This is a genomic window from Mycobacterium sp. RTGN5 (assembly GCF_033804465.1).
GTDB lineage: Bacteria > Actinomycetota > Actinomycetes > Mycobacteriales > Mycobacteriaceae > Mycobacterium.
In genome coordinates, this window is record NZ_JAPZLA010000001.1 from 2,489,318 (window position 1) to 2,544,690 (window position 55,373).

The window sequence follows — 55,373 nt, forward strand, 5'->3', positions numbered from 1 at the left end:
TTGTTCATCGCAATCCGTGACCGTCGCCGCGGCGATGTCGACGCCGATTCGGAAAGGGACGAAAAGTGAAGGTGTCCAACCTTATTGCGGTCACGGCCATGATGGCGGCCGCGGTGGCGTGTGGCTCGACCAAACCGCCCGTGCCGCAGGCGGCCGGTCCGGTCGTCGAGATCACCGTCGCCCATGGCACGGTAACCCCCACCAACGCGACGGTGACCGCAAAGGTGGGCCAGCCGATCACGTTGCGGGTCAACAGCGATGCCGACGACGAACTGCACGTGCACTCCACGCCCGACCACGAGTTCGAGGTCGCGGCCAAACCCGAGCAGGAATTCTCGTTCACCGTCGACGTTCCGGGCAGCGTCGCGGTCGAACTGCACCACCTCGATCGGACGGTGGCCACCATCCAAGTCCAGCCGTGACACAACCGAGCGTCGCGGTCCTGGCGCATGGCCTCGGCGGCTCGACCGATCTGCCGATCCCGTACGCGTACGCACTCATCGGCGCGGCCTGGGCACTGACGCTCACCTTCGCTGTGGTGGTATTCGCCTGGCGCAAACCCCGTTTCGATCCCGACCGCCCGGGGCGCCCGCTGCCACAGTGGATTACCGCCGCGGCCGATTCACCGATCACCCGGTGGACGGTGCGCGGCCTTGGCCTACTGCTGGCGGTGTGGGTGGTCGTCGTCGGTGTCTTCGGGCCGCAGAATGCGGGCAATGCGCTGCCGGGCGCGTTCTACGTGCTGCTGTGGGTCGGAGTGCCGGCCGCCTCCGTGCTGATCGGCCCGGTGTGGCGGCTGATCTCACCGCTGCGCACCATCCGCCGCCTGCTCCCGGTGAGTGCGCCGCGCCGCTACCCGGACACGTGGGGATACTGGCCGGGCGCGGCGGGTCTGCTGGCGTTCGTGTGGCTGGAACTGGCCAGCCCGGACCCTGGCTCGTTGCGCGCCATCAAGATCTGGCTGGCCTGCTACGTCGTCATCACGCTCGGCGGTGCGCTGCTGTGCGGGCAGCGCTGGCTCGCTCGGGCTGATCCGTTCGAGGTCTACAGCGTCGTGGCATCGCGGCTCGCGGTGTTCGGCCGCAACCATGACAGCGGGCGGCTCACGGTGGTCAACCCGTTCAACCATCTGCTGACACTGCCGGTGCGGCCGGGAACGGTTGCGGTGCTGGCGGTTCTGCTGGGATCCACGGCGTTCGACAGCTTCTCCGCCAGTCCGGACTGGCGGAATTTCGCCGATGGTCTTGCGATCAATCCGGCCGTCACCCGCAGCGTCGGGTTGGTGGTGTTCGTTTCCGTGGTGGCGGCCACCTTCTGGGGTGCCGCACAGGCCGTCGGCGGGGTGGACCGCGCCCGTCGTCGCGAGCTGCCCGGGCTGATGGCCCATTCACTGATCCCGATCGTCGTCGGATACGTGTTCGCGCACTATCTTTCGTATCTGGTCGAGCGCGGGCAGCAGACGGTGGTTGCACTGCTGGGCATTCCCGGCGTCGAGGTGAGCTACGTGTTGTCCGCGCACCCTTCGGTGTTGGCCACCCTCAAGGTGTGTTTCGTGGTGGCCGGGCACATCGCCGGTGTGGTCGCCGCCCACGACAGTGCGATTCGGCTGCTGCCGAAGGGTCATCAGATCACCGGGCAGCTAATGATGATGTTGACGATGGTGACCTACACTTTCACCGGCCTGTACCTGCTTTTCGGTGGTTAGCGGCGCCAATTCTTCGGCTGACGTTTAGGTGACGTCAATCTGGGCAAACCCGTCCTGCCGGGAGCGTTGCCCATACTCAGTGTCTTGGTTCGCGGCACAACAGTAGGAGATCGTGATGACGGCATCGCGCAACTGGTTGAGTCGTCGCGTCCGGCACATGTTGGAAAGCCATGCCGAGAAGGCCACCGAGGGTCTGTGGCGTCCGGCCTGGCAGAGCGATTCGTCCGCGGTGCGTCCGATCAGTTGGTGGCGCGCGCTTTAACCACCCGGGCCTCCACGAGGCCTATCGCCGAGTCGGTGAGCTTTCCCAGCACGGCCAGAAGCAGAATCGCCAGAATCATCACGTCGGTGCGGCCGGTGTTCTGGCTGTCGATCAGCAGAAACCCCAACCCTTTCGACGATGCGATCAATTCGGCCGCGACCAGGAACAGCCACGCATTGGCCAGGCCCAACCGCAGACCGTTGATCAGCTCCGGTGCGGCGGCGGGCAGCGAGACAGTCGACAGAAGTGCTACCCCGCGCCGCCCGTACGCGCGGCCGACCTCGAGCAGGTGGGGATCGACGTGTGCGAGTGCGGACGCGGTGGTGGTATAGACCGGAAAGAATGCTCCGATCGCGACCAGTAGCACCTTGGGTTCCTCGCCGATGCCAAACCACAAGAGCAGCAACGGAACCCAGGCCAATGAAGGCACGGTACGAATCGCCCCGACCGTCGGGCCGAGAAGCCGGCGCGCCGTGACCGACAATCCGACCAGGGAGCCGAGCGCCAATCCGGCTGCCGCTCCGGACACGTAGCCGAGAAAGACGCGCCACAGACTGGCTTGGAAGTGCACCCAGAGTTGGCCGTTACCGATCAGCGCCACTGAGGATTTCGCAACGTCAACGGGAGCAGGCAACTGGCTGCTGGAGAACACCTGCGCGTCCACGACGAGTTGCCATGCTCCGACAAGTGCCAGGGGGACGATGATCCCGAGCAGCACGACCGGCGTGCGCCGCAGCGCGGCGGCGCGCGCCACTAATGGGCCCGTTGCTGGGCGAACTTCGGCTCGATGATGGTGTCGAGCGCCTTCTGACCGTCCTGCTGCGACTTGATGTCGTTGTCGCTGACCGCGAGCGGCAAGATCTTGGTCAAGACGGCAATCTGAGCAGCACCGGGGACAGGGTCGACCTGGAGGTCGGTGCGTGCCAATTCATCCTTGGCCACCTCCGGAGAAACCTTCGCCTCGCGGGCCAGCAGTGCGGCCAGATCGTCGGGGTGGCTCTTGGCCCACACCCGTGCCTGGTCGTAGGCGTCGACGACGGCCTGGACGGTTTCGGGCTTGTTGGCGATGACGTCCTCGCGGGCGTTGAGCACACCGAAGCTGTTGAATTCGGCGTTGCGGTAGAGAATCCGCGATCCCTGCTCCAGCACCGTCTGGGCGAGGAAGGGATCCAAGCCCGACCAGGCGTCGACATCGCCGCGCTCGAGCGCGGTCTTGCCGTCCGCGTGCTGAAGGTTGACGATCTCCACGTCGGTGGGGGACAGGCCTGCAGTGGCCAGTGATTGGAGGAGGAAGAAATAGGGGTCGGTGCCCTTGGTCACGGCGATCTTCTTGCCTTTGAGGTCGGCGACCGACGTGATCGGGGAATTCTTGGCGACGACCAGTGCGGTCCACTCCGGCTTGCTGTAGATGTCGACAATCTTGATCGGCGTGCCGTTGGCTCGTGCCACCAGCGCAGCCGCGCCCGCCGTGGAGCCCAGGTCGAGTGCGTTGGACCGCAGCCCTTCGTTGGCCTTGTTGCTGCCTGCCGACAACACCCAGTTGACCTGGTAGCCCTTCTTCTCCAGCAGCTGCTGGTCACGAACCACCAGACTCAGTGGGTTGTAATAGGCGTAGTCGAGGTGGACCTCCTTCGACGCCGTCGGGCCGCTGTTCGAGTGGCTGCACGCCGACGCGATTGCCATCACGCAACTCAATACGACCGTCGTGAGCCAGCGCCTGTTCATGTCAAAGCCTCCTGCTGATAAAGGGAATGGGTCGAGATGCCACCGCCCGGAACGCCGAGCTCTTCGAGTAGTCGGTGACGCAATGCGGTCAGGGCGGGGTCGGTACGATCCCGCGGTTTGGGCAGGGTGACGTCGACAGACACCGCAATGCCTGCGCCGGCACTGCCGTCGGATCGCAGCACCAGCACCCGGTCTGCCAGCACCAGGGCTTCCTCCACGTCATGGGTGACCAACAGGGCTGTTGCACCGGCCTCGTGCCGCACCCGGCCCAGCAGCTCCTGCATCTGGATGCGGGTCAGGGCATCCAGCGCCGCCAACGGTTCGTCGAGCAGGAGGACGCCGGGCCTGCGAGCCAGTGCCCGCGCCAGTCCGGCGCGTTGCGCCATTCCGCCGGAGACCTGGCGGGGCCGGTGATCTTCAAACCCTTGCAGCCCTACAACTTCCAGCCAATGCTGTACGGAGGCCCGGCCGTCGGCGCGGGGAGTGCCCTGCGGTAGACCGTACGCGACGTTTCCTGCCAAAGTGCGCCAGGGCAGTAGCCGCGGTTCCTGGAAGACAACCGCGCAACGGGAATCAAGTCCGCGCAACGGTTTTCCGCCGATTTCTATCGTTCCCCGGGTCGGCTGGTCCAGGCCGGCCACCAACCGCAACAACGTCGACTTGCCGCTACCGGACGCCCCGAGGAGCGCGATCATCTCACCCGGTGCGACGTCGATGGTGATGTCGTTCAGGACCGTGTGGGTTCCGAATGTTCGACCGACGCCCCGCAGCGCAACGGCTGCCGGCTGTCGCCGGGTTGAACTCACTGTCGCAGACTAGGGAGCCCGCATGCGCTCAACCAGGTTTACCCTAAACGTGATTCGAACTCAGCCAGGGTGGTTGTGCGGCCGCCCGTCCACGATGACCCCGGCGGCCAGTTCGATGGGTTTGATCGCCGAAGTGAAATCCGAGTCCGGGCCTTCGTCGCGCATGACCGTCTCCCAGATACGCGCCACTGCCGCGGCGACTTCCGTCGACAGGCCTAGCGCCTCGGCTTCGTCGAGATAAAGCCGGACATCCTTGACCATCAGGCCGGTGGCAAACCCGTAGTCGAAACTGCGCGGCAGAATCGACGTGGGAAACTTGTCCCGGCTGGCGTTGGTGGCCCCTGAACCGGCATTGATCACGTCGATCATCACCGATGGGTCCAAGCCGGCCTTGACACCCATCACCACCACCTCGCAGGTGGCGGCCAGTGCCGTGGCGGCCAGCAGGTTGTTCACCAGCTTCATCGTTTGGCCGGCACCGGATTTGGTGTCGACGAAGATCGGAGTGCCGAGCTGGGCCAGCACGGGCTCGACGAGGTCGTACTCGGCCCGTGGGCCTGAAACCATCAGCGCCAGAGTTCCTTTCGCCGCGCCGCCGACACCGCCGCTGACCGGGCTGTCGAGCATCGCGATCCCGCGTTCGGCGAGCGCCGCCTGGATCTGTTGTGCGGCCGTGCTGCCAACCGTGGACAGGTCGACGAAGCGTTTGATGCGTCGGCCCTCGATCACCCCGTCGGGACCGGTGGCGACGTCGCGGGAAGCCTGCACCGACGGCAGGCTCGCCAGCACGGTCTCGGTGCGGTCGGCGACCTCGCGCGGCGACGAGGCGGCCTGCGCACCCAGTTCGACGGCGGCGGCCACAACCTCCGGGCGGGTGTCGAAGACGACCAGCGGCCGACCCGTCTCGATCAGCCGGGCGGCCATGCGGAAGCCGATATTGCCCAAACCGATGAACCCGATGTCGGGGCGGCTCACTGGGCGTCGAGTTCGGCGAAGGCCTCTCGCGCGACCCGGAAGGCGTCCACCGCGGCGGGCGCGCCGGCGTAGATCGCCACCTGCAACAGCACCTCGCGGATCTCCTCGCGGGTGACGCCGTTGGTCAGCGCCCCCCGCACGTGGGTCTTCAGCTCGTGGGGGCGGTTGAGCACCGAGATCATCGCCAGGTTGAGCATGCTGCGGGTCTTGAGCGGCAGTTCGTCGCGGCCCCACACCGCACCCCAGCAGTACTCGGTGAGCAGATCCTGCAACGGCTTGCTGAAGCTGTCGGCCTGCCGTTCGGCGTTGGCCACGTACTCCTCGCCGAGCACCGCAGCGCGGATCTGTCGTCCCTTGTCGTATGTCGCCTGGTCCATGCGTTCATTGTGCGATTTCGGCGCGCAAACCGCCGCTAGGCGAACGAAAACGCGCCGAAATCGCTAGTAATTCTCGAACGCCTCCACCGAGCGCCAACTGGGCCAAGTGGTCTCCCAGATCCGGTGGATGAGTCCGTCGCGGTATGCGGCGATCACCACGATCTCGATGCGCGTCGGATCTTCTCCCGGCCGCTGGGTGGTGATCCAGATCCGGCCCGCCACCCGATCGGCGGTCTCCACCCAGGCCTCGTCGTCGTAGGAGATCGCGTAGCTGATTTCCGTCTCGTAGATACCCCGATGGCCGGCCGCGAACTCGGCGAAGTCCTGGCGCAGGCCATCGGAGTACATCACGAATTCGGGGTGGTAGTAGTGCTCGATCAGAGCAGCGTCCTTCTGAATCACCATGCGCTCGAACATCTCCCGAAACAGCGCGATCGCCATGCTGCAATCTTTCCATATCGGCCGCGCCGTGTTCACTGACTTGAGTCATTGACTTTCGGGTCGCGGACGTACTACAAAGACGAGCGAGGAGGGCCGATGACCACCGAGCAGGACCTCGACACGATTCCCCGATTGGACTTCGCCGACCTGCCGATGGCCGCCGACCGGGGGGTTGGCTGGGCGGCGCTGCGCGACGCCGGTCCGGTGATCGTGGGTGAGGGCTACTACACGCTCACCCGCCGTGACGATGTGCTGGAAGCATTACGCAACACCGAGGTCTACTCGTCGAAGGCGGCCTTCGACGGGCTGGGCAGTCCGCTGCCGATGGTCCCGATCGCCTTCGATCCGCCCGAGCACACCCGATTTCGGCGCATCCTGCATCCGTTCTTCAGCATGCAGACCCTCGGTGGGATGCTGCCGTCGTTGCAGCAGCAGGCGATCGACGTCATCGACGATATCGCCGCCAACGATGGCTGCGAAGTGGTGCAGGAGCTCGCGGTTCCGTATCCCTCGCAGGTTTTCCTCACGCTGTTCGGCCTGCCGCTGGAGGACCGTGACCGGTTGGTGGCGTGGAAGGACGCGATCATCGACATCGGGATGTTGGACTCTCTCGAGGATGCCGACCTCACGCCGGCGCTGGAGTTGGCCACCTACCTGACCGACGCGATCGCCGAACATCGCGGCAATCCCGGCGACGACATTCTGTCGGGGGTACTGACCGGGTCCGATCCGCTCGACGACGGTGAGGCTCTCGGGTTGGGCTACGTTTTCATCCTGGCTGGACTGGACACGGTGACCTCGGCCATCGGTTCGGCGCTGCTGATGCTGGCCCGCAGGCCCGATGTGCGGCGCCAGCTGTGCGCCGATCCCGGCCAGATCCCGGTGTTCGTCGAGGAGTTGCTGCGACTGGAGTCACCGGCACCGATGATCCCGCGCGTGACGACCCGGCCGGTCACGGTGGCCGGCGTGACGCTGCCCGCCGGCGCGAAGATCCGGCTGCCGCTTGCGGCGATCAACCGGGACGGCAGCGACGCCATCTCGGGCGACGACCTGGTGATGGACGGTAAGTTGCACCGGCACTGGGGATTCGGTGGTGGGCCCCATCGGTGCCTGGGCTCCCACCTGGCCCGCCTCGAGCTCAGGCTGGTCCTCACCGAGTGGCTACGCCGCATCCCCGATTTCGAGGTTGCTCCCGGGTTCGATCCAGTGGTCGAGTGGCCGGCGGCTTCACTTGCGCTGGTGAAACTGCCGCTGGTCTTCGGTTGAGGTGTCTACCCGGTGACAGGTCCGTAGGTCACTTCTACCTGTGTCGGCTGGCCCTCGGGTCCCATCGGTGAGTCGAACTCGACGACCGAACACACCGGGTTGGCATGTGAGGCGAAAAGCCTTGCCTCGTCTTCCTTGATCGACGCCAGCCGCTCGGGTGAGCGGATCAACTGCTGGGAGTGCTCGAAATCCGCGCGGGAGTTCCACCAGATCTCCATGATGCAGTCGAAGCCCGGGTCGATCACCTCGCCGGTGACCGGGTTGAGTTCTGGCACCAGGTAGCGCCGCACGTAGCGCACCGCGTTGGGGATGGACGGCGATCGCCCCATGTGTTCGGACAACCGCGAGTGCTGGTTCTCGTAGTAATCCATGAACTCCGCGGCGGTCATGTCGGGACGCTTCCGAAAAAAGCAGATCTGCTTGAACATGCGCCACCTCTCGAAACTCTGGTTCAGCTCAGAACGGGGAGCACCAGCCGCGACGCCGAGCGCACGGTGTTGATGCTGCTGGTGCCCACACTGGCATGCCGGAAGTTCATGATCGCAGGGGCGTCCGGATTTTGGTCGTCGCTGGTAATCGTGAGCCGAATGCGGTCGCCGACGGCGAAGCGGCGGGCGTTGGACACCAACGGGATCCGGTACTCGACATCTTCGCCGATCGGCACGGGCGCCGACATCCGACACCGCAGCACGGGCACCGCTGGTCGGCTCGCGACCTCGTCGACCTCGCGCAGACTCGCCCTGAGCCATCCGGCCGTCACCCCGCTGCTGGTGCCGTCGGCAGCGAGGTGCTCGAGCGTTGCCATCCATGCTGTGTCGGCCGCGGTGGCCGAGGCGACGAGACGCAGCTCGATATCGCCGACAACGTCGATCGGCTCGCTCAGCGGCGAGCTGGTCCAGGAGAGCAGCGCGGGCGGATCGATCGGGCTGGGCTTGGCGCGGTTCAGACCCGCGCCGAGGGTCAGGTATTCGCGCGCGCCCGGCGTGCCCTCGGCGGTGTCGAGCCTGCCGTCGGCGCACAATGCGAACTCCGTGAGAGACGCTGCAGCGGGCGGCCATTGGTCGGCCGTGTGCCAGCCGTCGGTCCCGGGTAGCACGTAGCGGATCGGCGGACCGTCCATGATGCCGGTGTCGTAGCCCTTGAGCCAGTGGTCGTACCACGCCAGTGCTTCGTGATGAAGGCTTTCCCATGGCCAGGTGAGGCCGAAGTCGCCAAGCAGTGCCATCCGTACATTCGGGTTGTCCGCCAACGCTTCCCATGCCGTGAAGGTCGACGGCAGGTGCAACGGTACGTTCTCCCAGTCGCAGCCCAGGTACACGGGGATGTCGATCTCGTTGAGGAGGGGCAACAGGTTTCGTGCCTCCCACCACTCGTCGCGCAGCGGATGCCGCACGACGGTATCCAGCCACAGGTCGTCCCACGGATGCGGGCTGTGTGGAAGCTTGAGGATTTGGCGCATCAGCGTCAGCGCGGATTCGCCGTTCATGGTCGCGAACTTGCGGTGCAGCTTCGGGGTATTCAGGATGCGCCGCGCCACAGCGATCGCCGGGTTGCGTCGCCAGAACGCGTCGCTGCGGTCTGACGTGAGACCCATCATCGACAGGAACGGTGTCAGGAACGACGTGCTCGTCAGGCCGTGATGTGATGCGGCGTCGTAGAGGTCGGCGGTGACCGCGACCGGAAAGATCGCCTTGAGATGCGGTGGTCGCTCGACGGCGGCCTCCAACTGTGTCATCGCGAAGTAACTGATGCCGATCATCCCCACGTTGCCGTCGCACCACGGCTGTGCGGCCGCCCACTCGACGAGGTCGAACATGTCTTGGCGCTCTTGGGGGTCGAAGAACCCGAACGTGCCACCGGAGCCGCCCGTGCCGCGAACGTTCGCGATCACGTGGACGTATCCACGCGGCACCCAGAAGTCGGTGGCACCCGCCTCGATGAAGCCTGCTGGAGCGCCGAGGTCCTGCATCTGACGGGGGTAGGGCGACGCGGCGATCAACGCCGGATACTTGCCGTCCGCATCGGGGCGGTGCACGTCGGTCAGCAGGGTGACGCCGTCGCGCATCGCCACGGGAGAGTTGTCGTCGCGTCGAATCGTGAACTGGGGCCTGCTGAGGTTCCGGTACGCACGACCGGTGGTCTGCGGTCCGTTGAGGGAGCGTTCGGTCGTCATGAATTTCACGCTACGTTGAAACTAGTCTCAACGCAACGGGAGACTTTTGGTAGGCTCGTCCTCGTGCCCAAGAACACGCCTCCGGGACCCCGCGACGAAAAAGGCGTCCTGTCTGCGCGGATTCTCGACGCGGCTCGCGATGAGTTCGCGCGGAACGGGTCGGCGGGCACCACGATCAGGGCGGTCGCTCGCGCGGCCGACGTGGACCCGGCGCTGGTCTATCACTACTTCCGCTCCAAGGACGGTCTGCTCGACGCGGCGACGAACCCGCCGCAGCGATGGCTCGAGAACGTGGCGAAAACCTGGACGACGCCAGTTCCGGAGCTGGGGAGCGCGCTGGTGCGGCTGATGCTGAACGCCTGGGCCGACGACGAGATCGGCCCGATCTTGCGGGCGGTGCTGCAGACCGCCGCTCACGAGGCGACCACCCGCGAAAAGCTGCGCAGAATCGTCGAGGGCCAGCTGATGGGGGCGTCGCAGCTGGGCGCCGACGAGAGCGACCGCATGAAGCGCAGCGGCCTGATCTCATCTCAGATCATGGGGCTGGCGATGATGCGCTACATCTGGAAAATCGAACCCGTTGCGTCGCTGAGCGAGGACGAGATCGTCGCAGCCATCGCACCGAACCTGCAGCGCTACATCGACGGCGACCTCGGCTAGCGCTTCACGCCACGCCGAGCGTGGGGGTTGTCGGTGAGGACGTTGCGACTTTTCGACGATAAGGCCCACGGTCGGCGGAGCGGCGGGTATTCAGGACAGCTCGGTGGCGATCCGCTCGGCGGCCCAGGCCCGCGCCTGCGTGATGGGGTCGGTGGTTCGCGAAATCTTGGACCCCACCAGCGCGCCGTCGTAGAGCAGCTGGATCTGCCGGGCCAGGTTATCGGGGTCCACCACGCCGGCATCGGCAAGCAGGCTCCCGACGATCTCCAGAAGCCAGCGACGGTGGGCGGCCACCGGCTCGAGTTCGACCCCGGGGAACTCGGTGGCGGCGTTGGCGTAGAGACAGCCTCGGAAGTCCCGCGCCGTCGCCGCAAGGGCGGCCAGGTCGAAGAACAGCAGGACCTTGTCGACCGCGTCGGCCTTCTCGGCGGCCGCCTGCAGCCAGCGGTTGCGATCAGCCTGATCCAAATCGTTCAGGTAGGCCAGCACCAGGGCGTCTTTTGAGCCGTAGGTACTGTAGAGACTGGCCTTGGCCACCCCGGCTTCACGCAGAATCTGATCGATGCCGACGGCCCGAATACCCTGTAAGGCAAAGAGTTTCGCGGCAGTACGCAGCAGCCGGTCAGCAGGCCGGGAGGCGGCCTCCGGCTGGGCCGCGGATGGCTGCGCGGTCGACGTCATAGAGGCAGGGTAACGCATCGGGGGCAGTAGACAGACCGGTCTGTTCGTGCAACCGTCGGTGGACCGAGCCGACGACGAAAGAGCCACCGTGTCCCTCTATCTCTATGAGATCGCCCCCGCCAGTGCCGACGCCAACCAGGTGCTCAAGGAGGTCGACGCCCTGATTCAACGCCTCGGTGGCGACCTGATCGAAGCGCAGGTGACTGCCGCCCACCGGATCTTCACCGTCGCGGAGTTCACCGCAGGGGACGCGCCGAGCCTGGATCCGGCCGCGCTGGGCGGCGCCGAAGTCACCGGCCCTCACCAGGTCCGGTTGGTGGGCGCCGCACTCGAGGATCTGAAAGCCGCCCGGCCCGCGGCGGGCTACCTCGTCGAGTGGGACCTTCCGGCCGAGCTCGACATGGATTCCTACCTGGCCCGCAAGAAGGCCAACGCGCCGCGCTACGCCGACGTGCCCGAAGTCAGCTTCTTGCGCACCTACGTCCGCGAGGACATGGACAAATGCCTGTGCTTCTACGACGCACCGGACGAAGCCGCGGTGCGGCGCGCCCGCGACGCCGTGTCCACCCCGATCGACCGGCTGCACCGGCTCGACGAGGACCGGAGATGACGACGACGTTCACTGAAAACCGCTCCGCGACACTGGCTTCAGCTGTCGACGCCGTGGCGGCACGGGCGGCCACGTTGGACGAGCATGGCGCCGATGTGCGCCCCGACCTCGCCGGCCTCGGCGCCGCCGGCCTGTTCGACGCCGCGCTGTCGGGCAGTGGTCTACCCGAGATCGTCGGGCTCATCGACGATATCGCCACCGAGAGCCTCACGGTCGCGTTCAGCACCTGGGCCCATGTCATGGCGCTGACGTACCTGAACCACGGTTCGCCACAACTCCGCGAGGGACACCTCGAGGCGTTGCGCACCGGCTCCCGCATCGGCGTCACCGCCATGGCCACCGGGCTCAAGCAGGTGGCGGGCCTCGGCCAGGTGCCGGTGGTCGCGAGCCGACGCGGGGAGGGCCTGACGCTCACCGGCCCAATCCGCTGGGCGTCCAACCTGTTCGACGATGCGGTGATCGTGCTTCCGGCTCGCGACGACGCCGGCACCAGTTACGTGGTCGCGATCGACGCCGCCGCACCGGGTGTCACCGTCAACCCGCCGCCGGCACTGATGGCGCTGAACGCGACGGTTTCGAGCTCCCTGCGGCTCGAGGACGTGGCGGTGACCCCGGAGCAGATCATCAGCACCGACCTCGCCGGGTTCGTCGCCGGTATCCGGCCCGCATTCCTGTTGGCGCAGACGGCCTTCTGTGTCGGTGTCACCCGGGCGGCAGTGGCGGGTGCGGCGCGTGCCGAGGGTGTGCTGGCCGACCCATTCACCGACGAGGTCACCGCACTCGACGAGCGCACCCGCGCCCTGCGCGGCCGGCTCTACAAATTCGCCCGCGACCCGTCGGGGGCGAGCATCGCGGACCTGATCCGGCTACGCCTCGAGGCGGCCGGTACGGCGTTGGCCGCGACCCGGCTCGAATCCACCCTCGTCGGTGGTGCCGGCTACGCACGAGGCAACAGTGCCAATCGTCGGTTCAGGGAAGCGGCTTTCCTGCCCGTTCAATCACCTTCGGAAGGACAACTGCGGTGGGAACTGAGTCGGTACGAATAAGTGCAGGCGCCAAGCGGTTTGGCTCGGCCACCGCGCTGCGCGATATCGACCTGAGCATCGAAGCCGGCGAATTCCTGGCGGTGCTCGGGCGCAGTGGCAGCGGAAAGTCCACGCTGCTGCGGGTGCTCGCCGGGCTGGACACACTCTCGGCCGGTGAGATCGCCTGGTCGGGCGCCGAGGGCCGCCCGCGAACCGGGGTCGTCTTTTCAACAACCCCTGCTCATGCCGTGGCTCACGGTGGCCGAAAATGTAGCCTTCGCACGGCGATTCGGTGCCCACCGTGCTGCGTTCGACAACGACCACGCCGCCCAGCTGATGCAGCGATTCGGCATCGACTCACTGGCCGCCCGGTATCCCGATCAACTTTCCGGAGGTCAGGCTCAGCGGGTGGCCATCCTGCGTGCCGTCGCCACCAACCCGGTGTTGCTGTTGCTCGATGAACCGTTCAGTGCGCTCGATCCCGCCACCAAGAGCGACCTGCAGCGCTGGCTTGCCGATCTGGCTGCCGCCCTGACGATTACCGTCGTGCTCGTCACCCACGATGTCGATGAGGCGCTCGGGCTGGCCGGCCGGGTGGTGCTGCTCGGCGCCGACGGCGCTCTGCATGGTCAATGGCAACTCGGCGGCACACCGACCGCCGAGGGCACAGCCTCGCTGCGCCGCGAGATCCTGGACCACTACCAACAGACCGCCGGTTCGGTCCGGTGAGCGATCTGACCCGGCGCCGGCTGCTGACCGGAGCGGCTGGATTGGCCGCCGCCGGTGGCTTGCTCGGCATCGCTGATCTGACTCGCAGCGCAACCACCAACGCCGCCAACGTCAGTGGGCAATTACGGATCGGGTACCTGCCGATCACCGACGCCGCACCATTGCTCATCGCCCACAGCGCGACGCTGTATCCGGCCGGGGTGGTCAGCTCCGCCAAGCCGACGCTGTTCCGCAGCTGGGCATCGCTGGCCGAGGCGTTCATCAGCCGTCAGGTCGACGTCGTGCACCTGTTGATGCCGATGGCGGTGCAACTGCGCTACGGGCTGGGCGGGGGAGTGCGGGTGCTGGGCTGGAACCACACCAACGGCTCGGCACTGACCGTCGCGCCGGACATCCACGACCTGTCCGATCTGGCCGGTGCACAGGTCGGCATCCCCGGCTGGTGGTCCATCCACAACATCGTGCTGCAGCAGCTGCTGCGGGCTCATGGACTACGACCGGTGGTGCGCCGCAGCGCATCTCGCGCCGACCGCACCGTCGAGCTCGTCGTGATGAGCCCGTCGGACATGGTGCCGGCACTGGCCAACCGGTCGATCGCCGGATACGTCGTCGCCGATCCGTTCAACGCCATGGCACAGATCAAGAAGATCGGCCGCATCCACACGTTCCTGGGCGACGTGTGGCGCGATCACGCCTGCTGCGTACTGATCACTCGCGACGACGTCATCGCCTCGCGTCCGGCCGCGGTGCAGGCGGTCACCGACGCCGTCGTCGCGGCACAACTGAAGATCAACGGCGACCGCAAGGCGGCCGCGGCTGCACTGGCCGGCCGCTACCTGCCGCAGCCACTGCCTGCGGTGCAGACGGCGCTGACCTACCCCACAGCGCCGTATCCGTTCGCGCATCCGCAGTGGCAGCCGCAGCATATTGGCTTCCAGCCCTTTCCTTTTCCCAGCTTCACGCAGCGGCTACTGGAGGCGATGGGTGACACCGTCGTCGACGGCGACCGGCGCTTCCTGGATCGAATCGATCCCGCGCATGTTCATGCTGAGTTGATCGATGACCAGTTCGTGCGCCAGTCCCTGTTCTCCCACGGCGGACCCGCCGCCTTCGGGCTGCCCACCGATCTCACCCGAATCGAAGAGGTGCAACCGCTATGACGACCACCCAGGCAGAACCGGCCGACGCTCTCATCGGCAGCGACGTCCCCATCACCAACTCCGCCCGCGCGTCCGTGTGGGGTCGGCTATGGCCACCGGTGATCGCCATCGCCATTGCGGTCGGCCTGTGGTGGCTGGCCACCTCGGTGCTGTGCGACCCGACATCGCTGCTACGCCAGACCGCACCGCAGAAGGCGCTCCCCGCGGTCGGTGAGCTCCTCAGTCGCGGGGTGCTGTTGTCCGACACCGGATACAGCCTCTACCGGCTGCTGGTCGGGCTGCTCGTCGCCGCGGTCATCGGCATCCCGGCCGGGCTGCTGATCGGCCTGAACACCACGGTCGAGCGCGCCGCCACCCCGCTGGTGCAATTCCTGCGGATGATCTCGCCACTGTCGTGGACGCCGATCGCCTTGGCGGTCTTCGGAATCGGCAACCAGCCGGTGATCTTCCTGATCGCGGCCGCCGCGGTGTGGCCGATCCTGCTCAATACCGTCGCGGGTGTGCACGCCATCGAACCGGGCTATCTGCACGTCGCCCGCTCCTTCCACGCCACCCGCACCGAAGTGCTCACCGCGGTCGTCCTGCCGGCCGTCCGCGGGCATATCCAGACGGGTCTGCGGCTGGCGCTGGGCATCGCCTGGGTTGTCCTGGTGCCCGCGGAAATGCTCGGAGTTCGTTCCGGCTTGGGCTATCAGATCCTCAACGCCCGCGATCAACTGGCGTATGACCAGGTGGTGGCCGTCGTTCTGGTGATCGGCGTTGTCGGCTACCTGCTCGACCTCGTGGCCCGCCTCGCACTGGGCGGCCGGACAGGGCGCAACCTGGACGGATAGCTCCGTGGCGGGCGTCGACCAGTAGACTCGTCGGGTTACGGCAGGACGGAAAGTACGGAGAAGAACCCGATGAGCGGCCATTCCAAGTGGGCTACGACCAAACACCAGAAGGCCGTCAAGGATGCGCGCCGCGGCAAGGAGTTCGCCCGCCTGATCAAAAACATCGAGGTCGCGGCACGCACCGGTGGTGGTGATCCCGGCGGTAACCCGACCTTGTACGACGCCATTCAGAAGGCCAAGAAAACCTCGGTGCCGAACGACAACATCGAGCGGGCCCGCAAGCGCGGCGCAGGTGAAGAAGCCGGCGGCGCTGACTGGCAGACGATCATGTACGAGGGCTACGGACCCAACGGCGTCGCGGTGCTCATCGAGTGCCTGACCGACAACCGCAATCGCGCGGCAAGCGAGGTCCGGATCGCGATGACCCGCAACGGCGGCAACATGGCCGATCCGGGTTCGGTGTCCTACCTGTTCTCCCGCAAGGGCGTGGTGACGCTGGACAAGAACGGCCTGGCCGAGGACGACGTCCTGCTGGCGGTGCTGGAGGCCGGCGCCGAAGATGTCAACGATCTCGGCGAGAGCTTCGAGGTCATCTCCGAACCGACTGATCTGGTCGCGGTGCGCACCGCGCTGCAGGACGCGGGTATCGACTACGACTCCGCCGACGCAGGTTTCCAGGCGTCGGTGACGGTGCCGCTGGACGCCGACGGCGCCCGCAAGATCATGAAGCTCGTCGACGCGCTGGAGGACAGCGACGACGTTCAGGACGTGTACACCAACGCCGACATCTCCGACGAGGTCCTGGCCGAGATCGACGAATGAGCGCAGGAGCCTGATCACCGCATCCCGTGGCCACCGCCGTTGTGGAAGATCAGGCCGCCGCCCAGCAGGAACGGATACAGCGACGGGTACGGAACGTTCGGCGGTGAGGACGTGAGCTGGGCATTACCCGGTGTCTCGCACTGGGTGTTGCCGTCGCTGACCGCGGTACAAACCAGATGCGGGTCGCTGGCCGCGGCGGCAACGGGCGCAGCAGAGATTGCTGCGGCGATCCCGGTGGCGAGCAGGCCGGCGGCGAAACGAACTTTGATTGCCATGATGGGCTCCTTCGAAACTGAACGTACAGTTTCGAAATAATCAACGCCGGCGCAAGATGCGGCATTCCGTGGCGATGGTGAGTTCCCTCACCGGGACAGACCGCGGATGGCGGCGTCGACGATGGCGTCGGCGGCGGCGTCATCCAGGGCGCCACGGCTGGTCATCAGCCGGTACAGGGCGGGCCCGACGATCAGGTCGACCGCGACGTCGCGGTCGACGTCGGCACGCAGTTCACCACGTGCCACCCCGCGGTCCCAGACGGTCTCCAGCACCGCGCGCCGGGTGCGGATCAACCCGTCGCGCAGCTCATTGGTCACCTCGGGATCGAACTGAGCCTCGCCGACCAACTGAGCGAAGACCCGTCCGCTCGGTCCGGTGTAGAAGTGGAACAGTCCGCGCAGCCAGATCGTGAAATCCTGCTGGGCCGAACCGGTGTCGGGGTCGGGGGAGTCGGCCTGCATCTCGGAGAAGAACGCGTCGACGGCGACGGCGTATTTATTCGGCCACCACTTGTAGATCGTCGCCTTGCTGGATCCGCTGCGAGCGGCGATCTGTTCGGTGGTCATTGCCCGTAACCCGATCTCGTGCAACAACTCTGAAGTCGCGCGGACCACTGCCGAGCGAGACTGCTCGCTACGCGGCCGGCCGGGCCTGGTCTGCCTGGCGGTGTCCTCGACGCTCACAGCGGATACAGCCGGTCCAGATTGACGATGATGGCCTCCTGGGTGCTGCGGGCGATGACGACGACGGCGGGCTCGCCGGGGTCCGGGTTCTCCTCCCGGTGGGGCAGGTGCGGCGGCACGAAGATGTAGTCGCCCGGCTCGGTACTGATGCGCACCTCACCGACACCGTCGTGGAAGACGAACTCGGGGTGGCCGCTGCGCACAAAGATCGCCGTCTCCGACTCGCCGTGGTGATGGTTGGCCGACGCCACACCCGGCCCGACGTGCGTCTCGCCCATCCACAGCTTCTCCGAGCCGACAGACGGGCCGCTGATCGCGGCGAACCGCTGCATGCCGCCGGTCTGCGAGGTGCTGCCGTCGAGGTCGGCGGCCCTGATGTGGCGCACGCGGTTGCCGACCGGCGCGCTGCCGGACAGATCGGGATGGAATGCGTCGGTGCCGCCCATGGTCTGACGATAGCCACTGCTCAGCGATCCGCGTGGCGTGTCATCACCGATCCCGTCAGCCTGGCCCGCTACTGTTATCGAACAGCTGTTCGTAGTCGGAAAGGGCAATCCGTGCGCGTAATGGGAGTCGACCCCGGGTTGACCCGGTGCGGTCTCTCGATGATCGAGAGCCGAGGCGGCCGCCAGGTCACGGCGCTGGACGTCGACGTGGTGCGCACCCCGGCCGACGAACCGCTGCAGCGGCGCCTGATGACGATCAGCGACGCCGTCGACCATTGGATGGACACCCACCTGCCCGACGTGATCGCGATCGAGCGGGTCTTCGCCAACCAGAACGCGAATACCGCGATGGGCACCGCCCAGGCCGCCGGCGTGATCGCGCTGGCCGCCGCCCGCCGCGACATCGACGTGCATTTCCACACCCCCAGCGAGGTCAAGGCCGCCGTCACCGGCAACGGCCGGGCAGACAAGGCACAGGTCACCGCGATGGTCACCCGGATCCTGCAATTGCAGCAGAAGCCGACGCCGGCTGACGCCGCCGACGCACTGGCCCTGGCGATCTGCCACTGCTGGCGCGCCCCGATGATTGCTCGGATGGCGCAGGCCGAGGCGATGGCCGCCGAGCAGAAACGCGCCTACCAGGCTCGGCTGAAGGCCGCGCGCAAGCCAGTCTCGCGGAGCACGACGTGATCGCCTCGGTGCGCGGTGAAGTCCTCGACATCGCCCTCGACCACGTCGTCATCGAGGCCGCCGGCGTCGGCTACAAGGTGATGGTCACCCCGTCGACGCTGGCCACGTTGCGGCGCGGCAGCGAGGCCCGCCTGATCACCGCGATGATCGTGCGTGAGGACTCCCAGACGCTCTACGGCTTCGCCGACTCCGATGCGCGCGACCTGTTCTCGACGCTGCTCGGGGTGTCCGGGGTCGGCCCGAAGATCGCGCTGGCGACGCTGGCCGTTTACGACGCGACCGCGCTGCGCCAGGCACTTGCCGACGGCGACGTGACCGCCTTGACGCGGGTGCCAGGCATCGGCAAGCGTGGTGCCGAACGGATGGTGCTGGAATTGCGCGACAAGATCGGCGCGGTCGCCGGCGGTGCGGCTCTGGCCGCGGCCACCGGTCATGCGGTGCGCACTCCCGTGGTGGAAGCCCTTGTCGGACTTGGCTTTGCGGCCAAGCAGGCCGAGGAAGCCACTGACAAGGTGCTGGCCGACGACCCGGATGCGAACACGCAGAGTGCGCTGCGGGCGGCCCTGTCACTGCTGGGGAAGACCAGGTGAGCCGGTTCGAGGGCGACGAGGGCGACGAGGGGGACGAGGACCTCGAACGCGACGTCTCGCCGGCGCTGACCGTTGGCGAAGGCGATATCGACGCCAGCCTGCGGCCCCGCAGCCTCAAGGAATTCATCGGCCAGTCCAGGGTGCGCGAACAGCTATCGCTCGTGCTGGAGGCCGCCAAAAACCGCGGCGGCACACCGGATCACATCCTGCTGGCGGGTCCGCCCGGCCTGGGTAAGACGTCGCTGGCGATGATCATCGCCGCCGAAATGGGCACGTCGCTGCGGGTGACGTCCGGCCCGGCACTGCTCCGCGCGGGGGACCTGGCCGCGATGCTGTCCAACCTCGTCGAGCACGACGTGTTGTTCATCGACGAGATTCACCGTATCGCCCGGCCGGCCGAGGAGATGTTGTACCTGGCGATGGAGGACTTCCGGGTCGACGTGGTCGTCGGCAAAGGTCCTGGGGCGACATCGATTCCGCTCGACGTGGCGCCGTTCACTCTGGTCGGTGCCACCACCCGGTCCGGTGCGCTGACCGGGCCGTTGCGCGATCGCTTCGGGTTCACCGCACAGATGGACTTCTACGAGCCCGCCGATCTGGAACGGGTGCTGACCCGGTCGGCGGGCATCCTCGGCATCGAATTCGAGTCCGATGCCGGTACCGAGATCGCCCGCCGGTCGCGGGGTACGCCACGCATCGCCAACCGGCTGCTGCGGCGGGTGCGCGACTACGCCGAGGTGCGCGCCGACGGGGTGATCACCCGCGACATCGCCAAGGCGGCGCTTGCGGTCTACGACGTCGACGAACTCGGCCTTGACCGGCTCGACAGGGCGGTGCTCACGGCGCTGACCAAGAGCTTCGGCGGCGGTCCGGTCGGGGTGTCCACCCTCGCGGTTGCGGTGGGGGAGGAACCCACCACCGTCGAGGAGGTCTGCGAGCCGTTCCTGGTCCGCGCGGGCATGATCGCGCGGACTCCCCGCGGCCGTGTGGCGACGCCGCTAGCCTGGACCCACCTCGGCATGGTGCCACCGCCGCGGGCCAGCGGACTCGGTCAGTCCGGCTTTTTCGAATGATGGGAACCCGATGGTCAACGCTGCACTGATTTTCGCCGGCCTCGCAGCGCTGCTGCACGTCTACATCTTCACCATGGAATCGCTGACCTGGACCACGCCGCGGACCCGCGCGACGTTCGGCACCACCGCCGAGGAAGCCGAGACCACCAAACTGATGGCCTTGAACCAGGGTTTCTACAACCTGTTCCTTGCGATCGTCAGCGTCGTCGGTATCGTTGCAATCATCCTGGGGCACAATGGGATCGGCGCAGCGCTGGTGTTCGCGGGCGTCGGGTCGATGCTCGCCGCGGCGGTCGTGCTGCTGGCGTCCGCGCCGGACAAGGCGCGTGCCGCGGTGACTCAGGGGGCCTTCCCGTTGGTGGCCGTCGTGCTGTTGGTGATCGCCGTCATCTGATCTCCAGGATCCGCTTGGGGTGCATGCCGTCGACCATGCCCATGAAGGGCGGATGGATGCTGTAGCCAAGCATGCGGCGGAGGTTCTCCGACACGGCGCGCACCGTGCCGGGAGGTGTCGACAGCGTGAACGCTTCTTGAGGGCGCAACCAGGGCTCGCAATACTGTGCAGTGACGGCGAGCCGACTCTGATTGGTCGTGTTGTTGGCACCCCCGCCGTGCCACAGCGTGCCGATGAAGAACACCACTGACCCGGCCGGCATCACGACACTGACATGTTCGTCATCGTCGGCGGGTTTACGACGGTGGTCCCAGCGGTGGCTGCCCGGGATGACCACGGTGGCGCCGTTGTCCGCGGTGAAGTCGGTGATCGCCCAGATGGTGGCCGCGCTCAATGCCGGGCGTGGGCGCGGCACGGGATACATGCCGTCATCGAAATGCAGGAACTGTGCGCTCTCCTGGGGTCCGATTCGGATGGCCTGCAACTGAGACAGCAGATAGTTGGGCATCAACAGCCGGTCGAGCAGTGCCAGCACTCGCGGATGCTCGACGAGACCGTCGCAGACGCGTGTCTTGGTCATCAGACTGTACGCCCGCTGAGTGCGTAAGCCCTCGAAGGCATTTCGACCGACCGGCCCGAGCAGCGGATCCACCTCGGCGGCAATCTCCTCGCATGCTTGCGCCGAGATCAGGCCTTCGATGACGACGTATCCGTCGCGTTCGAGTAGGGCTAAATCGGATTCGACGGTCTCGTCGTGCGCTCCGGCGCGAGCCGTCGACCGGTACGTACCGGCGAGGTCGCCGTACAGATCCTCGACCCGTTCAATCATTGACCTTCCCTTCGGTGTTGAGGCCCTTCGCTGTTCGACTTCAGGCCAACGGCTCCGGAGACGAATGACCAGAGCTGGTCGATGGCGTCGGCGGCGGGTGGTCGGGGATCGCGGGTCAGGCACACGGCGACGACGGCGTTGGTGCCGCCGATGGTGGCCGCAGCCAGATATTCGGGGTCGCGGTCTGCCGGAATCTCGCCATCACGTTGCCCCTGAGCCATGTTGCGGGCGCCGAACTTGCTCATCTCCTGCAGCCAGCGACCTCGCGCGGTGGCCAGTTCGCCTTCGCCGAGTCCGGACAAGATTGCGGGCGCCGCGGGCTCGCGATAGAGGAAGTGCACCCAGTCGCTGATGCGTTCACGCTCCCGCTCGGCCCAGGTGGGGGCGTCGTAGGTGCGCAGTGCGATCGAGTTGGAGAATCGCTGATAAAACGCGTCGATGACGGCGACGAGCAGGCCGGTGCGGGTGCCGAAATAGCGATAGGGCAGACCATCGCTGACTCCGGCCCGCCGTGCGACCGCGGCGACCTCGAAGCGTCCGGTCTCCGCCAGTTCCGCTGTCGCGGCGTCGATGAGCCGTTCCCGAGCTTGAACACCGCGCGCCGTCGTCGCCACCGTCACGGGATTATCCTAAGTTGAGTTCAACTTAGTTTCAAGGCTATGGCTGAGGCGGGATTTTCCCGACCTATGCCCGGGGGCTCGTCATGGTGCGGTAGCGCACCTGGTTGCCGCCCGCTCGCTTGGCCTCGTACATCGCCGCGTCTGCCGCGTCGACCAGCTTGGTGAGCGCCGTGGTCGTGGTACTGCCGATATCTGTCAGTGCGATCGACGCGACGCCGACGCTGGCGGTCACTTCACTCGGTGTGTTGGCGACGGCTGCGCGTAACCGTTCGGCACGGAGTTCCGGTTCGTCTGGTCCGGTCAGCTCTGCGATCAGAAACTCTTCGCCACCGAGGCGGGCGACCACGGAATTCATTGCGCTCGCACGGTGCAGGTTGTCGGCGACCGCGACCAGTACTGCATCGCCGTAGCCATGCCCGTGGGTGTCGTTGATCCGTTTGAAGCCGTCCAAGTCGATCAGGATCACGGACAGCCACTGTGACTGTGATCGGTCGGCTCCGGCGATCAGCTGCAGCACCGACTGGTCGTAGCCGCGCCGATTGCGCAGCCCGGTCAGCGAATCGGTGTCGGACATCCTCGCGTCGAGGCTCAGCAGATGCAGCAGCAGCTGGCTTCCGAACGGGACGACGAGTATTGCGATCAGCATGCCCAGCACATGCCCAACAGCCATTGCGGTGTCGCCCGCCTCCGCGATCCGTACACCGGCGAAGACCGTGGTGACGATCGCATTGGCCAGCGTCGCCGCCAGCAGCCGGCTGGAGTGGTGCAGACCGACGAAGCCGGCGATCGGAGCAAAGGTGGCGCACGCCAACAAGGCGGTGGCCGGGGTCCCGGCGATCAGGCACGCGATGGTGACACCCGCGTTGGCCCCGACGGCGAAGAGCGCGGACTGTCGACGACTCGGCCAGCCGGCCAGCCAGCTGCATGCCCCACCGAACGCCAGGGCCGACATGACGATCGCGGCAGTCCGGTGGATCTGACCCTGCGGACCCGACGGGCTGAACAGCATCACCACGGGCACCACGCCGAAGATGATGACGACTGACGCGATGAGGACACGGCTGAAGCGCTGGAGGTGCCGCGAGGCAAGGTATTCCGACATCCAGTCGTATTGATCGGGCTGGTGCCACCACCGCCGGATCCACGCCGCCATGCCTACGTCTTTGTGCATTTGCTCCCGAACCGCCAGCAGCCGGCCCCCCGAGAGCTGCAAGTCTGACGGGCAACATTACTGCTCGGGTCTGGCACCTACCCGTTGTACCGTCGCGGTGTGACGCGATCGTTGGCACTGCTGTCGCTGCTCATCGTGCTGGCGGGGTGCGCACGCGGTTCGGCAGACCCGGGCGCCGGGTCGTCGGGCCTTGTCGATATAGGCGACGGCCGGCAGCTGTACCTGGAATGCCAGGGCAGCGGTTCGCCCGCGGTCTTCATCATCCCGGGCAAAGGCAGCTACGCGCAGGCGTGGAATTTCGTGGTGCCGGCCGATGATCCGATCCGGTCCTCGCCCTACGACATCATCGGGCAAGCGCAGCTGGAACCCAGCTCGAACGCGGTGCAGCCGTCCGTCGCGAGGACGACGCAGGTGTGCGCCTATGACCGGCCGAACACCCGGCTGGACGGCAGCGACCAGTCCACCCCCGTATCGCAACCGCATACCGTGCAGCAGGATGTCGACGACATCGTTGCGCTGATCAACGCCGCGCACCTTCCGGGGCCGCTGGTTTTTGCCGCGCACTCCTACGGTGGCCTCATCCTCGACCTGCTGGCGCGCACGCATCCGGATCTGGTGGCGGGCATCGTGATGGTCGATGGTGTCTCGGAATTTCTGCCGGGCGCGGGCACTGACGTGCAGAACGCCGCCTGGGAGCGCGATGGCGCGTTGCCGGCGGAGTCGGGGGGCGAGGGCGTGCTCACTCTCGAAGCGATGGCCGCCGTCAAGGATGCGCCGCCGCTGCCGCGCGTACCCGCAATCGTCCTCAGTGCCGACAAGTTCCCGGCACCAGAAGCTCTGACGCCGGAGAATTACACCTTGGCCCAGATTCATGAAGCCAACGACATGCTGGCGGCGGCACTGGGAACTACGAACATCATCGCGAGCGGCAGCGGCCACAACATGATGCTTTATCAGCCGAAGCTGGTCGCCGACAACATCATTGAGATCGTCGATCAGGTCCGCCGAGCCGGCTAGCGCGGTGGGGCGTGCGTCAGGCGCAGATGAAAGAGACCGGTGGGCACTTTCGGGGTACCAGCGCGTCCGGCGCCGGGGCATCGCCCTCCCAGACGCCCGGGTTGATGTTGCCCGAGCCCCAGCTGACATACCACCAGGTATGGCAGACGTTCATGTCCCAGTCGATCTGCCCGCCCGGCGCTCCGGTGTGGTGCTCCATATCGACTCCCGACGTCATGCTCTGGCCCGGGCACCAGGTGTACGGGCCACCGGCCTGGGCGGTGCCTGCGCCAAACGCAAGAGCGGCCGCGACCAGACCCCCTGTCAGCACTGCTGATGTCGCCAGCCGCGTCATCGGCCGGGCCGTGAAGTCAGTCTTGATCGCCATGCTCGGGAGTGAACCCGGCCGGTGTGACTACCGATCCCAATATTGGATGCCGGCACGTCGCCCACCGAAAACGACACCAGGGTCGGCGATCGTCGTTGATCGCGACCCTGGTGTCGATGTCGGCAGGCCTACAGCAAACCCAGGAGCTGCAAGTCGGTCACGTACTTCACGATGACTTCCGGCGTGACGTGCGGAATATCCTTGTCCGGGCCGATTTTCGCGTCCTGAACCGCGGTGCGGAACCGCTCGGTCGGGGCGATCGATCCACGGACCGGCCGCTCCGGGTGCTGATAGTTGTGCAGCAACGGAAGTAGTGAGTACTGGCGTTGGCGGTCGGGCAGTGCCCGCATCGAGGTTTCGAACCGCTGCAGCCAGGTGCCGTACTCGGCGATCCGCTGGATCGGGTGGCCGGCCTCGACCAGCCAGTCGACGAACTCGTCGAGCCCGAGGCCGTCGTCGTAGGGGTTCATGACGTGATAGGTCTCGAACCCTTCCGTCACGTGCGCGCCGAGTGTGGAGATCGCCTCGGCGATGAACTCCACCGGCAGGCCGTCGTAGTGCGCACGCTGGCGATTGCCGTCGGCGGCGAGCTCATAGAACGACGCAGGCGCGATCCCGGTGGCCACCAGGCTCAGAATCATCCGGGTGAACATGTCGGGCAGGTTGAGCTGGCCGCCGTAGGTGGTGTCGGCCAGGATCATGTCGCAGCGGAACACCGAGACCGGAAGGCCACACAGGTCATTGGCCTCGCGCAGGAGGACCTCGCCGGCCCACTTGCTGTTGCCGTAGCCGTTGGCGTACGAGTCGTCCACCGCCCGGGTGGGGCTGATCGACCGGATATCGCCGTCCTCCACGAACTGTCCCGGCGTGATGCCGGCACCGACGCCGATCGTCGAGACGTACACGAACGGCTTCACCTTGGTGGTCAGCGCGATCCGGATCAGCTCGGCGGTACCAACAGCGTTGGGGCCGAACAACTCCCGATACGGCAAAACGTGGTTGACCAACGCGGCAGGGTCGACGATCAGATCGACGGTGTCAGCCAGCCGCTGCCAGGTCGTGGCATCCAGCCCGAGGTTCTCTTCGCCCTTGTCACCGGCAATGACCTCGAGATGTGCTTCAGCCAATTCACGGTAGTGAGCCAGCAGCGTGGGGTCCCCGCTGTCGAAGGTGGCATCCAGCCGGTGACGCGCATCCTCATCTGTACGGGCGCGCACCAGGCAGATCACCTTGCCGTCGACCAGGCTCATCCGTTCCAGCCATTCCAGGGCCAGGTAACGACCCAGGAATCCGGTTGCGCCAGTGAGCAGTACGGTGCGGATCTCGCTGCTCGGCCCGGGCAGTTGCGGTGCGGCGGCCAAGGTCGCGGCGTCGATGAAGTGATCCAATGTCAGATCACGGGCGTGCGCCTCGGTGGCGCCGGCACCGTGGACGGAGGCGAATGTCGGCCGCTTGCCGCCCGAACTCCGTTCGGTTTCGATGTAGGCCGCGATGGCCTGTAGGTCGCTGGCGGGGCTGACGATGACACCCACCGGCACCTCGATCTCGAAGATCTCGTTGAGCAGGTTGGCGAATGTCAACGCCGACAGGGAATCTCCGCCCAAATCGGTGAAGTGCGCGTCGGGTTGCAGGTCTGCGGCCGTGGCGCCCAGCAACGCGCCGGCGGCGCGAGTGATGGTCGCCAACACCGGGGCATCGGCGCCACTACGCCGAAGTGCCCGCAGCTCATCGGCCTGACCTTCGGCCAGATCGGTGTAGAGCTGTTCCAGGACGGAGCCGTAGCGTTCCTTCAGTCGGGGCCATGCCAGCTTGCGGATTCCGGTCAGCAGGCCGTTCTCCACGGTGAACGGTGTTGTCTCGATGAGGAAATCGCGCGGAATCTCGTAGGACTGCAAACCCGTGGTGCGGGCGACATCCTGCAGCGATTCGCCGATCAGGGCCTTGAGGTCCGCCGCATCGTGGTCGGCCGCCGCCTCCGCGGTCGGCACCACGACCGCCAGCAGGTAGGGCCGGGCGCTGTTGCCGTACAAGTAGATCTGCTGCACCAGCGGGCTGCGCCCGAAAGCGGCCTCCAGCTTCGACACCGTGACGAACTCGCCCTGGGAGAGCTTGAGGACGTTGTTGCGCCGGTCGACGTACTGCAGATGGTCGGGGGCGGTCTCGGCGACGATGTCGCCGGTGCGATAGAAACCGTCGTCGTCGAACATCGTGGCGGTCACGTCGGGACGCTTGTAGTAGCCGGGGAACAGCTGCGTCGTCTTGACCAGCAGCTCACCGCGCGGGTGCGGCAGGTCGGTGCCGAAGTAGCCGAGCTCGGGAACGTCGACCAGCTTGTAGTCGGTGACCGGGGGACGGCGCACGACGCCGTCGACGAACACCGCACCGGCTTCGGTGGAGCCGTAGCCCTCGATGAGGTGCATGTCCAGGAATGTTTCGACCCATGCCTTGAGCTCGGGTGCGATCGGGGCCGATCCGGTCATCACCGAGACGAACCGGCCACCAAGCAGGCTGTTGCGCTTGTCGGCCAACACTCGGGCTTCCTGACCCGTCCGATCGACCTCGCTTTGCACCTCTTGGTGGATCATGTCCCACACTCGCGGCACCAGATTCAGCTGGGTGGGGCGGGTCAGGGCGAGGTCTTCGAGGAACGTCGACAGGTCCGCGCGGGCGGCGAAATAGACTGTGCCACCGGTGCTCAGCGTTCCGCAGAGTGCGCCGCGACCCATCACGTGGCTCATCGGCATGAAGCTCAGCACGATCGCCGGGTATCCGCCGAGTCGGTCGTCCCAGTGCGCGGCCGCGGCCCCCCACATGTCGGCGACCTTGTGTGCCGGGTACATGGCGCCCTTCGGGGCGCCGGTGCTGCCGGAGGTGTAGATCAGCAGGGCCAGCGGGTCGGCCTCGGTGGTGGCGGCGGGCTCGATGGAACGGCCGGTGCCATAAGCAATTTCGTCGGCAAGGGTGGTGACCGTGACTGGGGTGCCGGCCAGCTGGTCCGTGGCGGCGGCCAGCGACTCGCGCTGATCGTCGACCTCAGGCCGGAAGTCGAAGACCACCAAACGTTTCGGTGCGGGTCCGGCGAGCACGAGCGCGACGGCGTCGTCGAGATAGTCGATGCTCGACGCGATTACCGTCGGTTCGGTCTCGGCGACGATCGGTTGCAATTGGGTGGCTCCTGCGCTGGTTTGCAGCGGCACGGCAACCGCGCCCAACTGGGTCAGCGCGATGTCGATGGTGGTGTAGTCGACGCTGGTGAAGCCCAGCATGGCCACCCGGTCACCGGTCTCGACGGCGCGGTCGGACCAGGCGGCGGCGACAGCCTCAACGCGGCCCCAGAGTTCGCGGTAGGTGATGGTCTCGAACTCGGGCACGAACTCGGCGGTGGTGCGATGCGTCTGCGGGTCCTCGACGAAGCGCACGACGCGCTGTCCCAGCGCAGGGCGGTCGGCATAACCGTCGAAGACGGTCTTGATGATCTCGGGCAGGCGCAGGCCGGGCTGGCCGGCGGCCGCGGTGACGGCCGGGTCGGGGGCGGCGGCCGCGAACTGCGGATCGGTGGCATAAAGATCGGTGACGCGCTGCTCGAACCGGGCTTCGCGAGTATCAGTCGGCATGACAAGACTCCATTAACAAGCGAGAGAAAGAAGTTGTGGTGGGCGCTACGCTGCACCCAAATAAAACTACGTTAGCAAAACTAACGATATTCCCCGGTGGCGCCGGATTCCAGGGATCGGGGCTGTGAACTTGCTCTCCATCCCCTCGGAGAGCGTCGTTAGAGGCCCTCGCGACGGGGGTACTCGAGCGTCATCACGGGGATATCCCCCTGAGTCAAGGAGGCGTCATGAGAGACGTAGACACCCGTATCGATACTGGTACGGGCCGGATGGAGATCGCGCGCAGCCGGGGTGCGGCGAGTGGTTTCCTGCTCATCCTGCTCGGTGCATGGGGCGCGCTGATTCCGTTCGTCGGGCCCTACTTCAACTTCGCTTATGACCCCGGTGTTGCGTGGACGTGGACCACGGCCCGTGGCTGGCTGGAGGTTCTTCCCGGTGCAGTGACCGTGCTGGGCGGCGTGCTGCTGCTGATGTCGCGCAATCGGGCCACTGCCATGTTCGGCGGCTGGCTCGCGGTCATCGCGGGCGCATGGTTCGTGGTGGGCCGGCTCTTCGCCAGCCCGCTGCAGTTGGGCGACTTCGGGTCGCCGGTGTCGAACACCATGGCCGGTCAGTTGGCGATCGAGCTGGGCTTCTTCGCCGGCCTGGGCGCCTTGATCATCTTCTTCGGGGCGATGGCCCTGGGCCGGGTGTCGGTGCGCAGCCTGCGTGACGTCCGCTATGCCCAGCGACCGGTCGTCGCCGAACCCGTTGCCGCTGAGCCGGTTGCCACGATGGCCACCGAGCCGTTTGGCGTCGAGCCGCGCCGTCATCGTGCCGCGGAGCCGGTCGAGGTCGACGACGAGCATCGTCGGCGCGGTTGGCGGCACATGTTCGGCGGGTCGCGCCGAACTCCCGTCGCGCACTGACCGCGCGAGCCGGGGAGGGCTCGCGCTTCCAAGAGCCACCCGCCGTCGATGCGCGGCGGGTGGCTTCTTGGTTAGGGGAGGTCAGTAAGGGACGTCACTGTGCGATATCGGCCACAAACCTGATGGCGTGATTCGGGTTTCGGGACACAGTGGAAGACATGACCGCAATATTCAGCACCGACAAGGACTTCGCGCGTATCGCCGAGCTATGCATGGCTCTGGGCGTGCCGCAGGATGACTGGGTGCTGTTCTGGCGGTGGGCCGACGAGCTGCCGACCGGCAAGGCGGTCGACGAATTGAGTTCCTATGTGGATGTGCTCATTGCGCAGCGCTGTCTGAACCCGGGCGACGACGTGATGAGCCAACTCATCGCCTTGGACATGACCGACGAGGAGATTCGCACCCGGGTTGGCGCGCTCGTGGTGAAGCCCGAAACGAAGCTCAGCCCGTATAAGCCATCACGTGCTTGATGCGGGTGTAGTCCTCGAAGCCGTACATCGACAGGTCCTTGCCATGCCCTGAGGATTTGTAGCCGCCGTGCGGCATTTCGGCGACCAGCGGGATGTGGGTGTTGATCCACACACAGCCGAAGTCCAGCGCGTTGGACACCCGGATCGCACGGGACACGTCTTTGGTCCACACCGACGACGCCAGGCCGTATTCGGTGCCGTTGGCCCAGCGAATGGCCTCGTCCTCATCGGCGAACGATTGCACGGTGATCACCGGGCCGAAGATCTCTTCCTGCACCTGCCGGTCGTCCTGCAACAGCCCGCCGATCACCGTCGGCTCAATGTAGAAACCCTTGTCGCCCTGCCGGTTTCCGCCGGCAGCGACCATCGCGTGCGACGGCACATCGGACAGGAAGCCGAGCACCCGCTCCAGCTGGTTGGCGTTGTTGACCGGCGGCACCCAGGCCTCCTCGTCGCCGGCCGGCCGGCCGAAGGTGGTGGTCGCGCCCCTGGCCTGCTCGGCCAGTGCGGCGGTCAACTCCTCGGCGACGCCGGCGCGGGCCAGCACCCGGGTGGCTGCGGTGCAGTCCTGCCCGGCGTTGAAGTAACCGGCCGTCGCGATTCCCGCTGCGGCGGTGGCGATGTCGGCGTCGTCGAACACGATCACCGGCGCCTTGCCACCCAACTCGAGGTGGGTGCGCTTGAGATGGCCGCCCGCACTGACCGCAACCGCACGGCCGGCGGCGACCGATCCGGTGATCGACACCATCTGCGGGGTGGGATGCGCGACGACGGCCGCACCGGTCACCCGATCGCCGCAGACGACATTGAGTACACCGGGCCCGAAGTGCCTGGCGGCGATCTCGGCCAGCATCACGGTCGTCACCGGGGTGGTGTCGCTGGGCTTGAGCACCACGGTGTTGCCGGCGGCGATGGCCGGGCAGAACTTCCAGATCGCCATCATCATCGGGTAGTTCCAGGGGGCGACCTGACCGATCACCCCGACCGGCTCGCGGCGGATCCAGGACGTGTGATCGGCCAGGTACTCTCCGGCCGATTTGCCCTCCAAAATCCTTGCCGCACCGGCGAAGAACCGGATCTGGTCGACCATCGGAGGTATCTCCTCGGCCGCCGTCACGTGATTGGGCTTGCCGGTATTGCGGCCCTCGGCGGCGACGAGGCTTTCCGCATGCCTTTCAATGTCGTCAGCGAAACTTAGCAGCGCTTTCTGTCGATGCGACGGCGTGGTGCGCTTCCAGTCGGCGAACGCCGCAGCCGCGGCTGTATACGCGTTGTCGATGTCCTGCTCGTTGGAAATCGGTGCGGTGCCGTACTTTTCGCCGGTGGAGGGGTCGACGATCGGCATGGTGCCGCCGCTGACCGAGTCGACGAGTTCGCCGTTGATGAAGTTCTTGACGGTGGTCATCCGGGTCCGCCTCAGAGGTCGGCGAGGATCGCGGTCAGCACTTCGAGCCCTTCGAGCAGGAGCTCGTCGCTGATCGTCAGCGGCGGCAGGAACCGCAGCACGTTGCCGAAGGTGCCACAGGTCAGCACCAGCACACCCTGGGCGTGGGCCTTGGCCGCCAGGGTCTTGGTGAGGTCCGGATCCGGTTCGCCGGTACCGGATTTCACCAGTTCTACGGCGATCATCGCGCCGCGGCCACGGACGTCGCCAATGCGGTCGTCGTCGGCCTGCAACCGGCCGAGCTTGTCCTTCATCAACGCTTCGATCTGCTTGGCGCGCGCCACCAACCCGTCGAGCTCGATGGTCTCGATGGTGGCTAGCGCGGCCGCGCACGCCACCGGGTTACCGCCGTAGGTGCCGCCCAGGCCGCTGACGTGGGGGGCGTCCATCATCTCGGCGCGCCCGGTCACCGCCGCCAGCGGCAGGCCGTCGGCGATGCCCTTGGCTGTCACGATCAAATCCGGCTCGATGCCCTCGTCTTCGCAGGCGAACATCGCGCCGGTGCGGGCGAACCCGGTCTGCACCTCGTCGGCGATGAAGACGACGTTGTTGTCGGTGCACCAGGCCCGCAGCGTGGGCAGGAACCCGGGCGCGGGGACGATGAAGCCGCCCTCGCCCTGGATCGGCTCGATGATCACCGCGGCCAGGTTGGCCGCCCCGATCTGCTTGTCGATCACCGTCAGCGCCCGCTCGGCGGCCAGCTCGCCGTCGGTGGCCCACTCCTTGTCGATGAGGCCGTCGCGGTAGGGGTAGGACATCGGGGCGCGGTAGACCTCCGGCGCGAACGGGCCGAAGCCGCTCTTGTACGGCATCGACTTGGCGGTCAGCGCCATCGTCAGGTTGGTGCGCCCGTGGTAGGCGTGGTCGAAGGCCACCACCGCGGTCTTGCGGGTGTAGGCGCGGGCGACCTTGATCGCGTTCTCCACCGCTTCGGCGCCGGAATTGAACAGTGCCGACCGCTTCTCATAGGAGCCGGGGGTGAGGCGGTTGAGGTGCTCGGCGACCGCGATGTACTCCTCGTACGGCGTCACCATGAAGCAGGTGTGGGTGAAGTCGGCGACTTGGGCGCGCACCGCCTCGACCACCCGCGGGGAGGAGTTGCCGATCGTCGTCACGGCGATCCCGGAACCCAGATCGATCAGCCGGTTGCCGTCGACGTCCTCGATGATCCCGCCGCCGGCGCGCGCGGCGTAGATCGGCATCGTGACGCCAACACCGCTCGAGACCGCGGCGACCCGGCGTTTGGACAGCTCGAGTGACGCGGGCCCAGGGATGTCGGTGACGAGTTTGCGGCTCTGCTCGAGGGTGGTCACTTCTGTTCTCCTAGACGAAGGTGGCACTGCACGCAGCGGGCCATTCGAGCCTAGTCGGGCGGCGACGCGACGCAACTGAAAACCCGGTTTGAGCGTGTGATGAATGCCGGATTACGTCGTCAAGAGACAGGAAATCGACGTAATCGGTTGGTATCTAGCCGGCGGCGGGGGAGAACGGCACGCCGTCGATCCGGTCGACAGTGGTGAACGATGCGACGGGCTGGCGGGTGAGCCGGCGGGGCTGTCGAACCGGATGCCCCAGCGCGATCACCGCCGCAAGCACCAGCGGATCTTCGGCGCCCAGCAGCCCCTTCACCTCGTCTTCGGCCCGGATGAGCATGGTCGTCAGCACGCCGCCCAGGCCTTCGGCGCGCGCGGCCAGCAGGATGTTCCACGCGAACGGGTAGACCGACGCGCCGCCGGCCAGCGAGTAGCGGTCGAGATCTCGATCCACGGCCGCCAGTTGGGACAGATCGGCGAACAACGCCAGCAGCACCGGGACCTCGTCGAGGTGCGCGGCCATTCCGCCGACCGTGACATCGGTTCCCGCGGCCAGCGCGGCCGCCTCCGCGGCACGGTCGTTGACCGGCGACCACGGCCGCAACCCGGCCGCCGTCAACGTCAGATAGTCGGCCCAGGGCGGACCGTAGAGGTCGCGCAGGCGGGCCCGGATCGCGCGGTCTTTGACCACCACCACCCGCCAGGCCTGCGCATTGGCACCGCTGGGGGCGAAACGCGCGGTGTCGAGAATGCGGGCCAGGGCGGCGTCGTCAACCGGCTCATCGGTGAACTCGCGCACCGAGCCGGTGCTGCGCAACGTGTCGATCAGGTCCATCCGACCATCTTGCATCGACGGTGCCGGTCGGAGCCGAACCCGGACAATGGCAGACTGGGCAGCTATGAAGCGCGTGACCGGATGGTCGCGGAGCGCTGACCCAGCACCCGATACGAAAGAATCGTGCCGCCATGGACCTGCTCGTCTTCCTGCCCCTGATCGTCATCATGGGCGCATTCATGTATTTCGCCTCGCGACGCCAGCGCAAGGCCATGCAGGCCACCATCGACCTGCACGAGTCCCTGGCTGTTGGCGATGAGGTGACCACCACCTCCGGTTTGCACGCCACCATCATCGCGATCACTGACGACACCGTTGACCTGGAAATCGCCCCCGGCGTGGTGACCACCTGGCTGAAGCTCGCCGTCCGCGAGCGCGTCGAGGCCGATGCACCCGAGGCCGACGACGCCGACGAGGCCGACGACGTGGCGTCGGGAGCCACCGAGATCACCGGCAGCGACGCGGACCGCCTCACCAAAGACTGATCGCCAGGCACACCACGTACCCTCTAGCGGGAACTCAGAGGACCGCTAAGCGAAAGACCTAGGAGAGACAACAACGTGGCATCGTCTTCGGCGCCGGTGCATCCCTACCGCTGGCTGGCGCTGTTCCTGGTCCTGCTGATCGGGGTGTACCTGCTTGTCTTCCTCACCGGGGACAAACAATCGAGTCCCAAGCTGGGCATCGACCTGCAGGGTGGCACCCGTGTCACGCTGACCGCCCGCACCCCGGACGGATCAAAGCCCACCCGCGACGCGCTGAATCAGGCGCAAGAGATCATCGGCGCCCGCGTCAACGGCCTCGGCGTATCCGGATCCGAGGTCGTGATCGACGGCGACAACCTCGTCATCACCGTTCCCGGTAACGACGGCAACGAGGCCCGCAACCTCGGCCAGACCGCCCGGCTGTTCGTTCGCCCGGTGATCGGCCAGCCGATCCCGATCGACGCCATCAAGCAGCAGATGCAGGCCGCAGGCGTGCCGGGCGCTGGCGGCCCGACACCGGCCGCAGCACCCGCACCCGGCGCGCCACCACCCGGGACGCCCGCGCCCGGGGGAGCACCCGCGCCCGCGGCTCCGCCTGCCGCGCCCGAGCCCGCCAACCCGGCGGCTCCGGCACCGCAACCGCGTCCGTACCCGGCCGAGCCGGCACCCTCGCCGGCGCCGCCCGCACCCGAGCCGGCACCTGCGCCCGGGCAGCCGGCACCGCCGGCAGCCGGTGCACCCGCGCCCGGAGCACCCGCGCCCGGCGCGCCCGCACCGCCGGACCCGCGTAAGGACCTCGCCGCGCGCATCAAGTTCGAGAAGGAACTGCGCCAGAGCACCAACCAGAACCTGCTGCTGATCGCCGTGCAGTACATGGCGAGCAAGTGCGACCAGCCCGACATCCTTGCCGGCAACGACGATCCGAACTTGCCGCTGGTCGCCTGCTCACAGGACAAGAAGTACATCTACGTCCTGGACAAGTCGATCATCAGCGGCGACCAGATCAAGGACGCGTCCTCCGGTCTGGACAACCAGAGCGGCGCCTACGTCGTCGACCTGACCTTCAAGGACGACGCCGCCACCACGTGGGCCGACTTCACCGCCGCCAACATCGGCACCCAGACGGCCTTCACGCTCGACTCCGAGGTCGTCAGCGCCCCGCAGATCCGGGAAGCCATCCCCGGCGGGCGCACCCAGATCAGCGGCGGCAATCCGCCGTTCACCGCCGACACCGCCAAGCAGCTGGCCAACGTCCTCAAATACGGTTCGCTGCCGCTGTCGTTCGAATCGTCGGAGGCCGAAACCGTCTCGGCGACATTGGGATTGGCATCGCTTAAGGCGGGTCTGATCGCGGGTGCCATCGGGTTGGCGCTGGTGTTGCTGTACTCGCTGCTGTATTACCGCGTGCTGGGACTGCTGACGGCGCTGTCGCTGGTGGCGTCCGGCGCCATGGTGTTCGGCATCCTGGTGCTGCTGGGCAGATACATCAACTACACGCTTGACCTGGCCGGTATCGCCGGTTTGATCATCGGTATCGGCACCACCGCGGACTCGTTCGTGGTGTTTTTCGAGCGCATCAAAGACGAGATCCGCGAAGGTCGTTCGTTCCGCTCGGCGGTGCCACGGGGTTGGGCACGCGCCCGCAAGACGATCCTGTCCGGCAACGCGGTGACGTTCCTGGCCGCCGCGGTGCTGTACTTCCTCGCCGTCGGGCAGGTGAAGGGCTTCGCGTTCACGTTGGGCCTGACCACGATCCTCGACGTCGTGGTGGTGTTCCTGGTGACCTGGCCGCTGGTGTACCTGGCGTCGAAGTCGCCGACGATGGCCAAACCGGCGTTCAACGGTCTCGGCGCGGTGCAACAGATCGCCCGGGAACGCCGAGCGGCCGAAACAGCGACAGGACGGGGGTAACGCCATGGCCAAGGACACCGCAGACGACACCGCATCCACCGCCGTCGAGGCACCCGATCTGGAAGCCGCCGACGCCGCAGCGCCGAAGCACGGTTTCTTCGTCCGCCTCTACACCGGCACCGGCGCATTCGAGGTCATCGGCCGGCGCAAGATGTGGTACGCGATCAGCGGCGTGATCGTCGCCGCCTGCATCATCAGCATCGCCGTGAAGGGCTTCACCTTCGGTATCGACTTCGAGGGCGGCACCAAGATCGGGATACCCACCGCCGGTCAGAACGGCACGATCACCACCCAGCAGGTGGAGGACGTCTACAGCAAGACGATGGGCAAGAATCCGGAGTCGGTGGTCGTTGTCGGCAACGGCCCCTCGGCGACCTTGCAGATCCGCTCGGAGAAGCTGACCAACGAAGAGTCCGCGAAACTGGGCACGGCGTTGTTCGATGCGTTGCAGCCCAAGGGCTCCGACGGCAAGCCCAGTGAGCAGTCGATCAGCCAGTCGGACGTCTCGGAGACCTGGGGTGACCAGATCACCAAGAAGGCCCTGATTGCGCTCGGGGTGTTCTTGGTGCTGGCGGCCATCTACATCACCTTCCGCTACGAGCGCTATATGGCGCTCTCGGCGCTGGTGACCCTGGTGTTCGACCTCGTCGTCACCGCGGGCGTGTATTCGATCGTCGGGTTTGAGGTAAGCCCGGCTACGGTCATCGGCCTGCTCACGATTCTGGGCTTCTCGCTGTACGACACGGTCATCGTGTTCGACAAGGTCGAGGAGAACACCCACGGTTTCGAGCACACCACCCGAAGAACGTTCGCCGAACACGCCAACCTTGCGGTCAACCAGACCTTCATGCGTTCGATCAACACGAGCCTGATCTCGGTGCTGCCGATCGTGGCGTTGATGGTGGTCGCGGTCTGGCTGCTCGGCGTCGGCACGCTGATGGACCTGGCGCTGGTGCAGCTGGTCGGCGTGATCGTCGGCACCTACTCGTCGATCTTCTTCGCCACTCCGCTGCTGGTGACGTTGCGGGAGCGAACCGATCTGGTCCGCACCCACACCCGCCGGGTCATCAACCGGCGCAAGCCTGCGGCCTCGAAGACATCAGCCAGCGATGTCGTCACCGGCGGCGCCGTCGACCTGGACGACGCCGCCGCCGCGGTGCCGGCCGAAGCTGCCATCGGGGGGACCCCGGCCGTGGGCAGCAAGCCCGCACCGGGCGCCCGCCCGGCCCGTCCGTCGAGCGCGGGCCGGCCAACGGGCAAGCGCAGCACTCGAGGGCGATAGCGAGCCATGGCTGTCAGGCGCCGACGCGCCGCCGTTGTCGCACTGGCGGCCGTCGCGGGAGTGATCGCGTCGAGCGTTCTGACGTCGTGTTCGGGCAGCCCCGCTGACCAGATCAACTATGCCGTCGACGGCATGTTGATCACCTACAACACCAACACCGTGACGGGTGCGGCCTCGGCCGGGCCGCAGGCCTTCGCCCGCGTGCTCGCCGGGTTCAACTTTCACGGCCCTGACGGGCAGGTGCTGGCCGACCACGACTTCGGCTCGGTGTCGGTGGTCGGCCGTGATCCGTTGGTGCTGGACTACCAGATCTCCGACAAGGCCGTGTATTCCGACGGCAAGCCGGTGACCTGTGACGACATCGTGCTGGCCTGGGCCGCGCAGTCCGGGCGGTTCCCGGCGTTCGACGCCGCCAGCCGCGCCGGTTACCTCGACATCGACGGCGTGGACTGCCAGCCGGGCCAGAAGAAGGCCCGGGTGACCTATCTGCCGGGCCGCGGCGTCGTCGACTACCTGCAGCTGTTCACGGCGACGTCGATGATGCCGTCGCATGTCATCGGCGACGTGCTGGGCCTGGATGTCACCCGCGCCATCCAGAGTGGTGATCCTGCCGCCATCGACCGGATCGCCCAGACGTGGAACACCGGGTGGGATCTCAAGCCCGGTGTCGACCTCAAGCGGTTCCCGTCGTCGGGCCCCTACAAGATCGATTCGGTGTTGCCCGAAGGGGCGGTGGTGCTGACCGCCAACGACCGCTGGTGGGGCGCCAAGCCCATCACCAAGCGGATCACGGTGTGGCCGCGCGGGGTCGACGTGCAGGACCGGATCAACAACGGCACGTTCCAGGTCGTCGACGTGGCGACCGGATCGTCGGGCACCCTGTCCACGCCCGACGGCTACGACCGCCACCTGCTGCCCTCGGGCGGTATCGAGCAGCTCATCTTCGCTCCCGATGGCCCCCTGGCGGCGCCGCCGGCGCGGCGCGCAGTGGCGTTGTGCACGCCGCGCGATCTGATCGCGCTGAACGCCGAAATGCCGATCTCCAATGTCCGGCTCAACCCGGCCAGCGACGACGCGTTCAGCAGTATCGAAGGCGCCGCGATCGCAGGGCAATTCGGCCCGGCCAACCCCGACGCCGCCCGCGACGCACTGGAGGGCCAGCCGCTGACCGTGCGCATCGGCTACCAGGCGCCCAACCCGCGGCTGGCGGCCACCGTCGGCGCGATCACCAAGTCCTGCGCCGCTGCGGGCATCACCGTCGTCGACACGACGACGGACACGACGGGGCCGCAGACATTGCGCGACGGCAAGCTTGACGTCCTGCTGGCCAGCACCGGTGGCGCGACGGGCAGCGGCTCGACGGGGTCGTCGGCGCTGGACTCCTACACGCTGTTCTCCGGCAACGGCAACAACCTGCCCCGCTACGTGAACCCGCAGATCGACGGCATCATCTCCGCGCTGGCGATCACTGCCGACGCGAAGGAACAAGCCAAGCTGCTGGGCGATAGTTCGCCGATCTTGTGGGGCGACATGCCTACCCTGCCGCTGTACCGTCAGCAGCGCACGGTGCTGGCTTCCAAGAAGATGTATGCCGTGGAAGGCAATCCGACCAAGTGGGGCGCGGGCTGGAACATGGACCGATGGGTGTTCGAGAAGTGAGTGACCCGGAGCCGGAGGGTCGGCGACATCGGGCGTCTGTGGTCGACGTCATCAAGGCGCTGACCCGTGAGGTGCCCGACTTCCCCGAACCGGGCATCCAGTTCAAAGACCTGACCCCGGTGCTGGCCGACAGCCACGGGCTGGCCGTCGTCACCGGCGCGCTGGCCGAGATTGCGGCCGGCGCCGATCTGGTGGCCGGCATCGACGCCCGCGGTTTCCTGCTCGGCGGTGCGGTGGCCCAACGGCTGGGCATCGGCGTCCTGGCCATCCGCAAGGGCGGCAAGCTGCCCCCGCCGGTGCACAGCCAGACCTACACGCTCGAATACGGGACGGCGACACTCGAGATTCCCGCCGACGGCATCGATCTGGCGGGACGCCGCATCGTGATCATCGACGACGTACTCGCCACCGGCGGGACCCTCGCCGCGGCCGGTGCTTTGCTGGCGGCCAGCGGCGCGGAGGTTCCGATCGCTGCGGTGGTGCTGGAACTGTCCGGGCTCGGCGGCCGCGACAAGGTCTCCCCGCTGCAGGTTGCGAGCCTCCAGATCATCTGAGTCTGGTTAACGCCCCGGGTGCCAGATGGCGCCTCGGCGAACGGCTCGTGGCGGTCTGACGTTTGCTCGTTTCGCACCGACAACTTCCGCAATGCTTGCTGCGACAACGTGTTTGGGGCCTGCCGGGGGCCTGTCGGAGGAGGCGTCAATGCAATCGACCATTCTGGTGCCGCGGCTCGCCGCAGCAGCTTTCGCCATCGGCTTCGGTGTAGCGATCGGCAGCGCGTGCGCAACCGCGGCCGCCGATTCCTCTTCCGCGGATTCGTCGTCCGCTTCCAGTAGCGCGTCGGCGCACAAGCCCTCGGCCAACGCCGGCCGCGCAGCGGTGACGCCGCAGGCGCGTGCCGCGGCGACGGCGCCAACAGCCAAGGCGGCCAACAAGACTGGCGTCGCCCGCGTAGCGCGGGTGACATCTGCACCCCGCGCCGCCGCGGCGGACGTTCTCACGGCCAGCGCAAATTCCTCCGCATCTCCAAGGCTTCACGCACCGTCCCGGCTCGGGGTGAACGTGGATGAGATGGCGGCAAAGGTGGCGGGGCTGTTGGGCTACTTCCCGAAAGCGGACGACGGCGGGCAAAATACCCCGGTCTTGCCGCTGCGATCGATGATCGAGGGTGCGCTGAACGCGGTGCGGCGAGCCACCAACGGCGACCTGCCCAATCTGACACCGACCGTGCACCCCATCGAACTGCACCAGTTCGTCACCGGCGAGGTGATCGGCGACCTTCGCGCCTCCGACCGCAACGGCGACTCGCTGTCCTTCGCGTTGGTCGGCGACGCACCGGCGAACGCAGAGATCGTCGTCAACGACAACGGCACGTACTACGTCAAGCCAAACGCGGAGCTTCGGGCGACCGGCGGCACCGTTACGTTCAACGTCGGCGTCGACGACGGCCATCAGGGCGTGACCTTCGTTCCGGTGAATGTCAGCGTGGCGCCAACTGCGGGGCTGGACAACAGCTTCTACATCAGGAACTACACCGGCACGCAGATGAAGCTGTCTTATCTCGGCACCCTCGGCGATCTCAAGAGTGGGCCGGCCAACGGTTCGATTCTGGGCGTCGGTCAAGAGACCCACTTCGATGTCAGCATCTACTTCGCCGACTCGGGGTCGGTGCTGTTCAAGTACGACCAGATCGGGTTTTTGAGCGCCACCAACGACCTCAGTGACCCCAATGGCCCGCTGGGTGCTATGAACAAAACATTCACCGTCTACTTCAAGACGAAGCCACCGGTGGGCGCGCGCGAGATCGGCTGCGGGGTCAGCGGAGCGGTCTGCGACGTGAACACCGACACCAACAGGTTGGTGCTCCTGAAGGACAACCCGGGCACCTCCGTCCGTCTCGGACCGGAAAGCAAGGATCTGGTTTCGGCCATTTTGGGGCAGGCCTGCCTGGACGGGTCCGACGCGAAATGCACATTCACGGCCAAGAGTCAGGTCGATACGTTCACGCCACTTCATCCGGTGGGCGCCAGCGTGTCCAACTTCGGCGATACACCCGCGTCGTACTCAGTGTCGGTCACAGACCAGCAATCGCAGACCGACTCCCTCTCGATCAGCGCCAAGCTCGGCCTGTCCACGATCGCGAAGACCATCAACTTCGAGATCCAGGCCACCTACGGGCACAGCTGGACCAACACGCACACGTTCACCACGACAATCAACGTCCCGCTGGCTCCCCATGAGCGCGGCCAGATTGACGCCATTCAACCGATATGGCGGGTCACCGGTGACTTCAAGGTAGAGATCGGGAACACGACCTTCAACCTGGTCGGCGCCACGCTGGACACGCCCAATCCGAATGGCCGCGGCGACTACGGCATCACCCGGACCCCCATCAAGACCGGGGAGCAGCCCACCGAGCAGGAGGCCGCCGTCTGAGTGGTAAACCGCGGGGTGGCTAGATGGCCCCTCGGCCAACGACTCGTGGCTGTCTGACGTTTGCGCTGTCCCGCGCCGGAAACGTCCGCAATGCTTGCTACAGAAGATATTTGGGCCTGCCGGGGGCCTGTCATAGGAGGCGTTATGCAATCGACCATTCTGGTTCCACGACTCGCCGCGGCGGCATTTGCCATCGGCGCAGGGCTCGTCATCGGCAGCAACTGCGCAACAGCGTCGGCCGATTCGTCGACATCGGATTCGTCATCCTCGTCTAGTCACGCAGCCGCAAAATCGCCGGCCCGCGCCACCGCTTCTGGTCCAAAGGTCAAGGCCGCCAGCAAGACCCGCTCTGCTCACACGGACCGGGTCACGCCAGTGTCCCGCGCCGCGGCCGCCAGGAAACTTCACGCCCCGTCGCCGATCACGATCGGTGTCGACGTGCTTGCGGCCAACCTCGCCAGCATCCTCGGCTACGCGCCGAACCCCGCCACCACCGGCGGCGTCGGTGCGGTCCTGCCGCTACGCACGATGCTGCAGAACGCGGTCGACGCCCTCCGGCGACAAATGGACACCAATCCGGCCAACGGCGTTCCGGCCCTTCACCCCAAGGAGCTCTACCAGTTCGTCACCGGCGAGGTGCTCGGCGATCTGCTGCCGACGGACCCCGACGGAAACAAGCTGACATATCAGGTCATCCAGGGCCCGACCAACGGCACGCTGACGATCAACCCCAACGGCACCTACTACTACAAGCCCAATGACGCTTTTGCTGAGGCGGGCGGCATCGACACCGCGGTTGTCGTGGCCGACGACGGGCAGCACGGCCAGACAGTGGTGCCGGTGAACATCACCGTCAAACCCACCCTCGGGGTCACCGAGCGCTTCTGGTTCCGCAACTACACGCTGGCGCCGCTGAAGTTCAACGGCTACGTGGGCGGCACCGGTGATTTGGATGGCGGCCCGGCGGTCGGCACCGTGATCCTTCCCGGCAACGAGGCCAGTTGGGATGTGAACTGGTACATGTTCCGGGTCGGTGACGTCACCACGAATTTCGGCACGGTGGGTTTCGGGTACACCCCGTCCGACTTCGGCTACGTCCCGGCAGGCTATGCCGGCACCACGTTCCAGGTCAGGTACGAGACCAAGCCACGGGACACCAGCTGCGCAGCCGGCGGCAACGGCCAGTGTGACGTCCCCAACGACCGGATGGCGATCGCGAAGGACAACGGCAGCCCCGTCATCACGCTCAATGCCGAGGACGCGGCCAAGATCGCCAAGGTGCTGCCCAACATCTGCTACGACGGCTCGCAGGCGGGCTGCAACTTCACCGCGAAGAGTCAGACAGCCGGGTTCAGCCCGGTGCGGACCGTCGGCACCCCGGTGTCGAACACGACCTCGACGCCCACGACCTACAGCATCGCGATCGCCGACCAGGTGTCCCAGTCCGACACCGTGGGCATCAGCGTCAAGCTGTCCGGCGGTGGGCTGGCCAAGCTCGCGTCGATCATCAACATCGAGATCACGGGCACCTACTCGCATACCTGGGTCAAGACGAATACCTTCACCCAGACGATGAACGTCCCGGTGGCGCCCGGAAAAACCGCGTGGATCGAAGGCTCGGTGCCGGTGTGGAACGTGACCGGCGACTTCACCATCAAGATCGGCAACTCCACCTACCAGCTCAACGGCGCGACCTTCACGACACCTAATCCGAATGAGGCGGGGAGCTACGTCATCAGGGACAAGCCGATCACCTCAGCCGCCGACTAGCGCGGGCCTGCCACTCGCCCGCTCCAGGCGGGATATCCTCGAAGTTCCGGTGGCGAGGAGGTGACGGCGTGGTGGATGACAACGGCGCGGTCACCGCCGCGCCAGCGGCTCCGGTCGCCGACATCCCGCCCGCTGAGCCGCGGGTCGAGACGCCGAAGACCACCAGCAGCGCGTCGCGCCGGGTTCGTGCCCGGCTGGCGCGCCGGATGACCTCGCAGCGCAGCACCGTCAACCCGGTGCTGGAGCCGCTGGTCGCCGTGCACCGGGAGATGTACCCCAAGGCCAATCTGGCGATCCTGCAGCGCGCCTACGAGGTGGCCGAGGCCAAGCACGCCGATCAGCTGCGGCGGTCCGGCGATCCGTACATCACCCATCCGCTGGCGGTCGCCAACATCCTCGCCGAGCTCGGTATGGACACCACCGCGTTGGTGGCAGCACTGTTGCACGACACCGTCGAGGACACCGGCTACGCCATGGAGGCGTTGACCGCCGACTTCGGCGAAGAGGTCGCCCACCTGGTGGACGGGGTCACCAAGCTGGACAAGGTGGCCCTGGGCACCGCGGCCGAGGGCGAGACCATCCGCAAGATGATCATCGCGATGGCCCGGGATCCGCGGGTGCTGGTCATCAAGGTCGCCGACCGGCTGCACAACATGCGCACCATGCGGTTCCTGCCGCCGGAGAAGCAGGCCCGCAAGGCCCGCGAGACACTGGAAGTCATTGCCCCGCTTGCGCATCGGCTGGGCATGGCCACCGTCAAGTGGGAGCTGGAGGACCTGTCCTTCGCGATCCTGCATCCCAAGCGCTACGAAGAGATCGTGCGACTGGTCGCCGACCGGGCGCCGTCGCGGGACACCTATCTGGCCAAGGTTCGTGCCGAGATCAATTCGGCGCTGTCCGGGATGAAGATCACCGCCACCGTCGAGGGCAGGCCCAAGCACTACTGGTCGATCTACCAGAAGATGATCGTCAAGGGTCGCGACTTCGACGACATCCACGATCTGGTGGGTGTGCGGATCCTGTGCGACGAGATCCGCGACTGCTATGCCGCTGTCGGCGTTGTGCATTCGCTGTGGCAGCCGATGCCCGGCCGCTTCAAGGACTACATCGCCCAGCCGCGGTTCGGGGTGTACCAGTCGCTGCACACCACCGTCGTCGGCCCGGAGGGCAAACCGCTGGAGGTGCAGATCCGCACCGATGCCATGCACAACACGGCCGAGTTCGGCATCGCGGCGCACTGGCGATACAAGGAAACCAAGGGCCGCAACGGAGTTCCGGCCCTGAACGCCGCGGCCGAGATCGACGACATGGCGTGGATGCGCCAATTGCTCGACTGGCAACGAGAGGCCGCCGACCCCGGCGAGTTCCTCGAGTCGCTGCGCTACGACCTCGCGGTGCAGGAGATCTTCGTGTTCACCCCGAAGGGCGACCTGATCACGCTCCCGACCGGCTCCACCCCGGTGGACTTCGCGTACGCGGTGCACACCGAAGTCGGCCACCGCTGCATCGGTGCACGGGTTGACGGACGATTGGTCGCGCTGGAACGCAAGCTCGAAAACGGCAACCAGGTCGAGGTTTTCACCTCGAAGGCGCCGAACGCGGGCCCGTCACGAGACTGGCAGCAATTCGTGGTGTCGCCGCGGGCCAAGGCCAAGATCCGGCAGTGGTTCGCCAAGGAGCGTCGTGAGGAGGCGCTGGAAGCCGGTAAGGACTCCATCGCCCGCGAGGTCCGCCGGGGCGGCCTGCCGTTGCAGAAGCTGGTCAACGCCGAAGCGATGGGCGCACTCGCCCAGGAGTTGCGATACACGGACATCTCGGCGCTCTATACAGCGGTCGGGGAGGGTCACGTCTCACCCCGGCACGTGGTACAGCGGCTGGTGGACCAGCTCGGTGGTGCCGAGAGCGCCGAAGATGAACTCGCCGAACGCTCCACACCGGCCACCATGCCGGTGCGTCAGCGCAGCACCGACGACACCGGCATCGCCGTGCCCGGCGCGCCCGGGGTGCTGACCAAACTGGCCAAGTGCTGCACGCCGGTGCCCGGCGACAACATCATGGGATTCGTCACTCGCGGCGGCGGAGTCAGCGTGCACCGCACTGACTGCACCAATGCCGGTTCGCTGCAGCAACAGTCGGAACGGATCATCGAGGTGACCTGGGCGCCGTCGCCGACCTCGGTGTTCCTGGTGGCCATCCAGGTCGAGGCGCTCGACCGGCATCGGCTGCTCTCCGACGTCACCCGGGTGCTGGCCGACGAGCGGGTCAACATCCTGTCGGCCTCGGTGACCACCTCCAACGATCGAGTAGCCATCAGCCGCTTCACCTTTGAGATGGGTGACCCCAAGCACCTCGGCCATGTGCTCAACGCGGTCCGCAATATCGAGGGCGTTTACGACGTGTACCGGGTGACGAGCGCGGCCTGACGGCCAGCGTCAGGGCCCACCGCCGTTGATGTACCAGGCCAGGCAGCCGGGATGGTGTCGGCACGCGATGATCGCGCCGGCGTCCGGAGCCGCGCCACGCACCCGCGGCTGCTTGGACGGCAGACTGCAGCTCTGCAGGTAGGGGTCCCACGGGATCACGCCGTTGTAGCAGCCCTGCGCGACGGAGCTGGGCTGGGCGGCGTCCACTAGGGCACTCGGCGCGGCGAGTAAGGCGGCAGTCGCCAGTGCGCCCAAGGTGAGACGAGCCATTCCTTGCAGATGGATAGGCATAACACTTTGGTCAACGCCTCAGCGCCGCAGATTATTTCATTTGAAATCAGCGGAATACCAACCGCTGCAACGTCCTTGTTCCTGGAGGCCAAGACCCCTCTTGGAAAGAGATTCGCTATGAACAGATTTCACGTGTTATCAGCCACTATCGGAGCCGGTGCCCTGGTCTCGCTGGGTGCATTCGCCGCGGTAGCGGCCAATCCGCAGACCGATACCGGCTCGTTCCTCAGCTCAGACATGTCCACCGGAGTCACGGTCACACAATCGCCGGGCCCGACCAGGGCTGGCTTGCCTGTTGCGGTACCCGCCATCAAGGGACCGGCACCGCTGCCGACCGAAGAGCAAGGCCTGCCCGGATAACCGAGCAGGGCTTTAGTTCAGCCGGATCGACTTGATCGTCACCGGCTTCTTCGGTTTACCGTCGTCGGCGCCCCCGGCGATGCCGGCCACCGAAATGTCTTCGACGACGGCCAAACCGGTTTCGTCGACCTGACCGAACGCCGTATACGTCGGGGGCAGCAGCGAGTCGCGGTAGACGATGAAGAACTGACTGCCGTTGGTGTCGGGCCCGGTGTTGGCCATCGCCAGCGTGCCGCGCGGATACCTGATGGATTGCTTGAGCGCCGGGTCGAACGGGCGGAACTGGTTGGTCGGGTACTCGTTGGTGAACCGATATCCGGGGCCGCCCGCTCCGCGGCCGGTCGGGTCACCGCACTGCAGCACGGATAGCGACTTCGAGTCCGTGAGCCGATGGCATGGAGTGTCGTCGAAGTAGCCCTGCTTGACCAGGCTCACGAAGCTGTTCACCGTGCAGGGCGCCTTCGCGTTGTCCAACTGCAGGCCGATCACACCGGAGTTGGTGATCAGCGTGGCGGTCACGGTGGCCGGGGTGGTGGGCACCTTGCCGGCGGCCGGCGGTTTGACGGGCTTGTCGGCGGGGGTTGCCGTGGCCGGGTACTGGCAGTTGGCGCCCAGGGTCGCCGGCGGGTTGAACGGCGGCAGTTGGTCTCTGCCGGGTGCGGCCGTGGTGGTGCGCCCCGGAATACCGCCGGCACCGCCGGTGCGCTCCAACTCCCGCGCTATCCAGGAGAAGAAGACGATGCCGGCGAGCACGACCAGGATGCTCAGGACGGTCACCAGGTAGCTGATCACCAGTCCGGCGATCGCCAGCCCGCGGCCCTCCTCGCCGGACTTCTTGATCTGCGACAACGAGACGTGACCGAAGACGATGCCCAGCGGCGCGAACACGAACGCACAGATCAGCGACGCGACGGCCATCCCATTGGTCGGCTGCGGTGTCGGGTACGCATACGGCCCAGGTCCGTACGGCGGACCCCCGTGCGGCGGACCGTAGTTCGGTGGCGGCGGCGGCGGGTAGTACGGCGGTTGGCTCATGCGGTACCCACGCCGGCGCGGGTCCCGCATGTCCGCTGTTGATTCGCTCCGCAAGCGTCGCTCATGGCCGGCTAGTCCAGCAAGATCGACTTGACCTGCACACCGGTTGTCGGCTTGCCGTCCTGGCCGCCGCCGGCCACCCCCGCGGCAGCGATCTTGTCGAGCGTGGCCAGGCCGGTCGCGTCGATCGTGCCGAACGCGGTGTAGTTCGGTGGCAGCTGAGAATCCTTGTAGACCAGGAAGAACTGGCTGCCGTTGGTGCCCGGCCCGGCGTTGGCCATCGCCAGCGTTCCGCGTGGGTAGACGACCGGCTGCTGTAGCGCGGGATCACCCTGGGGGTACTGGTCGGTGGGGTATTCGTTGCCGAACTGGTAGCCCGGCCCGCCGGTGCCCTGGCCGGTCGGGTCGCCGCACTGCAGCACCGACAGCGACGGCGACGTGGTCAGCCGGTGGCAGGGCGTGTTGTCAAAGAAGCCCTTCTGCGCCAGGCTCGCGAAGCTGTTGACCGTGCACGGGGTCTTGGCGTTGTCCAGGACCAGCCCGAGGTTGCCCTGATTGGTGCTCATGCTCGCGCTGACCGTCGGCGGAGTGGTCGGCACCTTGCCGCTGTGCGGCGGGTCGACCTTCTTGCTGGCCGGCTCCCCGGGTGTCGCAGGGTACTGGCAGTTGGCACCCAGGTTCGCGGCGGGCTTGAACGCCGGCAGGCCGCCGGTGGCCGGGGGAGCCTCGGTGGGTCCGCCCGCGTCGGCCGGTGCGCTGGTCGGCGCTGACGATGCCGCGGTGGTGGTCTTCTTGTCGTCGTCCTTGTTGGTCAGGACGAACGTGGCGACCAGGGCGGCGGCGACGACGATCGCCACGACCCCGCCGATCACGACGAACAGCTGGCGACGCTTCTCCTGTTGGGCGCGACGCTCCAGCTGCCGCTCGAGTTTGCGCTTGGCCGTTTCGCGTCGCTGTTCATTGGTGGGCACCGTGGTGGTCCTCCGTTGGTGTTCGGGTGAGTCGGCACCGAGTGTGCCAGCTAAGGCTGAGGCCAGGGGGCGCGACCCTCGCGAACAGGGGATGGGAAACTGGACGGCGTGCTGCTCACCGGGTTTCCGGCTGGCATGTTGGCATGCAACTGCTACGTGCTGGCCCCACGCGCCGGGGCCGACGCCATTGTCGTCGACCCGGGTCAGCGTGCGATGGGCAATCTGCGCCGCATTCTCGACGAAAATCGGCTGACCCCCGCCGCCGTCCTGCTCACCCACGGGCATATCGACCACATGTGGTCGGCGCAAAAGGTGGGCGACACGTTCGGCTGCCCGGTGTTCATCCACCCCGAGGACCGCTTCATGCTCGCCGACCCGATCCGCGGTATCGGGCCCAGGCTGGGCCAGATCGCGTTCGGCGCGATGTTCCGCGAGCCCAAGCAGGTGGTCGAACTCGATCGCGACGGGGACAAACTCGAACTCGGAGGCATCACGGTGACCGTCGACCACACGCCCGGCCACACCCGCGGGTCGGTGGTGTTCCGGGTGGCCCGGGCGGAGCTGTCCGGCGGGCAGGAGCGCAGCGACCCGGGGAAAGATGCAGTTCCACTCGCGTTCACCGGTGACACGCTGTTCAAACAGACCGTGGGCCGCACCGATCTGCCGGGTGGCAGCGGCAGAGACCTGCTCGGCTCCATCGTCGACAAACTGCTGGTGCTCGACGACGACACCCTGGTATTACCGGGGCACGGTGAATCCACCACTATCGGTCTCGAACGCCGTACCAACCCCTTTCTCGAAGGTCTGACTCAGTGAGCGAATTCCAGGCACCCAAGGGTGTTCCCGATTACCTGCCGCCCGAGTCGGCCGAGTTCGTCGCGGTCCGCGACGGCCTGCTGAGGACGGCCCGGCTGGCCGGCTACGGCGACGTCGAGTTGCCCATCTTCGAGGACACCGGGCTGTTCGCCCGCGGCGTCGGCGAGTCCACCGATGTGGTGTCCAAGGAGATGTACACCTTCGCCGACCGCGGTGACCGCTCGGTGACGCTGCGCCCGGAGGGCACCGCCGGCGTCATGCGCGCGGTCATCGAACACGGACTGGACCGCGGCGCGCTGCCGGTCAAGCTCTGCTACGCAGGCCCGTTCTTCCGCTACGAGCGCCCGCAGGCCGGCCGGTACCGGCAGCTGCAGCAGGTCGGGGTTGAGGCCATCGGCGTGGACGACCCCGCGCTGGACGCCGAGGTGATCGCGATCGCCGACGCGGGCTTCCGTTCGCTGGGGCTGGACGGCTTCCGCCTCGAGATCACCTCGCTCGGCGACGACAGCTGTCGTCCGCAGTACCGGGAGCTGTTGCAGAGCTTCCTGTCCAAGCTGGATCTGGACGCAGAAACACAGACACGCGTTCAGTTGAACCCGCTGCGGGTGCTCGACGACAAGCGCCCGCACGTGCGGGAGATGACTGCCGACGCGCCGGTGATGCTCGACCATCTCTCCGATGTCGCCAAGCAGCACTTCGAGACGGTGCTCGCGCACCTCGACGCGCTCGGGGTGCCCTACGTGATCAATCCGCGGATGGTGCGGGGCCTGGACTACTACACGAAGACCACGTTCGAGTTCGTGCACGACGGCCTCGGAGCCCAGTCTGGGATCGGTGGTGGCGGACGGTATGACGGGCTGATGCGTCAGCTCGGCGGCCAGGATCTATCCGGTATCGGCTTCGGGCTGGGTGTTGACCGCACCGTGCTGGCACTGCGGGCTGAGGGAAAGACGGCCGGAAATCCGAGCCGCTGCGAGGTTTTCGGGGTGCCGCTCGGCGACCAGGCCAAATTGGTGCTCGCGACGCTGGCCGCCCGCCTGCGCGCGGCGGGAGTGCGGGTCGATATGGCTTACGGCGACCGGGGGATGAAGGGCGCGATGCGCGCGGCCGATCGGTCCGGCGCCCGGATCGCCTTGGTAGCGGGCGACCGGGACATTGAAGCCGGCACCGTGGGCGTCAAAGATCTCGCCACCGGCGCGCAGGTCGATGTCCCGGCCGATTCGGTTGTCGCTGAAGTGATTACGCGGCTGGCCTAGATAAGGCCGGCCGCGCTCTCAGTCTTCGAAAGTTGGCTATCAGCCAGCCGGGCAGAGGTCGGTCTTCGCGAAATTGATCGCGGCGTCCGCCTGCGCGTGGCTGATCTGACCCGAGTTGGTGAAGTACGTCTGCGACAGCGTGTTGGGATCTGCGCCCCCAGCCAGTGCATTGCAGATCGTGTGGCCGTCGGCGATCAAAGCCGCCTGGTCGCCGGCGATTCCGGCGCTGGTGAGGTCCTTGATGTAATCGGCCTCGGCGTTGGTGACTGCCCAGGCAGCTGGCGCGCCGACGAGCGCGATGGCCCCGGCGGCAGCGGCCGCCGTCAACAAACCTTTGATCATTGTCCGTCCCCTGTGTCCCTTGTGTGCATTGGAGTTACTGCTGCGGCAGAAGTTACCAAGCTTCCAGCAGATGTGCAGGGAAAGCCCAAAGTTTTCCGGCACACCGATGGGGTACCGGAATTCGGGTTTCTAGGACGCGAAATATGAATTTATTTTCCGAGCACGCCCATTTAATCAATTCTTACGAGATTCTTGGCGCAACCTTGGCCTATTTGGGAACCGTGTCGTCCATCTGGCTCGTTTGAGAGTCATGAACACCGCGAGCGGTACCCAGCTCATTGAGAGGTACCTGAGTGCCCGGCAGCTGCGGCACTTCCGCGGCCACCACGACGACGAGTACTTCTTCCTTGTCAACGCCTACCACGGCCGCCTGCACGTGCACCTGCAACCGGGTGGGCCGTCCGGAGCGGCGGTGCAAATCAGCATCACCGCCGAGCGCTACTACCCGGCCGAGCAGCGCGCCCGGGTTGAGCGCCTGGTCGAACAGTGGAACAACACCGCGCCGCGGATCACTGCCGCGGTCTTCGAGTCCTCGGATCCGCGTCTGGTCGGTGTGCGCGCCGAGCGGCGCTATCGTGCCGGTGATACCGACTTCGGTTCGTTCGTCGACCAGGCCGTCCAATCGGCGATTGACTTGTTCGGCCGGCTGAGGATGCTCGTGGCCGCGCCGTCGGAGGACACGCACCTGCTCGACGCGGGCTGAGGCTCCGGACGGTAGCTACGACGGTGTATGAGGTGCCCGGCGGTTGATCAGCGGGCGCAGGTACGACGGGTCGCTACGGTCGCGCGCCGGGAGGCCGTTGCCGGCGTTGTCAACGCTGTCGGCAAACGGAATCGGCATCGTCGGGAGCATTCCAGACCATTCGATAATGTTGTTGCGGAACATGATTCGCCACTGACCATCGAGCCGTTCGAGGCGGTCCACGTAGCGGCCACCGGCCTGCCAGTTGGTGTCGTCGCGGTTGCGCGCGGTGTACAGATAATACGTCTCGGAATGCGCGATATCGCCGTCGACTTCGCAGGTGTTGTTCAACAGGTAGTGGAGAGTGGCGATCTGGCCCTGTTCGTGCATCGCGCGCGCCCACTGGTAGAGGTCGTCGGGCCCACCGACGAAGTCCCCGGCAGCGATGACGGCGGTGGCGTGAAACGCCGAGAGGAACAGCTCTTGATCGAAGCGGTCAATCCCGCGGCTGAACCGGGTCAGGCAATCGGCGATGTCCTGCCGGTCGATCAAGGCGCGCAGGTCCGATGATTGTTCGCGATGGCTCATGACGGGGCGTAACCCTCAGAGATGGGCTGCCAGATCGGCGATCCGCGTCCGGATCGCAGCGAGGGGACCACTCGACCGTCGACGTCGGTGATCCCATAGCGTTCCGCCAGTTCGGCAGCGATGAAGGTGCCGCCGGAAAGGTTCATGAGGTCGGGGTCGGTGGCCAGTGCGGCGATGACCCGGCCTGGAAATTCCGGGGAGCTACCGACGGTCGGCATGGTGACCAGGGACCGAGTCATGTCGGGATGGGCAGCCAGATTGCGTTGCGCGCGTTCGGTCATGGTTAGTCCTTGCCACAGCGACACCGAGGCGACGCGGTGGGGCGCAAGTTCGACAGCCATGTCACGGGCCATCCGGTCGACGGCGGTCTTGCAGAGTCCGAAGATAACGCCGTAGGTGTAGGTGACACCCACGAAACCTGAGGTGGCCACGATCAAGCCGGAGCCTTGCCCGACCATGATGCGGGCGGCGTGCTTGGCGGCCACGAAGGTCGAGCGCACGCCGACGTCGACCATGGCCCAATCCGATAGCGGCTTGTCCCAGAAGGGTTTTGGGTCTGTCAGGTTCTCGGGCAGCGCAAACGCATTATTGATCAACAGGTCGACCCGCCCTTGCTCGGCGCGCACCTGATCGAACAACGCTGCCACCTGACTGTCGTCGGCGTGGTCTACTCGCACGGCTATCCCGGTGCCGCCGCGGCGGGTGACCTCCGTCGCGGTGTCGGTGATGGTGCCCGGAAGATCATGTTGACCCGCTGCGGTGGTGCGGCCGGTGACATAAACGACGGCGCCGTGCTCGGCGAGTGCCAGCGCGATGCCTTTGCCGATGCCGCGACTGGCTCCGGTGACCACGGCGACGGCACCCTTCAGTGACGTCATTGCGGGTCCTCCCCGAACAGCGGCCCACTCGGGTCGCCCACAGCCCGCCCGGTATAGCGGTCGACGTCCAGCGGCGTGCCCATCAGTCCGGCTGACCAGTCGACGGCGTCGCCGATGTCGCGGTACCAGTCGTAGAGCATCGTGCGCCGTGCGATACGCCAGCTGCCGGCGATTTTGTCCAGCCAGTCCAGGTAACGCCCGCCGATCATCGTGTCGCGGTCAGCCGCAGGTAGGGACAGTCGGTGGTAGGCGAGTACGTGTGTTTCCGCCAGGGCGGTGTCGGAATGCAGCTGGATCAAGCTCTGCCCCAGAACGTGTTGGGTGACCGGGATGGCCGGGGAGCCCGGTACGACCCAGGCGAGGTATTCGTCGAGGGATCCGGTGAAGATGCCGTAGTCGATCATCGCGTTGGGCCAGTACGCCCCGGTGATCAGGGCGGCGTCGCGGCGGTCCTCGCCGCGAGCCAACTGGGCGAGGCAGTGACGAATGGCTTCTCGATCGAGCATTTCGGTGATCGCGTAGGTATCCATGACCAGACTTAGGGCTCTTCAGGGTTGATGAGATGCGGCATACGGGACGTCTCCGCTCGATGGTTGTTGTTCGGCTTCAGCTGTCCCACAAGGAAATCAACTGATTATGACCGACGCCGGCCAGTGTCCTAGCTGATCGTAAAGTAATACCTTGTCACATAGAAAGTAAAGATTTGCCGATTAGAACTATGAATACCTTTCCGCTCGACAAGTACAGTGGTCGGCGAACAGTGACCGCTGGATGGGAGGCGCGATGACGACAGTTGCGGCCGACGAGACGGCATGGGCACCAACCACTCGGCGTCGGATGCTGGACACCGCAATCGACCTGTTCAGTCGGTACAGCTTCGCAGGAACCTCGCTGCAGCTGATCGCTGACGAGTTGGGTCTGACCAAAGCGGCGATCTATTACCACTTCCGTACCCGTGAGCAACTCCTGCTCGCGCTGATGAAACCTATCTTCACCGAGATCGCCGAGGTCGTCGAGGCGGCCGAGCGGCGTCGAGGCGCTCGCGCCCGCTGCGATGCAATGCTCGCCGGTTACGCCGGCATCGTCGCAGCACACCGAACGCTCGCCGCCGTGACCACCTTCGACCCCGGCGTGCGCGACGTGTTGCGGAATCAGCCCGAATGGTCGGGCGTCATCGATCGCCAGCTGGCGCTGCTGTCGGGTACTGACTCCGCGGCAGGCGCCATCAACGCCGCGGTGGTCATGACCGGCCTAGCGGGGGGCGCCGCGACGGCACCACTGGACATCGACGACGACACCCTTCGCATCCAGCTGATCGAGGCAGGCCGACGAATCTTGAGCCTGCCCGACGTCAGCGCGCCGATCGCCGGTGGCGAACCGTCCAGATCACCCCGATCGCGGCCGCCGAAATGATCACGACAACCGTGGCACCCAATGCTAGCAGGAACGCGCCGGCGTCGTCGGTGTCGTCGCCGTGGCGGATCACCCGCTGATACGGATCGTCGGTAGGAGCGGGGCCGAAAGCAAAATCCGTTGTGATGGAAGATGGTTCGGTGATTGTCGTCGAAATCCTGGTCAGGTAGGGGTTTTTGGCGCTGAGGTCGGTCAGTACCTCGTCATTGGTCCGCCCCTGGATCGAGCCGGCGTAGTCGACGGCGATGTCCTGGCGGGCGGCGTCGGCGTCGGTGCGTTGCATCCGGTGTTGCGCCAGGGTGTAGACCACCACGCGTTGAGTATCTTTGGCGGCGGCCGACATTCGCATCGGGTACACCAAATTGTCGGAGGTGAAGTCCAGCCGGACCGGGTCGAGTTGACCGCTGAGCGGCTGCTCGCCGGTCAGCCGCATCGCCACGAATGACCAGCCCTGCTTGAGGTACGGATCGAGCTGAGCGGTGACTTCCGGTCGCATCGTGTAGCCGTTTGAGTCCAGCCACTGCCGCACGCCGGTGAGGTCACCACCGGTCAACGTGGTCGCCTCGATCGGTCCGAGTTGCACCCTGGCGACGACGGTCGGGCCACCGCCGGGTACGGCACCGGCCTCCTCGAGACCGCCTCGCGCGCTTCGGCTGGGCTCGATCCGGGGCGCGGTCAGCCGTTCGAGTTCGGCGAACAGGCCGGGGTTGGCCGCAGTGGCAGTGGCCGGCGTCGGGGTGGGCACGATCAGGGCCGCGTTATCGGCCACCGAGTGCAGATCCAGGCGCATGACGATCGTCTCGGCGTTGCCGTCGATGGTGACCAAGCTCTGCTCGCCGGTCACGTGCGCGTCGAGGTCGGGGCTGACGATTCCGCCGCAGGCGCATGCTCCCGCGGTCCCGGGACCCACGACGAGCATTCCGGCGGCGAGGACGGCCGCACCGATCAACCGCACCTGGCGCATCATGGCTCCTCGGTATGGCTACGGCGGACGGTGAAGGTCATCCGGCTCAACATCCGGTCGCGCAGGGTGAGGGTGTGCAGCAGCACCGCCGACACGTGCGCGGCGATCGCCACGACGAGTAGGTAGGCGAGTACGGAATGCGCCTGCCGCAGCACGAAGTACAGGTCCGCGTCGAACGGCGCGATCCGCGGCAGCGCGAGCCAGTCGAACACCTCGACGTGTCGCCCGCCTGCCGACACCATCGCCCACCCGACCAGTGGCTGGGTCAGCATCAGGGCGTAGAGCCCGATCTCGGATCCGACGACCAGCGAGAGCTCGACCGAGCCCACGGTGTCCGGCAACCGGGGCGTGCGGTGGGTGAAGCGATTGGCCGCACGGACGACTACGACCAGCAGGATCAGCACCCCAAGGGTCATGTGCACGCCGACCAGGGCGCCGTAACTGCCCAGCGAGTTCACCATCACGAACCCGATGAACAATGCGCTGAACACCAGGATCGCGGTCAGCCAGTGCAGGACCCGGGTGCGCACCGGATAGCGGTCGACGGTCGTCACGCGCCGACCTCCGATACCTGAACCGGCGGTGGCGATTTCGGTTCGCCCGCGCGCTGCCGATACGACTCCGCGTAGACGTCGGACCGGGCGGACAGCAGCGGGTCGGCAGACGGTTCGATGCCGTCGGGGAGTGCCAGCGGATCGAAGTTGTCGTCGCGGGCGTTGCCGGGGGCCTCGGTCGTCGCGGTGGTCAGCGTGAGCAGACCGACGTCGATGGTGCGGCGGTCGGCGGGCCACGGCAGGGTGGCATCGGTGAGCGGGTCGCCG

The 55,373-nt window shown here is 66.6% G+C and carries 60 protein-coding genes and 1 pseudogene (2 of these 61 running past the window's edge); 31 read left to right on the top strand and 30 right to left on the bottom strand.

The window, feature by feature from the left end; all coding sequences use genetic code 11:
- The 3 genes in view from SLQ31_RS12175 to SLQ31_RS12185 are tightly spaced (at most 32 nt apart) and all read left to right on the top strand, a layout consistent with a single transcriptional unit that may run on beyond the window.
- Nucleotides 1–69, top strand: the 3' portion of a protein-coding gene (locus tag SLQ31_RS12175) for a hypothetical protein (RefSeq protein ID WP_319432579.1). Its footprint begins 84 nt before the window's first position; 69 of the gene's 153 nt are visible here — the last part of the coding sequence; its start codon lies beyond the left edge, outside the window; it ends in the stop codon at nucleotides 67–69.
- A gap of 32 nt (nucleotides 70–101) precedes the next feature.
- The gene (locus tag SLQ31_RS12180; RefSeq protein WP_319433075.1) at nucleotides 102–422 is read left to right on the top strand and encodes a hypothetical protein; all 321 of its coding nucleotides are present in this window, start codon (nucleotides 102–104) and stop codon (nucleotides 420–422) included.
- The gene (locus tag SLQ31_RS12185; protein ID WP_319432580.1) at nucleotides 419–1,705 is read left to right on the top strand and encodes a hypothetical protein; all 1,287 of its coding nucleotides are present in this window, start codon (nucleotides 419–421) and stop codon (nucleotides 1,703–1,705) included. The genes SLQ31_RS12180 and SLQ31_RS12185 overlap by 4 nt, the downstream gene beginning before the upstream one ends.
- 239 nt (nucleotides 1,706–1,944) lie before the next feature.
- Here the strand turns inward: SLQ31_RS12185 and SLQ31_RS12190 are convergent, their stop codons facing one another.
- The 6 genes from SLQ31_RS12190 to SLQ31_RS12215 form a co-directional block, all read right to left on the bottom strand.
- Nucleotides 1,945–2,661 (bottom strand): ABC transporter permease, encoded by a 717-nt coding sequence (locus SLQ31_RS12190; protein WP_413641972.1) that lies wholly within the window; start codon nucleotides 2,659–2,661, stop codon nucleotides 1,945–1,947.
- 59 nt (nucleotides 2,662–2,720) lie between these two features.
- Nucleotides 2,721–3,692: an aliphatic sulfonate ABC transporter substrate-binding protein gene (locus SLQ31_RS12195; protein WP_413641816.1), complete on the bottom strand. Its 972-nt coding sequence runs from the start codon at nucleotides 3,690–3,692 to the stop codon at nucleotides 2,721–2,723.
- On the bottom strand, nucleotides 3,689–4,498 hold the full coding sequence (locus SLQ31_RS12200) for an ABC transporter ATP-binding protein (RefSeq protein ID WP_319432584.1): 810 nt from the start codon (nucleotides 4,496–4,498) through the stop codon (nucleotides 3,689–3,691). Before SLQ31_RS12200 ends, SLQ31_RS12195 begins: the two co-directional genes overlap by 4 nt.
- A 60-nt stretch (nucleotides 4,499–4,558) precedes the next feature.
- Nucleotides 4,559–5,473, bottom strand: coding sequence for an NAD(P)-dependent oxidoreductase (locus SLQ31_RS12205; RefSeq protein ID WP_319432586.1), 915 nt, complete (start codon nucleotides 5,471–5,473; stop codon nucleotides 4,559–4,561).
- Nucleotides 5,470–5,850 (bottom strand): carboxymuconolactone decarboxylase family protein, encoded by a 381-nt coding sequence (locus SLQ31_RS12210; protein ID WP_319432588.1) that lies wholly within the window; start codon nucleotides 5,848–5,850, stop codon nucleotides 5,470–5,472. Before SLQ31_RS12210 ends, SLQ31_RS12205 begins: the two co-directional genes overlap by 4 nt.
- Before the next feature lie 63 nt (nucleotides 5,851–5,913).
- The gene (locus SLQ31_RS12215) at nucleotides 5,914–6,291 is read right to left on the bottom strand and encodes a nuclear transport factor 2 family protein (protein WP_319432590.1); all 378 of its coding nucleotides are present in this window, start codon (nucleotides 6,289–6,291) and stop codon (nucleotides 5,914–5,916) included.
- A gap of 96 nt (nucleotides 6,292–6,387) precedes the next feature.
- On the opposite strand from SLQ31_RS12215, the gene SLQ31_RS12220 reads away from it, so the two are divergent.
- A complete protein-coding gene (locus tag SLQ31_RS12220) occupies nucleotides 6,388–7,557 on the top strand; it encodes a cytochrome P450 (protein WP_319432592.1) in 1,170 nt (389 codons plus the stop codon).
- Nucleotides 7,558–7,562: 5 nt separating this feature from the next.
- On the opposite strand, the gene SLQ31_RS12225 is transcribed toward SLQ31_RS12220, so the two are convergent.
- Nucleotides 7,563–7,946 carry an EthD domain-containing protein gene (locus SLQ31_RS12225; RefSeq protein WP_319432594.1) on the bottom strand — a complete coding sequence of 128 codons (384 nt, stop codon included), beginning with the start codon at nucleotides 7,944–7,946 and terminating at the stop codon, nucleotides 7,563–7,565.
- Nucleotides 7,947–8,008: 62 nt separating this feature from the next.
- Nucleotides 8,009–9,730, bottom strand: coding sequence for a CocE/NonD family hydrolase (locus SLQ31_RS12230; RefSeq protein ID WP_319432596.1), 1,722 nt, complete (start codon nucleotides 9,728–9,730; stop codon nucleotides 8,009–8,011).
- A gap of 63 nt (nucleotides 9,731–9,793) precedes the next feature.
- Here SLQ31_RS12230 and SLQ31_RS12235 point away from each other — a divergent pair, with 63 nt between their 5' ends.
- Nucleotides 9,794–10,390, top strand: a complete 597-nt coding sequence (locus SLQ31_RS12235) for a TetR family transcriptional regulator (protein WP_319432598.1) — start codon at nucleotides 9,794–9,796, stop codon at nucleotides 10,388–10,390.
- Nucleotides 10,391–10,480: 90 nt separating this feature from the next.
- Here the strand turns inward: SLQ31_RS12235 and SLQ31_RS12240 are convergent, their stop codons facing one another.
- The gene (locus SLQ31_RS12240) at nucleotides 10,481–11,071 is read right to left on the bottom strand and encodes a helix-turn-helix domain-containing protein (RefSeq protein ID WP_319432600.1); all 591 of its coding nucleotides are present in this window, start codon (nucleotides 11,069–11,071) and stop codon (nucleotides 10,481–10,483) included.
- 88 nt (nucleotides 11,072–11,159) lie between these two features.
- Here SLQ31_RS12240 and SLQ31_RS12245 point away from each other — a divergent pair, with 88 nt between their 5' ends.
- From SLQ31_RS12245 to SLQ31_RS12270, 6 genes and pseudogenes are all read left to right on the top strand, one after another.
- Nucleotides 11,160–11,681, top strand: coding sequence for a DUF4242 domain-containing protein (locus SLQ31_RS12245; protein WP_319432602.1), 522 nt, complete (start codon nucleotides 11,160–11,162; stop codon nucleotides 11,679–11,681).
- The gene (locus SLQ31_RS12250; protein WP_319432604.1) at nucleotides 11,678–12,727 is read left to right on the top strand and encodes an acyl-CoA dehydrogenase family protein; all 1,050 of its coding nucleotides are present in this window, start codon (nucleotides 11,678–11,680) and stop codon (nucleotides 12,725–12,727) included. The genes SLQ31_RS12245 and SLQ31_RS12250 overlap by 4 nt, the downstream gene beginning before the upstream one ends.
- Before the next feature lie 80 nt (nucleotides 12,728–12,807).
- Nucleotides 12,808–13,435 (top strand): annotated as a pseudogene (locus tag SLQ31_RS12255) (ABC transporter ATP-binding protein).
- A complete protein-coding gene (locus tag SLQ31_RS12260; RefSeq protein ID WP_319432606.1) occupies nucleotides 13,432–14,595 on the top strand; it encodes an ABC transporter substrate-binding protein in 1,164 nt (387 codons plus the stop codon). Before SLQ31_RS12255 ends, SLQ31_RS12260 begins: the two are co-directional and overlap by 4 nt.
- Complete coding sequence (locus SLQ31_RS12265; RefSeq protein ID WP_319432608.1) at nucleotides 14,592–15,428, top strand: ABC transporter permease; 837 nt, start codon at nucleotides 14,592–14,594, stop codon at nucleotides 15,426–15,428. The genes SLQ31_RS12260 and SLQ31_RS12265 overlap by 4 nt, the downstream gene beginning before the upstream one ends.
- A 69-nt stretch (nucleotides 15,429–15,497) precedes the next feature.
- A complete protein-coding gene (locus SLQ31_RS12270) occupies nucleotides 15,498–16,250 on the top strand; it encodes a YebC/PmpR family DNA-binding transcriptional regulator (protein WP_319432609.1) in 753 nt (250 codons plus the stop codon).
- A gap of 14 nt (nucleotides 16,251–16,264) precedes the next feature.
- Here the strand turns inward: SLQ31_RS12270 and SLQ31_RS12275 are convergent, their stop codons facing one another.
- From SLQ31_RS12275 to SLQ31_RS12285, 3 genes are all read right to left on the bottom strand, one after another.
- Nucleotides 16,265–16,525, bottom strand: a complete 261-nt coding sequence (locus SLQ31_RS12275) for a hypothetical protein (protein ID WP_319432615.1) — start codon at nucleotides 16,523–16,525, stop codon at nucleotides 16,265–16,267.
- An 87-nt stretch (nucleotides 16,526–16,612) separates the two neighbouring features.
- Nucleotides 16,613–17,209: a TetR/AcrR family transcriptional regulator gene (locus SLQ31_RS12280; RefSeq protein WP_319432617.1), complete on the bottom strand. Its 597-nt coding sequence runs from the start codon at nucleotides 17,207–17,209 to the stop codon at nucleotides 16,613–16,615.
- Nucleotides 17,206–17,655 (bottom strand): cupin domain-containing protein, encoded by a 450-nt coding sequence (locus SLQ31_RS12285; RefSeq protein ID WP_319432619.1) that lies wholly within the window; start codon nucleotides 17,653–17,655, stop codon nucleotides 17,206–17,208. Before SLQ31_RS12285 ends, SLQ31_RS12280 begins: the two co-directional genes overlap by 4 nt.
- A 111-nt stretch (nucleotides 17,656–17,766) precedes the next feature.
- Here SLQ31_RS12285 and ruvC point away from each other — a divergent pair, with 111 nt between their 5' ends.
- The 4 genes from ruvC to SLQ31_RS12305 are packed head-to-tail and all read left to right on the top strand — an operon-like array spanning nucleotide 17,767 to nucleotide 20,402.
- Nucleotides 17,767–18,345 carry a crossover junction endodeoxyribonuclease RuvC gene (gene ruvC / locus SLQ31_RS12290; protein ID WP_319432621.1) on the top strand — a complete coding sequence of 193 codons (579 nt, stop codon included), beginning with the start codon at nucleotides 17,767–17,769 and terminating at the stop codon, nucleotides 18,343–18,345.
- Nucleotides 18,342–18,935, top strand: a complete 594-nt coding sequence (ruvA, locus tag SLQ31_RS12295; protein WP_319432623.1) for a Holliday junction branch migration protein RuvA — start codon at nucleotides 18,342–18,344, stop codon at nucleotides 18,933–18,935. Before ruvC ends, ruvA begins: the two co-directional genes overlap by 4 nt.
- Nucleotides 18,932–20,008, top strand: coding sequence for a Holliday junction branch migration DNA helicase RuvB (gene ruvB / locus SLQ31_RS12300; protein ID WP_319432625.1), 1,077 nt, complete (start codon nucleotides 18,932–18,934; stop codon nucleotides 20,006–20,008). The genes ruvA and ruvB overlap by 4 nt, the downstream gene beginning before the upstream one ends.
- A 10-nt stretch (nucleotides 20,009–20,018) precedes the next feature.
- Nucleotides 20,019–20,402, top strand: a complete 384-nt coding sequence (locus SLQ31_RS12305) for a DUF1304 domain-containing protein (RefSeq protein ID WP_319432627.1) — start codon at nucleotides 20,019–20,021, stop codon at nucleotides 20,400–20,402.
- Here the strand turns inward: SLQ31_RS12305 and SLQ31_RS12310 are convergent.
- From SLQ31_RS12310 to SLQ31_RS12320, 3 genes are all read right to left on the bottom strand, one after another.
- Complete coding sequence (locus SLQ31_RS12310) at nucleotides 20,395–21,231, bottom strand: phytanoyl-CoA dioxygenase family protein (RefSeq protein WP_319432629.1); 837 nt, start codon at nucleotides 21,229–21,231, stop codon at nucleotides 20,395–20,397. The two genes, SLQ31_RS12305 and SLQ31_RS12310, sit on opposite strands and share 8 nt — an antisense overlap.
- Nucleotides 21,228–21,851 carry a TetR/AcrR family transcriptional regulator gene (locus SLQ31_RS12315; protein WP_319432631.1) on the bottom strand — a complete coding sequence of 208 codons (624 nt, stop codon included), beginning with the start codon at nucleotides 21,849–21,851 and terminating at the stop codon, nucleotides 21,228–21,230. Before SLQ31_RS12315 ends, SLQ31_RS12310 begins: the two co-directional genes overlap by 4 nt.
- Before the next feature lie 64 nt (nucleotides 21,852–21,915).
- Nucleotides 21,916–23,004: a GGDEF domain-containing protein gene (locus SLQ31_RS12320; protein WP_319432633.1), complete on the bottom strand. Its 1,089-nt coding sequence runs from the start codon at nucleotides 23,002–23,004 to the stop codon at nucleotides 21,916–21,918.
- Nucleotides 23,005–23,133: 129 nt separating this feature from the next.
- Here SLQ31_RS12320 and SLQ31_RS12325 point away from each other — a divergent pair, with 129 nt between their 5' ends.
- Entirely contained in the window at nucleotides 23,134–24,039 is a 906-nt protein-coding gene (locus tag SLQ31_RS12325) for an alpha/beta hydrolase (RefSeq protein WP_319432635.1), read from the top strand.
- A 16-nt stretch (nucleotides 24,040–24,055) separates the two neighbouring features.
- Here the strand turns inward: SLQ31_RS12325 and SLQ31_RS12330 are convergent, their stop codons facing one another.
- Both SLQ31_RS12330 and car read right to left on the bottom strand, forming a co-directional pair.
- Nucleotides 24,056–24,406, bottom strand: coding sequence for a hypothetical protein (locus SLQ31_RS12330; RefSeq protein WP_319432637.1), 351 nt, complete (start codon nucleotides 24,404–24,406; stop codon nucleotides 24,056–24,058).
- 128 nt (nucleotides 24,407–24,534) lie between these two features.
- Nucleotides 24,535–28,020, bottom strand: coding sequence for a carboxylic acid reductase (car, locus tag SLQ31_RS12335; RefSeq protein WP_319432639.1), 3,486 nt, complete (start codon nucleotides 28,018–28,020; stop codon nucleotides 24,535–24,537).
- Between the two features lie 227 nt (nucleotides 28,021–28,247).
- Here car and SLQ31_RS12340 point away from each other — a divergent pair, with 227 nt between their 5' ends.
- Entirely contained in the window at nucleotides 28,248–28,928 is a 681-nt protein-coding gene (locus tag SLQ31_RS12340; protein WP_319432641.1) for a hypothetical protein, read from the top strand.
- 158 nt (nucleotides 28,929–29,086) lie between these two features.
- Nucleotides 29,087–29,398, top strand: a complete 312-nt coding sequence (locus tag SLQ31_RS12345; RefSeq protein ID WP_319432643.1) for a hypothetical protein — start codon at nucleotides 29,087–29,089, stop codon at nucleotides 29,396–29,398.
- Here SLQ31_RS12345 and SLQ31_RS12350 read toward each other — a convergent pair.
- The 3 genes from SLQ31_RS12350 to SLQ31_RS12360 form a co-directional block, all read right to left on the bottom strand.
- On the bottom strand, nucleotides 29,370–30,803 hold the full coding sequence (locus tag SLQ31_RS12350) for a gamma-aminobutyraldehyde dehydrogenase (RefSeq protein WP_319432644.1): 1,434 nt from the start codon (nucleotides 30,801–30,803) through the stop codon (nucleotides 29,370–29,372). The two genes, SLQ31_RS12345 and SLQ31_RS12350, sit on opposite strands and share 29 nt — an antisense overlap.
- Nucleotides 30,804–30,814: 11 nt before the next feature.
- Complete coding sequence (gene gabT / locus SLQ31_RS12355; RefSeq protein WP_319432646.1) at nucleotides 30,815–32,155, bottom strand: 4-aminobutyrate--2-oxoglutarate transaminase; 1,341 nt, start codon at nucleotides 32,153–32,155, stop codon at nucleotides 30,815–30,817.
- Nucleotides 32,156–32,309: 154 nt separating this feature from the next.
- Entirely contained in the window at nucleotides 32,310–32,990 is a 681-nt protein-coding gene (locus SLQ31_RS12360; protein WP_319432648.1) for a nitroreductase family protein, read from the bottom strand.
- Between the two features lie 131 nt (nucleotides 32,991–33,121).
- Between SLQ31_RS12360 and yajC the strand changes: the two genes are divergently transcribed.
- From yajC to SLQ31_RS12400, 8 genes are all read left to right on the top strand, one after another.
- Nucleotides 33,122–33,475, top strand: a complete 354-nt coding sequence (yajC, locus tag SLQ31_RS12365) for a preprotein translocase subunit YajC (protein WP_319432650.1) — start codon at nucleotides 33,122–33,124, stop codon at nucleotides 33,473–33,475.
- Nucleotides 33,476–33,550: 75 nt separating this feature from the next.
- Nucleotides 33,551–35,386, top strand: coding sequence for a protein translocase subunit SecD (gene secD / locus SLQ31_RS12370; RefSeq protein WP_319432652.1), 1,836 nt, complete (start codon nucleotides 33,551–33,553; stop codon nucleotides 35,384–35,386).
- Nucleotides 35,387–35,390: 4 nt separating this feature from the next.
- Nucleotides 35,391–36,668, top strand: a complete 1,278-nt coding sequence (secF, locus tag SLQ31_RS12375; RefSeq protein WP_319432654.1) for a protein translocase subunit SecF — start codon at nucleotides 35,391–35,393, stop codon at nucleotides 36,666–36,668.
- Nucleotides 36,669–36,674: 6 nt separating this feature from the next.
- Nucleotides 36,675–38,327, top strand: a complete 1,653-nt coding sequence (locus SLQ31_RS12380; RefSeq protein WP_319432655.1) for an ABC transporter substrate-binding protein — start codon at nucleotides 36,675–36,677, stop codon at nucleotides 38,325–38,327.
- A complete protein-coding gene (locus SLQ31_RS12385) occupies nucleotides 38,309–38,881 on the top strand; it encodes an adenine phosphoribosyltransferase (protein ID WP_319432656.1) in 573 nt (190 codons plus the stop codon). The genes SLQ31_RS12380 and SLQ31_RS12385 overlap by 19 nt, the downstream gene beginning before the upstream one ends.
- A 148-nt stretch (nucleotides 38,882–39,029) precedes the next feature.
- Nucleotides 39,030–40,763 (top strand): cadherin-like domain-containing protein, encoded by a 1,734-nt coding sequence (locus tag SLQ31_RS12390; protein ID WP_319432658.1) that lies wholly within the window; start codon nucleotides 39,030–39,032, stop codon nucleotides 40,761–40,763.
- 144 nt (nucleotides 40,764–40,907) lie between these two features.
- Nucleotides 40,908–42,533, top strand: coding sequence for an Ig-like domain-containing protein (locus tag SLQ31_RS12395; RefSeq protein WP_319432659.1), 1,626 nt, complete (start codon nucleotides 40,908–40,910; stop codon nucleotides 42,531–42,533).
- Between the two features lie 122 nt (nucleotides 42,534–42,655).
- On the top strand, nucleotides 42,656–44,956 hold the full coding sequence (locus SLQ31_RS12400; RefSeq protein ID WP_319433079.1) for a RelA/SpoT family protein: 2,301 nt from the start codon (nucleotides 42,656–42,658) through the stop codon (nucleotides 44,954–44,956).
- A 9-nt stretch (nucleotides 44,957–44,965) separates the two neighbouring features.
- Here SLQ31_RS12400 and SLQ31_RS12405 read toward each other — a convergent pair whose 3' ends face one another.
- Nucleotides 44,966–45,226 (bottom strand): hypothetical protein, encoded by a 261-nt coding sequence (locus tag SLQ31_RS12405; RefSeq protein WP_319432661.1) that lies wholly within the window; start codon nucleotides 45,224–45,226, stop codon nucleotides 44,966–44,968.
- Nucleotides 45,227–45,379: 153 nt separating this feature from the next.
- Between SLQ31_RS12405 and SLQ31_RS12410 the strand changes: the two genes are divergently transcribed.
- On the top strand, nucleotides 45,380–45,607 hold the full coding sequence (locus tag SLQ31_RS12410; RefSeq protein ID WP_319432663.1) for a hypothetical protein: 228 nt from the start codon (nucleotides 45,380–45,382) through the stop codon (nucleotides 45,605–45,607).
- A gap of 12 nt (nucleotides 45,608–45,619) precedes the next feature.
- Here SLQ31_RS12410 and SLQ31_RS12415 read toward each other — a convergent pair whose 3' ends face one another.
- Together SLQ31_RS12415 and SLQ31_RS12420 are read right to left on the bottom strand one after the other, a co-directional pair.
- The gene (locus SLQ31_RS12415; protein WP_319432664.1) at nucleotides 45,620–46,642 is read right to left on the bottom strand and encodes a peptidylprolyl isomerase; all 1,023 of its coding nucleotides are present in this window, start codon (nucleotides 46,640–46,642) and stop codon (nucleotides 45,620–45,622) included.
- Between the two features lie 71 nt (nucleotides 46,643–46,713).
- A complete protein-coding gene (locus tag SLQ31_RS12420) occupies nucleotides 46,714–47,613 on the bottom strand; it encodes a peptidylprolyl isomerase (RefSeq protein ID WP_319432666.1) in 900 nt (299 codons plus the stop codon).
- Between the two features lie 108 nt (nucleotides 47,614–47,721).
- Between SLQ31_RS12420 and SLQ31_RS12425 the strand changes: the two genes are divergently transcribed.
- Both SLQ31_RS12425 and hisS read left to right on the top strand, forming a co-directional pair.
- Nucleotides 47,722–48,429, top strand: coding sequence for an MBL fold metallo-hydrolase (locus SLQ31_RS12425; protein ID WP_319432668.1), 708 nt, complete (start codon nucleotides 47,722–47,724; stop codon nucleotides 48,427–48,429).
- A complete protein-coding gene (gene hisS / locus SLQ31_RS12430) occupies nucleotides 48,426–49,685 on the top strand; it encodes a histidine--tRNA ligase (protein WP_319432670.1) in 1,260 nt (419 codons plus the stop codon). The genes SLQ31_RS12425 and hisS overlap by 4 nt, the downstream gene beginning before the upstream one ends.
- A gap of 39 nt (nucleotides 49,686–49,724) precedes the next feature.
- Here hisS and SLQ31_RS12435 read toward each other — a convergent pair whose 3' ends face one another.
- Nucleotides 49,725–50,129 carry a DUF732 domain-containing protein gene (locus SLQ31_RS12435; protein WP_319432672.1) on the bottom strand — a complete coding sequence of 135 codons (405 nt, stop codon included), beginning with the start codon at nucleotides 50,127–50,129 and terminating at the stop codon, nucleotides 49,725–49,727.
- A gap of 148 nt (nucleotides 50,130–50,277) precedes the next feature.
- Here SLQ31_RS12435 and SLQ31_RS12440 point away from each other — a divergent pair, with 148 nt between their 5' ends.
- Nucleotides 50,278–50,730, top strand: coding sequence for a YbjN domain-containing protein (locus SLQ31_RS12440; RefSeq protein ID WP_319432674.1), 453 nt, complete (start codon nucleotides 50,278–50,280; stop codon nucleotides 50,728–50,730).
- Nucleotides 50,731–50,745: 15 nt separating this feature from the next.
- Here the strand turns inward: SLQ31_RS12440 and SLQ31_RS12445 are convergent, their stop codons facing one another.
- From SLQ31_RS12445 to SLQ31_RS12455, 3 genes are read right to left on the bottom strand one after another with little or no spacing between them, the layout of a single operon-like run.
- A complete protein-coding gene (locus SLQ31_RS12445) occupies nucleotides 50,746–51,297 on the bottom strand; it encodes a nuclear transport factor 2 family protein (protein ID WP_319432676.1) in 552 nt (183 codons plus the stop codon).
- Nucleotides 51,294–52,175, bottom strand: a complete 882-nt coding sequence (locus SLQ31_RS12450; protein ID WP_319432678.1) for an SDR family NAD(P)-dependent oxidoreductase — start codon at nucleotides 52,173–52,175, stop codon at nucleotides 51,294–51,296. The genes SLQ31_RS12445 and SLQ31_RS12450 overlap by 4 nt, the downstream gene beginning before the upstream one ends.
- Nucleotides 52,172–52,705, bottom strand: coding sequence for a nuclear transport factor 2 family protein (locus tag SLQ31_RS12455; RefSeq protein ID WP_319432680.1), 534 nt, complete (start codon nucleotides 52,703–52,705; stop codon nucleotides 52,172–52,174). The genes SLQ31_RS12450 and SLQ31_RS12455 overlap by 4 nt, the downstream gene beginning before the upstream one ends.
- Nucleotides 52,706–52,958: 253 nt before the next feature.
- On the opposite strand from SLQ31_RS12455, the gene SLQ31_RS12460 reads away from it, so the two are divergent.
- Nucleotides 52,959–53,588, top strand: a complete 630-nt coding sequence (locus SLQ31_RS12460) for a TetR/AcrR family transcriptional regulator (protein ID WP_319432682.1) — start codon at nucleotides 52,959–52,961, stop codon at nucleotides 53,586–53,588.
- Here SLQ31_RS12460 and SLQ31_RS12465 read toward each other — a convergent pair.
- The 3 genes in view from SLQ31_RS12465 to SLQ31_RS12475 are tightly spaced (each overlapping or abutting the next) and all read right to left on the bottom strand, a layout consistent with a single transcriptional unit that may run on beyond the window.
- Nucleotides 53,527–54,552: a DUF2330 domain-containing protein gene (locus tag SLQ31_RS12465; RefSeq protein WP_319432684.1), complete on the bottom strand. Its 1,026-nt coding sequence runs from the start codon at nucleotides 54,550–54,552 to the stop codon at nucleotides 53,527–53,529. The two genes, SLQ31_RS12460 and SLQ31_RS12465, sit on opposite strands and share 62 nt — an antisense overlap.
- Complete coding sequence (locus tag SLQ31_RS12470) at nucleotides 54,552–55,106, bottom strand: cytochrome b (RefSeq protein ID WP_319432686.1); 555 nt, start codon at nucleotides 55,104–55,106, stop codon at nucleotides 54,552–54,554. Before SLQ31_RS12470 ends, SLQ31_RS12465 begins: the two co-directional genes overlap by 1 nt.
- Nucleotides 55,103–55,373 carry the 3' end of a catalase family peroxidase gene (locus SLQ31_RS12475; protein WP_319432688.1) on the bottom strand. It continues 788 nt past the right edge of the window, so only the last 271 of its 1,059 coding nucleotides appear in the window; its start codon lies beyond the right edge, outside the window; it ends in the stop codon at nucleotides 55,103–55,105. Before SLQ31_RS12475 ends, SLQ31_RS12470 begins: the two co-directional genes overlap by 4 nt.

Coding starts and splice junctions, on each gene's coding strand:
- SLQ31_RS12195 (WP_413641816.1), bottom strand. CDS start 3,692: ATGAACAGGCGCTGGCTCACGACGGTCGTATTGAGTTGCGTGATGGCA.
- car (WP_319432639.1), bottom strand. CDS start 28,020: ATGCCGACTGATACTCGCGAAGCCCGGTTCGAGCAGCGCGTCACCGAT.
- SLQ31_RS12465 (WP_319432684.1), bottom strand. CDS start 54,552: ATGCGCCAGGTGCGGTTGATCGGTGCGGCCGTCCTCGCCGCCGGAATG.
- secF (WP_319432654.1), top strand. CDS start 35,391: ATGGCCAAGGACACCGCAGACGACACCGCATCCACCGCCGTCGAGGCA.
- SLQ31_RS12320 (WP_319432633.1), bottom strand. CDS start 23,004: ATGGCGGCGTGGATCCGGCGGTGGTGGCACCAGCCCGATCAATACGAC.
- SLQ31_RS12390 (WP_319432658.1), top strand. CDS start 39,030: ATGCAATCGACCATTCTGGTGCCGCGGCTCGCCGCAGCAGCTTTCGCC.
- SLQ31_RS12230 (WP_319432596.1), bottom strand. CDS start 9,730: ATGACGACCGAACGCTCCCTCAACGGACCGCAGACCACCGGTCGTGCG.
- SLQ31_RS12395 (WP_319432659.1), top strand. CDS start 40,908: ATGCAATCGACCATTCTGGTTCCACGACTCGCCGCGGCGGCATTTGCC.
- SLQ31_RS12275 (WP_319432615.1), bottom strand. CDS start 16,525: ATGGCAATCAAAGTTCGTTTCGCCGCCGGCCTGCTCGCCACCGGGATC.
- yajC (WP_319432650.1), top strand. CDS start 33,122: ATGGACCTGCTCGTCTTCCTGCCCCTGATCGTCATCATGGGCGCATTC.
- SLQ31_RS12405 (WP_319432661.1), bottom strand. CDS start 45,226: ATGGCTCGTCTCACCTTGGGCGCACTGGCGACTGCCGCCTTACTCGCC.
- SLQ31_RS12445 (WP_319432676.1), bottom strand. CDS start 51,297: ATGAGCCATCGCGAACAATCATCGGACCTGCGCGCCTTGATCGACCGG.
- SLQ31_RS12340 (WP_319432641.1), top strand. CDS start 28,248: ATGAGAGACGTAGACACCCGTATCGATACTGGTACGGGCCGGATGGAG.
- SLQ31_RS12415 (WP_319432664.1), bottom strand. CDS start 46,642: ATGAGCCAACCGCCGTACTACCCGCCGCCGCCGCCACCGAACTACGGT.
- SLQ31_RS12270 (WP_319432609.1), top strand. CDS start 15,498: ATGAGCGGCCATTCCAAGTGGGCTACGACCAAACACCAGAAGGCCGTC.
- SLQ31_RS12240 (WP_319432600.1), bottom strand. CDS start 11,071: ATGACGTCGACCGCGCAGCCATCCGCGGCCCAGCCGGAGGCCGCCTCC.
- SLQ31_RS12330 (WP_319432637.1), bottom strand. CDS start 24,406: ATGGCGATCAAGACTGACTTCACGGCCCGGCCGATGACGCGGCTGGCG.
- SLQ31_RS12380 (WP_319432655.1), top strand. CDS start 36,675: ATGGCTGTCAGGCGCCGACGCGCCGCCGTTGTCGCACTGGCGGCCGTC.
- SLQ31_RS12225 (WP_319432594.1), bottom strand. CDS start 7,946: ATGACCGCCGCGGAGTTCATGGATTACTACGAGAACCAGCACTCGCGG.
- SLQ31_RS12250 (WP_319432604.1), top strand. CDS start 11,678: ATGACGACGACGTTCACTGAAAACCGCTCCGCGACACTGGCTTCAGCT.
- SLQ31_RS12350 (WP_319432644.1), bottom strand. CDS start 30,803: ATGACCACCGTCAAGAACTTCATCAACGGCGAACTCGTCGACTCGGTC.
- SLQ31_RS12265 (WP_319432608.1), top strand. CDS start 14,592: ATGACGACCACCCAGGCAGAACCGGCCGACGCTCTCATCGGCAGCGAC.
- SLQ31_RS12310 (WP_319432629.1), bottom strand. CDS start 21,231: ATGATTGAACGGGTCGAGGATCTGTACGGCGACCTCGCCGGTACGTAC.
- SLQ31_RS12385 (WP_319432656.1), top strand. CDS start 38,309: ATGGGTGTTCGAGAAGTGAGTGACCCGGAGCCGGAGGGTCGGCGACAT.
- SLQ31_RS12285 (WP_319432619.1), bottom strand. CDS start 17,655: ATGGGCGGCACCGACGCATTCCATCCCGATCTGTCCGGCAGCGCGCCG.
- SLQ31_RS12210 (WP_319432588.1), bottom strand. CDS start 5,850: ATGGACCAGGCGACATACGACAAGGGACGACAGATCCGCGCTGCGGTG.
- SLQ31_RS12345 (WP_319432643.1), top strand. CDS start 29,087: ATGACCGCAATATTCAGCACCGACAAGGACTTCGCGCGTATCGCCGAG.
- SLQ31_RS12305 (WP_319432627.1), top strand. CDS start 20,019: ATGGTCAACGCTGCACTGATTTTCGCCGGCCTCGCAGCGCTGCTGCAC.
- SLQ31_RS12360 (WP_319432648.1), bottom strand. CDS start 32,990: ATGGACCTGATCGACACGTTGCGCAGCACCGGCTCGGTGCGCGAGTTC.
- SLQ31_RS12460 (WP_319432682.1), top strand. CDS start 52,959: ATGACGACAGTTGCGGCCGACGAGACGGCATGGGCACCAACCACTCGG.
- SLQ31_RS12450 (WP_319432678.1), bottom strand. CDS start 52,175: ATGACGTCACTGAAGGGTGCCGTCGCCGTGGTCACCGGAGCCAGTCGC.
- SLQ31_RS12215 (WP_319432590.1), bottom strand. CDS start 6,291: ATGGCGATCGCGCTGTTTCGGGAGATGTTCGAGCGCATGGTGATTCAG.
- SLQ31_RS12440 (WP_319432674.1), top strand. CDS start 50,278: ATGAACACCGCGAGCGGTACCCAGCTCATTGAGAGGTACCTGAGTGCC.
- SLQ31_RS12455 (WP_319432680.1), bottom strand. CDS start 52,705: ATGGATACCTACGCGATCACCGAAATGCTCGATCGAGAAGCCATTCGT.
- SLQ31_RS12180 (WP_319433075.1), top strand. CDS start 102: ATGGCGGCCGCGGTGGCGTGTGGCTCGACCAAACCGCCCGTGCCGCAG.
- SLQ31_RS12220 (WP_319432592.1), top strand. CDS start 6,388: ATGACCACCGAGCAGGACCTCGACACGATTCCCCGATTGGACTTCGCC.